Source organism: Bartonella rattaustraliani AUST/NH4, assembly GCF_000312565.1.
Taxonomy (GTDB): Bacteria; Pseudomonadota; Alphaproteobacteria; order Rhizobiales; family Rhizobiaceae; genus Bartonella; species Bartonella rattaustraliani.
Window position 1 is genome coordinate 1 of sequence record NZ_CALW02000008.1, and the last position, 57,671, is coordinate 57,671.

Consider the following 57,671-nt stretch of genomic DNA (forward strand, 5'->3'; position numbering starts at 1 on the left):
ATTTTATTTAGACCCGCCTTATTTTATAAAGAACAAGTATTATAGTGCAGGTGATTTTGTTGAAGAGGATTTTGTCCATATGGCAAAAAAAGCCCCTCGAAAAGAACTCTTGATTCACAATTGCAATATATAGATGATTCTACCTGATAGTGTTATGTATTCTATATATTAGGTGGTTTAAAAGGTGATTTTATTATTCGATACTTTTATTAACTTATTGAAAATATTGTTAAATTATTACAAGGTGGTGCCCAAAAGAGGACTCGAACCTCCACGCCTTGCGGCACAGGTACCTGAAACCTGCGCGTCTACCAATTCCGCCATCTGGGCTCTAAAATTCATCTAAGCATGTGAAGTCGTTCTGTCAAATAAAATGATAGAATTTTATTTTTTAGTTTTAAATGATTAAGCTAAATTCCTTAGTATCCACTGTGATTTTAAAAGTTTAAGGTGTGACGATTGTCTTTGACAAAATTGTTGAATCGGGATTGAATGTATAAATCATAGGAATACCAGTTGCTATTTCTTGAGAGATGATTTCTTCACTGTTAAGACCTTCAAGTGCCATAATGAGAGCACGAAGGGAGTTCCCATGTGCTGCGATCAAAACCGTTTGAGAGCGCAAAACATGGGGTTGAATATGATAAAGATAATAGAGACAAACGCGTGCGCAGGTATCACGAAGGCTTTCTCCATTAGGGGGGGCAACAGTGTAAGAGCGACGCCATATTTGCACTTGTTCTTGTCCCCATTGTTTACGCACTTCATCTTTATTCAGACCAGAAAGATCACCATAGTCACGCTCCTTCAATGCTGGTTTTTTTACCAATTGCAAGTCGGATTGTCCCATTTGTTCTAAAATATGCTGTGCTGTTTTTTGTGCACGCTGTAAGGTAGATGTATAAGCAATATCAAACTTTAAACCAACTTCTTTAAGTTTTTTTCCTGCTACGATTGCTTCCGCATGACCTTTTTCTGTCAAATCAGGATCTTTCCAACCGGTAAAAAGATTTTGGAGATTCCATTCACTTTGTCCATGACGGATGAGTACAAGTGTGCGTGCCATAGTGAGTTTCCTGCGTTACATTGACCATTTAAGGTTCATTTTTTAATCCCAAAACATCGAGCATTGAATAAAGACCATTTTTCTGATTCCTTGCCCATAAAGCTGCTTTTAATGCACCATTGGCAAAAATAGAGCGTTCTTGCGCTGCATGTGAAAGAACAATACGCTCATTTGAGCCGGCAAAGGTGATGCTATGCTCACCAACAACTGTGCCACCTCGTGAACTGGCAAAGCCGATAGTGCCTTTTTTGCGTTTGCCGGTATGACAGCTATAGCTATCGACACGCACATTTTTAAGCAGAGCATTACGGCCTTCAGCTGCGGCATTTCCAAGAAGAAGAGCTGTTCCCGAAGGGGCATCAACTTTGCTGGAGTGATGCATTTCAAAAATCTCAATATCAAAATCATCTGCGTCTAATGCTTTTGCAGCTTTTTTTACAAGATTTGCTAAGAGATTTACTCCAAGACTCATATTTCCTGATTTGACAATCGTTGTATCTTTCGCAAAATTTGCAATCTGTGTTTCTTGCTCTTTGCTAAATCCTGTTGTTCCGATAATATGGGTAAGGCCTTTTTGGGCGGCATAGTGAGCGTAGAGAACGCTGGCTTGTGGCTGTGAAAAATCTAAGATAGCTTCAGTGTGAGAAAAGGCTTTTTCGGGATCATCGGTGATGCGAATGCCAAGAGAGTTTGAATGAATCAATATGCTGGCATCTTTATCGACAAAAGGTGATCCCTCTCGGACAAGCACAGCACAAAGCTCTACATCTTCTCTCAGCTGAATAGCTGTAATAAGTTCGCGTCCCATTCTTCCATTCGCACCAACAACTGTAAGGCGCATATTTTTCTCCTTATGATACTTTACCTATTCTAGTATAGGCAAATTCTCTTCTGCTTTCCAACGGTTCTTTTTTTCTACAGGGGAAAAATTTCGCTTTTGGGGTGTTGTAAAGCAGGAACTTGTTATAGAAATGCGCGATGAAAAACTGTTTTATTTTCATGATAGAATCAACAATATGAATTTTATATAACAGTTCTTTTACATGTCTTTGGCTGGGAAGGGGATGATAAAAAGTTAAAACCATCATATTTTGCAGAAAAATCTCAATATTGTTATTGCCTTTGGATTTCTATGCTTGTTATTCATCGGCTCATCGGCTCATCGGCTCATCGGCTCATCGGCTCATCGGCTCATCGGCTCATCGGCTCATCGGCTCATCGGCTCATCGGCTCATCGGCTCATCGGCTCATCGGCTCATCGGCTCATCGGCTCATCGGCTCATCGGCTCATCGGCTCATCGGCTCATAAACGTGTAAGAAATGGTTTTGTCATTTATTGTAAAGGGCTGATTAGAGCGCAAAAAAATGAAAGAATATTTTTTGCTTTTAATAAGTTTTAAAAGGATAAAATATCTTTACAAAATCATGCTTTATTGCATGGCATATAGAAAGTATAGGGAATAAACTGGCACCATCATTATATTTCTCCATATATTTACCAACTCATGGTGTTGCCGATAACCTTGCATGAAGGTGGTTCATGAGAGGCATTTTTCCTCCCTTCTTCTCTCGTTTTACCCCATATGCTAATCTCGCTTATGGCATATAAACCAAATGAACAAAATTGATTCAATATAAAGAGGTTTGAAATGGGAGAAACTTACAATATTCAGGGTGATGATTTAAGGAGAAGAACGACAAATAATCTTTATAAATCAATATGCTAATCTAAAGATGCAGTGATATGTCTACGGTAACATTGAATATTGTTCTTATTTATTGGGTGCGGTGTTAGAAATCAAGATCGGCATAATGCGGACTTGCTACAATGCCCCGGACACGATCTGTTAAAAGAGCACGAAAAGAAGGTCGCGATTTCATTCGCATATACCATTCTCTTGCAGCAGGGGATTGTTCCCAGTCTATTTCTCCTAGAAAGTCAAGGACAGAAACAGAAGCTGCGGCTGCGAAATCCGCATAGGATAATTCAGCACCGACTAACCAATCGCGAGAAGCGCAAAGCCAATTGAGATAATTCATATGCGGTGGAATATTGGCACGTGCATTGCGCAAAATTTGAGAATTAGGGGCGCCTCCACCAATGGCTAGTGGCATTTCACGTTTATAAATGCGTTCTCGCACAATATGACGTGTCGCTTCGGTTTCAAATTTGTTTAAAAACCAGTCATTGAGACGGCGCACTTCAGCGCGGCCCAAGGGGCTTGCTGGAAAAAACTTCTTTTCTTGTTGTAAACTTCCGTGCGCTTCATCTAAATATTCATAGATAACAAGAGCGCCTGATAATGGAATTTCGTTTTCAATGAGAAGAACTGGGATATTTCCAGCTGGATTGAGTACAAGAAATTCGTGTCGTCTCGCCCATTCATGTTCTTCAATCAGTTGAGTTGTTATACCATACTCCCCAAGAATAAGACGTATGAAGCGGGAGGCAGAAGAGAGAGGAGAATGAAAAAGTGTCAACATGATATGCGCTATCAAATAGAGTTAGTGAGAATTTATTCAAGTAACAGAGATTTTATAAAGATGCATGATGAAAAGCACAAGATTATAAGCAGCAGCTCGCAATTATATTTAACAAACATTTAACCATCTATACTGCGATCGTTTGTAAAATGGCAGTACGCAACTCTTCCAAACCCAATGCTTTTTCCGATGATGTCACGAGAAGTTCAGGATAAGCGGCTGGGCGTTTGAGGAGCTGTGCTTTTGTGGTTTTTATTAATTTTTCAAGGGCATTTGATTTGATTTTATCACTTTTGGTAAAAACAACTTGATAAGAGACAGCTGCTTTATCAAGAAGATCTAAGACATCTGTATCATTTTTTTTGATTCCATGGCGTGAATCAATCAAGACATACACACGTTTTAATGTTGTGCGCCCGCGTAAATAGTTAAAAATTAAATCTGTCCATGTCTCAACCAGATTTTTAGGAGCTTTAGCAAAACCGTAACCTGGCATATCTACCAACGCTACAGGAGGAAGAGCTCCTAGGTTTCCACTATAACCATCGGGGACAAAATAATTAAGCTCTTGTGTGCGTCCTGGTGTATTTGATGTGCGTGCTAGTTTTTTTTGTTGGATGAGCGCATTAATTAAGGATGATTTCCCAACATTAGAACGTCCCGCAAATGCAATTTCTGGTGGTCCTTCTGGGGGAAGAAAGCGTATTGCTGGGACACCACGAATAAAAATCCAATTGCGAAAAAAAATTCCAGAAAGAGAAGAATTTTTTGTCATTCATGTGCTTCTTTTTTTGGGGCTTTTTGCCACATGGCTTTAAGATTATCAAAAAGCTCAATTTTAACTCCTTGACGTTTCATTATGATACCTTGCTGCAAGATTGACAATATATTGTTCCATGCCCAATAAATGACAAGACCAACAGGAAAGGAGGCAAGCATAAAAGTAAAAACGAGTGGCATCCATGTGAAGATCATTGCTTGTGTTTGATCTTGAGGTGCTAAATTCATACGCATTTGCAAAAACATCGTTATTCCCATTATTATGGGCCATGCGCCAATCATCAAAAATGTTGGAGTTGTATATGGCAGAAAACCAAAGAGGTTAAAAATAGAGGTTGGATCAGGTGCTGCTAAATCTTTAATCCAGCCAAAGAAAGGCGCATGCCGCATTTCGATGGTAATATACAAAACTTTATAAAGAGCAAAGAAAATTGGAAATTGGACCAACATTGGCCAACAGCCTGCAAGAGGATTAATTTTCTGAGTTTTATAAAGCTCGATGATTGCTTGTTGTTGTTTGTTTTTGTCATCTGGATATTTGTTTTTTATTTCCAACAACAGTGGCTGTATAATCTTCATGCGTGCCATAGATTTGTAAGATTTATTTGCCAGCGGAAAGAGAAGTATTTTCAAGAGAACTGTGACAAGAAGAATAGCAATACCAAAATTTCCTGTCTGTTTGTAGAGAATGTCAATAAGGGAAAACATTGGTTTTGTGATGAAATCAAACCAACCCCAATCAATTAAAAGAGCAAACTTTTTAATTTTCAGGTTATCTTGATAGTGATTAATGATTTCAACTTGTTTTGCACCGGCAAAAAGGTGGTTTGTAACGGTTTTTGTTTCATTGGGAGCAATTGCTAAAAGCGACCCGGACAAGTCAGATTGATAATGCGTTTGCAAGCGATCAAAATAAATAAAGCGGCTTGTATATTCTTTATCTTGTGGAGGAATAACAGCAACAGCCCAATATTTGTCAGTTATACCAACCCAACCTCCTGTTACTTTGGAAAAGATCATACTTTTTTGCCCATTATCAGGATTTGGGTCAAGTTCTGCTAGAGTGGTATATTTTTCAGTTTTGAGTGCATCACCGGCAATGGCTATCATACCCTCATGAAGCAAATAGGTTGCATTTGTATGTTCTGGTGGAGAAGCACGTGCAACACGTGCATAGGGCGAAAGATAGATCGGTTTATCCCCTTCATTGCTGATAGAATCTTCAATGGTAAACATGTAGTGATCATCAACAGAAAGGGTACGGCGGAAGATTTGTCCTTGTCCATTATTGTAAACTAAAGTGACCGGTGTTGAAGGCGTTAGTGTTGTATTATCTCCCTCTATTTGCCATTGTGTATCAGATTGTGGTAAAGATTTTTTGGGCAAAGACGAACTTGTAAAACCAAATTCAGCAAGGTAGGTTGCTGTGAAACCTTTGGGATTTAACAAAGCAATTTCCGGTGATCCCTTATCGACTGTTAGGCGGTATTTTTTGAGAAGAAGATCATCAAACTGTGCGCCAACAAGGTTAATAGAACCTTCAAGCTCATTGGTTTTGAGAGCAATACGGTTTGTTTGAGCCAACACAGTATTGCGGATTTCAGGAGTCATTTTGTTATCAGTTATGGGGATTGATTTATGCGTTGGTGTAACATCAGAAAAATTCGCAATAGAAGGAACCGGTTGTTGTTGTGATGATTGTTGTGCGATGACCTGTTCTTGTTGTAACGCAGCTTGTTTAGGAGCAACGTGGAAAAATTGCCAGGCTATAAGCACTGCAAAAGATAATCCAATGGCGATAAAGAAACTGCGGTTATATTCCATTCGTACACCCCTGTTGCCGTTTCTGATATTTTGTTTTTGGTTTTATTCGTCGATTTAGCTCACTGATCAAAGATGTAAAAGGAGCATGGAGCACATCCCGATGTGCTATAATAACATAATCTGTTCCTGCTTCCATGTTGTTTGTTACACCAACTCTCACTGCTTCGCGAAGGCGTCTTTTTATACGATTGCGTTTGACAGCATTGCCATTTTTACGTGTCACAGTAAATCCTACACGTGCAACAAGAGGAGATTTCATTTTTGCTGTTTGTTCATGGGATTTAACTTCGAGCAAAAACAATGGACCGCGTCGTCTCTCTCCTGTGCGTGCAGCCAAAAAATCCGCTCTCTTGCGAATGCGGCAGGGATGTTTTTTCTTCATAAAAAGCGCTTCGCAATTTCACTACATGCCCGCAAAGGCAGACATCAGAGGTTCATAACAAAAGCTCCACAACAAAAAACGAATAACGTTCCATTGTTGTGAAAATTTCAATAGTTAAGTTAAACGCTCACTTAAGCGGATAACCGCTTACGTCCACGAGCACGTCTTGCAGCGATAACTTTACGTCCACTCGCTGTTGCCATACGTGCACGAAACCCATGGCGGCGTTTACGAACAAGTTTAGAGGGTTGGTAAGTGCGTTTCATTTATTTAAATACCGCGGAGTGCGGCCCTTCTTAATTCTATAAGCAATGATGTGCTCGATGAACAGTCTTATCTTATCACACGACCTTTAGCTCATAAGGAAAAATATAAAAAAAGTCAATCTTAGATTATTTTTTCTCCCCTTTTAAAGAAGATAAGAAATACTACACTTCATCTATGTATTTTGTACATAACATTTTAAAACTTAAAGAAAAATAATAGTTGGCGGCAATGAGTTTAGTTTACAGTCATTCCTTTTGTAAGAACAAGTAGGTATTCAAGCGATTAAAGATGTAAGGTAAGAATCGTAGCTTGTTCTTGTCTCATGATGATAAATTGTACTTAAATCTTTCATTTTCTCTCTTAATAGGAAGTTTGCTTCGTTTTGCTTTAAAAGTCTCTATAAGTATCTTTAATCCTTCATAAAGGCGCTCAAGAGTTATATGGCAAATGGTATTAAGAGAGTTTTATACTTAGTTTTAGGGTAGCATTTTTATTTGAGGCTTGTTTAGTGTTTTAAAAGAACTATGGTATAAGATATGTGCATGTTACACTTTTCATAAAGTGGGAAGTTTGAGAGGGTTAAGTTGCTGTATTTTTTGCCCTTATTATTATGTTTTCTGGAATTTTTATAGAGAGGAAAGAGAGTGAGTCCTATTACAAGCGAGGCTATCCGCAACGCGTTACATAAAATCAAAGGACCGGGTCTTGAAAGTGATATTGTATCATTGGGGCTTCTTTCAGAAATATTGATTGCTCATGGAAAAGTGTTCTTTTCCATTACTGTTCCGGATGGACGTGTGCAAGAATGGGAAACTTTGCGTCATGTTGCTGAAGAAGTGGTGTGTGCTTTGGATGGCGTTGAGTCTGTTGTTGTGACACTGACGGCAGAAAAAAAAACGATGCTTTCTTCTCAAGTGCGTAGAAATACGATTTTTTCTGCACAAAGAGCTCGAGGCAATAGGTTGCCTGTTAAAATGCCAATAGAAGGTGTGCGGCATGTTCTTGCCGTTGCTTCTGGAAAAGGAGGCGTTGGTAAGTCTACAATGGCAATAAATGTCGCTTTAGCTCTCCAAGATTCCGGGTTCAAAACGGGTTTGATGGATGCAGATATTTATGGTCCATCTTTGCCACGTTTGAGCGGGCTTGTAAACAAAAAGCCACAGCTCATGGGTGGAAAAAAGCTTCAACCTCTCGAAAAATTCGGGCTTAAAATGATGTCGATGGGGTTTTTGGTTGAAGAGGAAAAGCCGGTCGTATGGCGTGGACCTATGGTCATGGCGGCGGTAACACAATTGTTAAGGGATGTTGTATGGGGACCTCTCGATGTTTTGGTGGTTGATATGCCGCCGGGTACAGGTGATGCACAATTGACACTTTCTCAACAAGTGCAGTTGACAGGTGCATTGATTGTTTCTACTCCACAGGATCTTGCTTTGGTTGATGCGTGTAAAGCAATGGAAATGTTCATAAAAGTTCATGTTCCCGTTTTAGGGCTCATTGAGAATATGAGTTATTTTACTGCTCCTGATACGCAAAAACGCTACGATATTTTTGGTTATGGTGGTGCGCGCGCAGAAGCAGAACGCCGGAATCTCCCCTTCTTAGCAGAAGTACCGCTTGATGCAGTTTTACGGTCTTCTTCAGATGAGGGGGTGCCTATTTTTGTTGCCAAGCCTGATGGGGCGCATGCTAAGATTTATCGTACGATTGTTGATCAAATAAAAGAAGCACTTCTTTAAAAAATGTTTCAATAAATTAAAGGATGGTTTTTATGGGAGCTGCGGGATGTGAATTTCCTTTGTTTTATGAGAGCTTCTAAAGATTTCACAAACAATTGGTTGTGCATTGGAGGTTTCAAGAGCTCTTTCCAGAAACTTTAAAGACAGACCAGTAAAGGGGAAAAATCGATATTGGCCTTCATATGATACGAAGAGAAAATATTGCAAAAATGAGAACAGTTTTGGCAACATTAAAGAGAGTTTTACAACAGCCAATAAAAGAAAGTGTCAATATATTCCTATAATGAACATTTCTTAATAAAGGCACAAGATAATGTGTTTCAAAATGGGGTTGCAGGTTATTCACTTTTTTTCACGGACAAGAGTGTGGGAAATACTTTAAAAGACTGCTCATCAATTTTCAACAATTATACTAGCTTTTGTAGATGATGCTAAAGGATATTCTTTAATATTTGCTTTGGGGGAAAATTTTGACGACAGGGTTGGTTGGAAAAAACTTAGAAACAGAGTGTCTGAAAGATTTAAATTTTAAAGGGCTAAAGCATAAGAATGTGTAAGGGGAAAATTGTGATTTTAGCTCTTGAAATGAAGGCTTTACGGAAGAGCTCATATTTCCTTTTTGAGGGGCTTTTCATGATGAAGATGGTGGTGGCATTGATTGAGGCTTAGAGATTTATTTTCTAGAAGCACCAATGATGATCAAAAATGTGGTTTAAGATAAAGATTTTAATACAAAAATAAAGCGTGGGTTTGGGAGAAGCCATCTTTTTGTGGTATGAGCGGTTATTTGAGTGGTTGATTTTGCGGGTGGTGGAAAAATTGGCAGTAAGGTTTATGGATCGAGGCTGTTGGATGCAATTTTATGGAGAGGGGTGGTTTTGTTAATGAGAGAAAGGCATGTATGAAAAAGCATATTTTATAGGAGCTCATGCTTACTCTGCACCTGTTGTAGAACCAGGGCTTTATCTCGTGGCAACGCCTATTGGAAACCTTGCAGATATCACTCTTCGTGCTTTGCAGGTGCTTGCAGGTGTGGATATTTTGGCATGTGAGGATACACGTGTGACGCGTGTTTTGTTGGAACGCTATGGTATTGAGAAAAAACCTTTTCTTTATCATGAATATAATGCACAAAAGGCGGGTCCCAAATTATTAGCAGCTTTGGCAGAAAATAAAAGTGTGGCACTTGTCTCAGATGCTGGGACACCGCTTATTTCTGATCCTGGATTTCGTTTGGTAGAAGAAGCACGCAAAGCAGCTTACAAAATTATTCCGATTCCGGGTGCCTCGGCTCTTTTAGCTGCTCTTGTTGCAACGGGCTTGCCTACCGATAGCTTTTTTTTTGCGGGTTTTTTAAATGCACGCAAAGCGCAACGTCAAAAGAGATTGGAACAATTAAAAACGATCCCTGCGACGTTGGTTTTTTATGAATCGCCCCATCGTCTTGTTGAAACTTTACACGATATGGTCTCACTTTTTTCGGCTGATCGTCCTGCAGCCATTTGTCGTGAATTAACAAAAAAGTTTGAAACAGTGGATGTTTCCAATTTAGGGAGTTTGTTTGAAAATTATAGGAAACAGGCACGTATTCGTGGAGAAATTGTTATCCTTGTTGGGGAGACTGTTTCTTCTTTGTCTGTGGTGAGCGATCAAGAAATTGATAAAATGTTATTAGAATTGGCACGTACGCATTCTGCTTCTAAGGCGGCGATTTTATTGGCAAAGAAAACAGGTTTAAAAAAGCAAGTGCTTTTTCAGCGGTTGAATTGTTTGAAGGATATGTTGTAAAGTTTTAAGAGGAGGATTGATGCAAAAAGCGCGGAGACAAAAGGCTTTTTATTTAGGTATTCGTGCAGAAAAATGGGCTGCTTGGTGGTTGCGGTTCAAGGGATTTCACATTGCTGAAACTCGTTTTAAAACAAAGTGTGGTGAAATTGATCTTATTGCGCGGCGTGGAAATCTTGTTTTAATCGTTGAGGTAAAAGCACGTTCAACATTGGAGGAAGCAATGGCTGCTGTTTCTTGGGCAAATGAGAAGCGCATTGAGGCGGCGGCTGATATTTGGTTGGCACGGCAAAGAGATTATTCTCTTTTATGTGTACGCTTTGATTTGATAGCGATTTTACCCTGGCGTTTACCGCAGCATATTCCCGCTTTTTTTACATCACATAAATGAAAATTTCTATAGGGTTTTTGCTATGCTAAAAAATATCTCGTTATGATGAGCATAGGGGGATGAAAACTGTGTGCTATTTTAAACGCTATGAGATGCAAAATATGGACGATTATGAAAAATTTGCAACGGGCTTATTGATTGTTTTGGGAGCGTTGATTATTGGTGGCATTAATGGCAATGCGTATTGTGCTCGTAAATAAGCCAGATTTTTTTATTTGCATTATTGGTTACTGTTTGCATTATTGGTTACTGTTGTTGAGTGGTTTTCTGCTTTTGCGGTTTTTTTGATAAACGTTTCTTTGGGATTGATGATTCTTGCGAGGTTGTGTGTTTCTGTTTTAAGGAGTGTGTGAGTTAAAAGGCGTGAAATGCGGATTGGATTTTTTAAGTGATGAGAGCAAGGAGTAAAAATGAAAATTGGTTTTTTGGGAACAGGTACAATTAGTGCTTCAATGGTTGAGGGGTTAATAAAGAATGCTTTTGATGTTCCATCAATGATTATTTCACCACGTAATGCGCAAATTGCAGAACGTCTTTCGCAGAAATATGATAAGGTTATCGTTGCTGAGAACAATCAAAAATTGCTTGATCATAGTGATTGTGTTTTTCTTTGCTTACCAAATCAAACGGCAGAAGAGGTTTTGCGTCCTCTTCATTTTCGTTCAGAACAGCTTGTTGTTTCTGTGTTGGCAATGGCAAAAGCAGCAGAAGTTGAAGAGTGGATCAACCATAAGGTTTATCGCGCTGTTCCACTTCCCTTTGTGGCAGAGGGTAAAAATTTGACCCCCATTTATCCAGATCATCCATTTTTACGCAGTGTATTTGATGCTTTGGGGGGAACATTGGTGTTGGAGGCGGAAGATCAGTTTAATCTTTTCATGACAGCTGGTTCGCTTATGGGGGTTTATTTTAATTTTATAGAAACAGCGCATCAATGGTTTGTAACACAGGGGCTAAAAAAACAGCAATCGGCAGATTTTCTTGCCATGATGTTTGGAAATCTTACGGATGAAATGCGCAAAATTGCAGCAGTAAATTGTTCCGAAACGCTTGATTTTGCACGGCTTGAGAAAGAGTTTTCAACAAAGGGGGGGACAAATGAACTTTTATCATATTGTTTTTCTCATCAAGGAGGACAAAAGGCTTTAATCATGGCTCTTGATATGACTTTGCAAAAAGTGAATGCGTCATCTCAAAAATAAGTCACAAAACTGATTTTGTAAGGATAATTTATCATTTTGTATATTGAATGAGGCTTTAAATATATTATACGCTATCCTTGATATCTATCCTACTTCTCGTGCAATTTTAAAGCCATTCTCACAAGTGAGGGGTGATGCGTATAAATTCGTTTGAGGAAGGCACTATGCCTTTTAACCGATGGTTTCATTGCAACAACTGCTGTGATATTTTGGGTTGGTAAAGAAAATGATAACGCTTGCTTGAATCTTACAGAGGGAAATAGAGTGTGTGCGGTGAGGTTTACAGTATGGCTTTTACGGTTGCATTGTAAAATGGACGTTTATGAGTCATAGGAGATATTTCTTTAAAGGTGTGCGTGGATGAGCGATGGAATGTTATTTTGTGTTTTGTAATGTGTACAATATATTGATTTATAATGATTGATTTGTTGTTATCGCGTTTGAAACATAATCCTGAATATTGTAAAATTCTCTCATTTCAAACTTCTCTATATTGAATCAATTTTATTCACTCAGCTTTACACTATTAGCGGGATGGGTATGAGGTAAAAATGACAGAGGAAAGGAGGAAAAATGCCTCTTATGAATCGTCTTAATGCAAGAGCTGTCGCAACATTGGGTGCTAGTAAATATAATGATGGTGCCGGCTTGTACACTTTATAAGTGGGTGCGTTTTCGTTATGAAAAGAGCTCTGCAGATTGATGATGTAAGATAGGATTTTGATCTCAATGAGGTACTTTATCATTGATTATATTGGTTTCAATTTTAATGGAATACAATAAGGCGGTATATCAAGATAAATTGGTCCTTTATTATTTTGCGGGTAGGCACCATTGATATTTGGATTGAGATCTTTAATATCGCAGGTTTTACAATGTATGCAGTTTGAAGCATTGATAACATAAATTTCGTAATTGTTATTTTCTAGCCATTCATAGACAGCTACAGGACAATAGCGTGCAGAAGGTTCTCCATAAATAGCATATTCAGAGCTTTTTTGTTTGTCCAATGAGGTTATTTTTAAATGGCATGGTTGATTTTCTTCATGGTGCGTATTGGAAAGTGCGACACTGGAGAGATGATCAAAGGTTACAATACCATCTGGTTTTGAGTAAGAAATGGGTTCAAAATTTTCTGCTGGCGCAAGATATTCATAATCTGCTTTTCCATGGGGGAGTGTTTTAAATAAGGAAGATCTGAAAAGCTATGGCTACCGTAGATCAAAGCCGGAAAATCTCACTCCATATTTTGCTCAGAGTGGTTTGGTATTGCGTATTTTAAGCTTTATGGCATGGTTGGATTTTTTTCACGGTACATAAGAGAAGGTGGGATACTGTGGTGTTTTTAGTGGAATAATGATTACATGTTAAGATAAAGTGGTCCGTCACTTCCTTGCGGGCAGGTCCAATTGATATTTTGGTTAGGATCTTTAATGTCGCAGGTTTTACAATGTATGCAGTTTGAAGCATTGATAACATAAGTTTCGTGATTATTATTTTCTAGCCACTCATAGACAGCGGCAGGACAATAGCGTGCAGAAGGTCCTCCATAAATAGCATATTCAGAGTCTTTTTGTTTTTCCAATGAGGTTATTTTTAAATGGCATGGTTGATTTTCTTCATGGTGCGTATTGGAAAGTGCGACACTGGAGAGACGATCAAAGGTTATAACACCATCTGGTTTTGGGTAAGAAATGGGTTCAAAATTTTCTGCTGGTGCAAGACATTCATAATCTGCTTTTCCATGGGGGAGTGTTTTAAATAATGAAAATCCGAAAAGCTGTTGCCACCATAGATCAAAGCCGGCAAGCGTTACACCGTATTTTGTTCCATATTTTGCCCAGAGTGGTTTGGCATTGCGTACTTTATAAAGATCTTTGCCAATAGGCCCTTTTCTCCACTGTTTTTCTATTTCGTTGACTTCATCATGGGCACGACCCTCTGCAAGAGCCGCAGCGATTTTATCGGCTGCTAATATACCAGATAAAATGGCATTGTGTGATCCTTTAATCCGTGGAACATTCACAAAACCGGCAGAACAGCCGATGAGTGCACCGCCGGGAAAGGTGAGTTTTGGCACAGATTGCCAACCGCCTTCGTTGAGAGCACGCGCACCATAGGAAAGACGCTTTGCTCCTTGGAAGATTTCATGGAGTTTGGGATGTGTTTTAAAACGTTGAAATTCTTCAAAGGGAGAGAGATAAGGATTTTTATAATCTAAATGCACAACAAAACCGACAGAAATTAAATTGTTTTCCTGATGATAAAGAAAACCTCCACCGCCGGTATCATTGTCTAAGGGCCAACCGGTGAAATGTTGTACTAATCCCTGTTTATGTTTTTGAGGATCAATTTCCCAGAGCTCTTTGAAGCCAAGTCCAAATTTTTGTGGTTCACGATTTTTGCTCAGATCAAACCTTTGTATGAGCTGTTTTGCAATGGATCCACGCGCGCCTTCCGCAATGAGCGTGTATTTTGCCAATAACGCCATACCAGGCATATAATTTTTCCCCAGAGTTCCATCTTTGTTTAGTCCCATATCACCTGTGAGAACGCCAATAATGGCTCCGTTATTGTTCTCGATAGTTTCCGATATAGCAAAGCCAGAATAAATTTCAACGCCGAGTTCTTCGGCTTTTTTGCTCAACCAACGGCAAACACTTCCAAGTGAAACAATGTAGCATCCATCATTTGATAAGGTTTTTGGGTGAAAAATATGCGGGAATAAGGTGGCGCGTTTTGGCTTTAGAAAAAAAAACTGATTTCTAGTGACAGGTGTTGTGAAGGGATGATCTTGTTCATTTTTCCATTCTGGCAAGAGAGCATCAATGCCGATGGGATCAACAATCGCACCAGAGAGAATATGGGCACCAATTTCAGCACTTTTTTCAACGATTGTGATAGAAAGTTTAGGGTTAATCTGTTTAAGACGAATTGCAGCAGAAAGTCCTGCCGGTCCTGCTCCGACAATGACTATGTCAAATTCCATTGTTTCACGTTGGTGATGCAAAGGTGCATTCATGGCTTATAAAGCTTTCTCCAGCTCTGGAATAATTTGATGAAGATCACCGACAAGAGCATAATCAGCAATTTGCATAATGGGGGCGTCTTCATCTTTATTAATGGCGACAATAATTTGTGCATCCATGATACCGGCTAAATGCTGAATTGCACCGGAAATGCCGACAGCAATATAGAGTTCAGGGGCAACGATTTTGCCTGTTTGACCTATTTGCCAATCATTTGGGGCATAGCCGGCGTCAACGGCGGCACGGCTGGCACCTAAAGCTGCTTCTAGTTTGTTTGCAAGAGGAAGAAGCAATGCCATAAACTGTTCTTGTGAACCAAGACCACGTCCACCTGATATGATAACACGTGCAGAGGTCAGGTCAGGACGATCGCTTTTATGGGCGTCTGCTTTTATAAAAGAAGAAAGATTTGGGTTGGGTGCTGGTGTTATTGTTTTAATGGGAGCCGTGGTATTTTGGAAGGGCGTTGATATAAAAGAAGCAGTACGAACTGTTATAACTTTTTGATAATCATTGGTGCGTACAGTTTCAAGGGCATTTCCTGCATAAATTGGTCGCTTAAAGGTATCGGGTGCAAGGACGGCGATAATGTCTGAAACTTGCATCAGATCAAGAAGAGCAGCGACACGTGGCATTATATTTTTACCAGTGTTGGTAGAGGCAGCCATGATCACATCATAATCATTTGCTAATTGGATAATTGTGTTTGCTGTCGGCTCAGCGAGTTGATGTTCTAAGTAGTCAGCCTCAGCAACAAGGATTTGTCGCACACCGGTGAGTTTGGCACATTTTTCGGCAAGTTCTTGAACTTTTGTTCCACAAACTAAAATATCAATATTATCATTGATTTCACGGGCTGCGGTGAGCGCTTTTGCAGTTTCTTCAGTATTGTGTTCGGCTAATAAAAGAATTGCCATCCGTTTTTATCCTTTTATGCATTATTTCTTTATGGTCTATATTTTTTTACGATTCATGGGCTATCAAACTAAATGCGATTTATTTGTTTTAGTGCATTGATAAGTTCTGTGACATTTTCTACTCTCACACCGGATGGACGCGGTTTGGGCTCTTCAACACTAAGAACGGTTAAACGCGGTTTTGTTTCCACACCAAGATCAGCAAGAGCTTTTTGTTCAATGGTTTTCTTTCTTGCTTTCATAATATTGGGCAAAGAAGTATAGCGCGGTTCATTTAACCGCAGATCAGCCGTCATAACGATGGGGAGTGGTAGAGAAAGGGTTTGTGTACCATCATCACTTTCGCGGGTAACAGTTGCGTGTCCATTTTCTATGTGCAGGTGGGAGGTAAAAGTTGCTTGCCCCCAACCAAGAAGGCCTGCGAGCATTTGTCCGGTTTGGTTGCACTCATCATCAATGGCTTGTTTTCCTAAAAAGACCATATCCGGTTTTTCTTCATGAACAATGACTTTGAGAATTTTAGCTACTGTTAAGGGTTCAAGCGTTTGCTCTGTGGTTACAAGGATGGCACGATCTGCACCCATTGCAAGCCCTGTTCGTAGAGTTTCTTGTGCAGATTCTGGCCCAATGGAAACAAGAACGATCTCTAAAATTTTTCCGGATTCTTTCTGGCGGATTGCTTCTTCTATGGCAATTTCGTCAAAAGGATTCATAGACATCTTTACATGGGATAGATCAACGCCTGTGCTATCGGGTTTGACGCGTATCTTGATATTATAATCAACAACACGTTTGACAGCGACAATTATTTTCATAATGATCCTCTTTAGGTTATACGACCGCAAGTTTATAGCAATAAGTATAAGAAACCAAATTGTTTAGAACGGAATCTCACTCATCTCATTGGTTTTTTCATTATACGAACTTTCTTAAATTTGCTGGTATTTTTTTATCATTGTTGTTTATCTCTCTTTTGTTTTGTATTCGCTTTGCATCATTGCTACCTTCATTTGAAGAAAAAGTAAAAAAGAATGACTATTCATTGCAAATGAATGTTTTTGTTATCGTTTGTAAAACAGTTTTAAAAGAACTTAAAAGAAAAGGGGTAGAGAATGGTAAAGTCTCCCAACAAAGCACAATGAATATATTCTTTTTTTGTTCCACATATGCTGTTTATAATAGGTCTATAGCTGTGTCATGATGAAGTTAATGGTTTTTTAATGAAAAATATCTTTGTAATGGTCAAGTTTTTCGCTTTGTTATGACAGATGAGAAAAATGGGAAGATGATTTTTCAATTTAAATTTTGATACTAAACAAATATCACTCTTTAAAACATTTTTTGTACAAAGTTTGGGTAATTCTTAAAGCTCTATTTACTAAAAGAGAGCATAATTTTTGCTTAATTGATGCGATTCTTGACAAAAAATGCAGCATAGTTTTGGTGAATATCATGAGGGGTAACCGTTTGTGAGTATGAAGAGTCATCCTACAAAGCAGATGAGGCATGATAAATCTCCTTTTTTGGTTGTTGAAAAAAAGGAAAGTATAAATACTTCTGCTGAAGTGACAATGTCGGATATTGCTAAAAAATTACGCTCTGTTTACACACACATGCAGATGAAGAAACCGTCTTCTCATTTGACGTCGCAGCGTTTTGTACAAGAGAATTTAAAAGCTTATTTGGATGATATTAGTCGGGCAATTTTGGCGGAGCATTATCAACGTCGCCAAAAAGAAAAAAAACTTTTTGAACATTTAGAGCAGATTAAAGCGCTTATTCAAAAATTGCAAAGCGAAAAAAAAGGTCTGGAGAAAGCAAAAGTAACACAGAATGTTGCGCGTTCAAAATCGCTTGATTCTGTGGTGCAGAGGCTTGCTCACATGACGGGTGAGGAAGAACAGAAACACTTCTCGCTTCAAAAGGAGAAAAATTTTTCGAAACAAAACAGTGTGAATACTCTTCTGCACAATGTTAAAAATATGTCACAAAAAAAGGATGAAAGCTCTTTACCAACAGATGCTATAAAGCTTTCTTCAGAAGAAGTTTTGAAGTCTTTAGAGTCTAGTGTTACGAATGTGGAAAATTCTGTTATAGAAAAAAGGCATTCTGATATTCCAGCATGTGACCGTTCTTCTTCCTTAAATGCCAAGTTCTTAAACGCAAAGCCCCAGAGGAAGGGGACTTTATTACGTTATTTTGTTAAGAAATTCTTTACTTGTTTTTTAATCATTGCATTTATGGCAGCTATAGCGTTATGCTTTTACGGCTTTTTGAGAGGAGTTCGTTTCTTTAACTTCTGAGTGTGGCGGAATGAATGTGAAGTGTGCTGCGCATTCGTCATTTTACAAAGACAAATATGGTATTGAAGATAGATATGACATTTAAAATTGTCTTTTAAAACACACAGCAAGGATTATTGGAGAAGAAATTTCAAATTGTCTAAAAAACTCAAATTATTTTGAAAGTTCTGTTAAGTGAGTATTTATTTACCAATTGCTGAAATGTCACTCAACATGCTGATTTTGATTGGCATGGGGGTTGTTGCTGGTTTTTTTTCAGGCCTTTTTGGGATTGGTGGTGGTTTTCTCATTACACCTTTATTGATTTTTTATAATATTCCTCCTGCTATTGCGGTTGGCACAGGAGCAAACCAGATGATTGCCTCATCTGTGACAGGGGCAATTACACACTTTAGAAGACGTACTCTGGATATCAAACTTGGTATTTTGTTAGCGATTGGAGGAGGAATAGGCTCTTTAATCGGGATTCAGATTTTTTCTGTTTTGAAAAAACTGGGGCAATTGGATTTAATGATTTCGTTTCTTTATGTGGTTCTTCTTGGGAGTGTGGGAAGTTTGATGATTATTGAAAGTTGGCGCGATATGGTGCGTAAACGTAAGGCGCAAAAAGTCAATATTCGTTTTGCTGGTCGGCATAATTGGATTCATCGATTGCCCTTAAAAATGCGTTTTCGAACATCCATGATCTATGTGAGCATCATTCCCGTTTTAGGAATTGGTCTCATTGTTGGATTGTTGTCTTCTATTATGGGAATTGGTGGGGGATTTTTTATGATACCAGCATTGATTTATCTTCTGCGTGTTCCAACGAGTGTGGTGATTGGAACTTCCCTTTTTCAGATTACATTTGTTTCTTCTTTTACGACAGTTTTGCAAAGCGTAACGCATCAATCTGTCGATATTGTTTTGGCTTTTTTGCTGATGATTGGGGGAAGTATTGGTGCGCAATATGGAACACGGGCTGGACGAAAGTTAAAGGCTGAACAGTTGCGTATGGCGCTTGCATTCTTGGTGTTGGCTGTATGTATGCGTCTTGCTTTCCAATTATTTGTACGCCCTGATAATCTTTTCTCTTTGGATATTCTTACGAGATAAAAATGGGCAGATTATTTTCCTTATGTATCATCACAAGCTGCTTTTGTATTGTTTCTTTTTTTTCGTGGGCCCATGTTGGCACGAAGATGTCATTCATTGATCAAGTGAATCATGAAACTATCCAGATTATTGTAACAACGAATACAATTACAGTTGATGCACATTTCGATGGTCGTGATCTTTATATTGCTGGTGTTTTGGAAAATATTGATCCACTCTATTCTCGACAAAACCGTTATGATGTTATTGTGTGCTTGGAAGGACAATCCCGCCCCATGGTAATGCGGGAAAAGAAACGGAATGCTGGGGTTTGGATTAATACAGATTCCCTTGTTTTTAAGAATGTTCCTCTTTTTTATTCTATGGTCACAACGCGTGAGCTGGAGGATATTGCAAGTGTTGAAGATTATAAGCGTTTAGGGTTAGGACTCTCTTATTTGTCGCTGCAGACAGATGAACAAGATCAGGCAAAAATACGAACTTTCCGTGATGAACTGATAAAATCGCAAAAAGCAAAGAAACTTTATAATGAGGAAGTTGGAGGTGTTCGTTTTGGTTCGGGCATACTTTTTACAGCGCATTTCCAACTGCCGGCAAATACACCTGTTGGACATTATAAAGTCCGTGCTTATCTTTTTCGTGATGGACAGTTTATTGATAGTGCAACTACAAATCTTGAAATTGTTAAAGCACATATTGCGTATACAATTTTCCATGCAGCACATCAGCACAGTTTTTTATACGGCCTCATTGCGGTAATTGTCGCTATTAGTACAGGATTTTTATGCCGTCTGATTTTTCGAAAAGACTAGCAAAGTGCTTGAGGCATTTATTTTTTGTGCAAAAGGCGTAAAAAAAGAAAAATAGGGATGACAATGATAGCACCCATCATGGTCATATAAAAGAGGTTTGTAAGCGTTATAAACCCTGTTTCCCACAGAGATTTTAAAAATTCTATGACTGTTCGTATAAAACTTCGAGGGGTCCATCCCAGAAAATTCATCACAATGCCCATAAGAAGTGAGAGAATAAACAATTTTATAGCAACACGTCCTAACGTATCTCCAAGAAATGCGCGAAAAGAATTGGACATGTTTTTCCTTTTGTTCATTTTGATATATTCTTGAATATATTGCGTTTGAATTGCATAATACAATAGTCTTCTTCTTTATAAAGAAGAAACAAGGTTTTTATTATTGTTTTTCTTATTTTTCTTTTGCGTTTACCATTTTTTGATGCTGATATAATATCTGCACTGTAATACTGGTGTAGTATCTGCACTTGTGTCTGCAATGCGTTTGTGCTTTGTTGGCATTTTTCGGGACATCTTCATAGTTTTTCTTTAAACTGCTTGACCTTCTTTTGTTTTTGGGAGTTTGCAAGGAAACAACTAATTTTGATGTTTTGCAGACGGTAAAAAGTTTTTCAGTATGTCAAAGTCTTTTGACAAGTTATGAATATGTTGTGTATAGAGTGAGATTTCAAGATATTTGATTGGGGAGAGGACTGTTCATCCTTTCCATCACCTTTTAATTTAGCTTTACGGCTTTCAAAAGTCTCTAAAGCACTGTCTTTAAGATAATGAAGATTACGCATTGTCTCACGCTTTTGTTTATTGCGTTCTTTAATGGGATCACGACCTTCACGTAAAACAGAACGCCACCGTGTTGCAGTTTCACGGGCTTGTTTTAAAGAAACATCTCTCAAGGCACCCAAGCCCATTTCACGACAGCGCCCGTGAATAGTATAGCGATAAAGCCATTGAGCTCCACCATCTTGACGCTTATGAAGGTACAAGCCGGCACCATCATTCACTTTACCAGCACCCAATGTTGCGACAGCCCTTGGCACTTAAGGCGATTCATAAGAGGCATTTTTCCTCCTTTCCTCTGTAATTTTTACCCATCTGCCAACCCCGCTTATGGCATAAAGCTAAATGAATAAAATTGATTCAATATGAAGTGATTTGAGATGAGAGAATCTTACAATATTCGGGGCTATGATTCAAGGTGAGAAACGATAAAAACCATTATAAATCAATGTATTATTCATCTTTGTAAAAACATAGTTTAAATATTAAGGTTGGATATTTCAGTCTACTTGAATGGACGAAATGGTAAATTGTTCGTTGCAAAAGAGAGGCAACGGATGAGAGAGATTTCGGGACTTCTGAGAGAGCGGGGGCCTTAGGATGCATTAGGAAAATTATGCGCGGGTATGTGGGAAAATATCAGATGACACTCTGCTTGTGCTGTAGGTTTTACGGCTTTTATCTTAAAGAGAAGGCAAGTTATGCATGGGGGATGTTTTTGGTATGGTTTTTCATGAAAATATTTACTTTCCCTTTTAAGGGAAGAGATAGTGGTCATCTTCGGTAAGTTTACAACTTATTTGAGCTTATCAAAATATCAAATTGTTATTGAGGTTTTTTATCAGTTGGAATGGCGTTGTGATGGCACTTGTTAGAAAGCTCCAAGAAGACAATTTGAAAAATATGATTTGTTTGGTGAGGCGAAGAAGAAGTCTTTGCCTTATGTATTCTCCATTATAGATGCTGTGCATGATCAACGAGGTCTGCCCTTTATCAATATATGAGACTGTTGTTTTTGCATATTGTCGTTTTGCTTATACGCCTTTAGGAGGTCATGGGCGGTAGGTGAGAGGTGCTGGTTCTGAGGGGTTTAGTGCTCTCTTATTTGCTTCTAATGAAGTGTGTTTTCTCGATCTGATTTTATGATTTTGCACGTGTTGTTGCATGAGGAATTTATCAAATAATCTTTAAAAGGATAAAGTTTATGAATTTGAAAAGAAAAATATTAAAAGGCAGCAGTCCTTTTATTTCTGCTTTTATTGCTGGGGGAATTTTTTGCAGCAAGCTGCAGCGAAAACACCTGCTGAGACTCTTGTGATGGCTTGGAATCTTGATGCAATCAGTACATTTGATCCTGCACAACTCAATGATCGTTATGGAACCGAAATCGTTGTTAATGTTTGTGATAATTTAGTTGAATCAGCTAAAGATGATGCCACGAAAATGGTTCCGTCTTTGGCAAAAAGTTGGGATATTTTGAGTGACGACCAGTGCACGGTGATTATTTTTCATTTGTGCGATGGTTTGAAGTTCAATGATGGTCGTTTTGCTGATGCCAATGATCTTGTTTGGAGTATGAGGCGAGTTGTTAAACTGAAGATATCTAATGCGGTGACATTTAATGAATATGGGATCACAGAACAAAATGTTGATGAGGTTTTTCAAGCATTAGATGAAAAAACGGTGGTGATGAACTTTGATAAGTCTTATCCTGCAGAACTGTTTCTTAGCCATTTATTTACGATCGTACTGTTGTTTTGCTCGACCGTGAGACGCTCATGAAACACGAATAAGAGGTGATATGGGAAACCAGTATTTGGCAAGCCATTCTGCTTGTGTTGGTCCTTATAAAATCAGGAGTTGGCGTCCTAGAGAGGCTCTTTTGTTGCAGGCAAGCGCTCATTATTGGAGGGAGGCGCCTAAATTAAAGAAGATTTTAATTCGCCATGTTGTAGAACTAGGAATGCAGCGTTTATTGTTGCAAAACATGATATCGATGTTGCACGTAATTTGTTGCCAGAGGATTTAGCAGATCTGCAAGCAACAACGGATATTAAAGTTGAAAAAGTGTTAGCGCCCTCCGTGATTATATGGGGTTTTAATGCGACAAGCCCTATTTTTCTAATGAATAAAGTGCGTTTGGCTATGCGCTATTTTATTGATTATGATGAACTCGGTAAGACTCTTCTTAAAGATGTTGATATTTCCCGTGCAAGTTTTATTCCTCTTGGTAATCTTGGCGCTTTAAATGAAAAAGAAGGACAACCCTTTAAACTTGATTTTAAAAAAGCAAAACAGCTTTTAACGGAGGCAGGTTATCCAGAGGTTTTGAAGCTAAGATTTATGCAGGGACTTCTCCTTATCCTTTTGCTTTGCCTATTGCTCAGTCACTCCAAGATAATGCAGCAAAGGTTGGGGTGGATTTTAAGATTGAACGTTTTGTGGGGACGCAATTGTTTTCAAAGTTTGAGGCACGCGCTTTTGATACGATTTTTTGGGATGGAATAATGGGTCTTCCGATCCCCACACAATGGCTGCACGTCTGATTTACAATCCTGATAATCGGTTTGAAGCAAAAAGTACAGCTTATGCGAGTTGGTGGTATGGTTATTTTGATGAAACTATGAATCAAAAGGTGAGAGAGGCATTGTTTGAAAAAAACTCACAAAAACGGGCGCAAATGTATGCTGATTTGCAGCGTGAAGTTATGCAGAAAGGACCCTATGCCTTTATTTATCAGATATATGTTTCTGTCGCGATGACGCCTAATGTGAAAAAATGGATTTGGAATAGTGCTCCCCATATTTTTTATAGTGCAATTGAAAAATAAGTGGATTTCAATGTTGTAAAATACAACAAAAGTGGAATCATGATATTCTCGGCGTTTTGTATATAACTGTTTAAGGGGTTTGCAAAACATCGGATTTTCTTGGTAATATAGTGATTTATTGTGTATAAAATGTCATTTTAGGATCTTCTTTTTAAGAGAGATATTTTCTCATGAAAGGTATTTTTGTCTAGATATGAAGAGTGAATATTTCAACTGTCATTGATACAATTTTACAATATAGAATCGATAACTCTATGTATTTTTATACGAGAGCTTTGGTATTCATTTACAGTTTTCAGTATCGATTTGAGACTCAGAATAGAGGTATTTGATTTGGTGCTTATGGACTTTTAGATGAAAATATAAATCAAAAGGCTAAAAATACAGTGTTTCAAAAAGGTTTATAGAAACTGGGTGTCAAAAATTGAAAAATGGTCAGTTTGTTTGGTGAAAAAACAGGTGCAACAAATGTTGTAGAATTTAGCGTTTCTGAGATAGCAGGGGCTTTGAAGCGCGTTGTTGAAGAGAAGTTTGGTTATGTGCGGGTGCGCGGGGAGATATCAGGTTATCGTGGCGCTCATGCTTCAGGGCATGCTTACTTTGCCTTAAAAGACGATAAGGCGCGGTTAGAGGCTGTTATTTGGCGCGGCATTATGGAAAAGCTTAAATTCCCTCCTGAAGAAGGAATGGAAGTTATTGCTGTTGGTAAACTAACAACTTATCCTGGATCATCAAAATATCAAATCATTATTGAAGCACTTGAGCCAACGGGGATTGGTGCTTTGATGACTCTTCTAGAAAATCGTAAGAAAAAACTTGCTGGTGAGGGGTTATTCGACGAATCCCATAAAAAATCCTTGCCTTATATGCCCCAAATTATAGGCGTTGTGACATCACCAACAGGGGCTGTTATTCGTGATATTATTCACCGTATATCGGACCGTTTCCCGTTGCATATTTTGGTTTGGCCTGTCCGTGTGCAAGGAGAAACAAGTGGACAAGAAGTAGCAGCGGCTGTGGAGGGTTTTAATGCACTTCCTTTAAAAGGGATCGTTCCAAGACCTGATCTGATTATTGTTGCACGGGGAGGAGGAAGTTTAGAAGATTTATGGGGGTTTAATGATGAAGCTGTTGTTCGTGCTGTTTATGCTTCTTCCCTTCCGGTGATTTCTGCTGTTGGGCATGAAACTGATTGGACTTTGATTGATTATGTTGCTGATTGGCGTGCTCCAACACCCACAGGGGCTGCAGAAAAGGCTGTTCCCGTTAAGCTTGACCTTGAAGTTTATGTGGCGTCTCTTGGTGCTCGTTTGCGTAAGGGGTTGGCGCGTTATTTCGATTTTCATCAACAAAAATTGCGTGCTGTTATCCGAGGACTTCCAACTGTCGATCAACTTTTTGCTCTTCCGCGCCGGGGTTTTGATGAAATTTCAAGTCGGTTACAACGTGCTCTTTCTATTCATTTTGATAAAAAACGTTTTTATTTTCAGGCGGTTGGTGTTCGTCTTTCGCTGCGTTTGCTAAATACGGAAAAAGCACAATGCAATACAAAGGAATATACTGCACGTCTTTACCGTGCCTTTGTGCGCAATGTGGAAAAACAACGCGCTCAAGTAGAAGTTGCGTATAGGCTTTTAAAAAGCACTTCGTATCAGAATATTTTAGAGCGTGGATTTGTTTTGGCTTTGGGAGAAGAGGATAAGCCTATTAAGAGATTGGCGCAGTTTCCTGAGATAGGGCAAGTCAGTTTGCGCTTTTTTGATGGTGAAATTTGTGTTTCAACACATGATCATGCTCTTAATAGGTCTTCAAAATCTAAACGATTAAAGTCGAAGCACGATGACCAAGGAACGCTCTTTTAATACGGGAAAGACGATGATTGATGAAGGACTTCTTATGGGGGCTGATGGAAAAGTTCGTTGCGCATGGGCAGGAACGGATCCACTTTATTGTGCTTATCATGATCATGAATGGGGGAAACCGGTTTTTGAAGATCGCCATTTGTTTGAAAAAATTTGTCTTGAAGGTTTTCAGGCAGGGCTTTCTTGGCTCACAATTTTAAAAAAGCGCTCTGCTTTTCGAGATGCGTTTGAGCATTTTGATTTTGAAAAAATGATCCATTATGATGAAAAAGAGATACAAATATTGATGCAAAATAAAGATATTGTTCGTCATCAAGGGAAAATTCGGTCAGTGCTCAATAATGCATTGAGAGCACAAGAAATTATCACAGAGTGGGGAAGTTTATCTCGTTATTTTTGGTCTTTTCAACCACCACAATCAGAGCGTTCTAGAAAAATAGATTTTCAAACATTTTTGGCAACCCCTATAACACCTGCTTCTCGTCGTCTTTCTGAAGATTTGAAAAAACGTGGTTGGACATTTGTTGGTCCTACAATTTGTTATGCTTTTATGCAATCTGTGGGGATTGTTAATGATCATCTTGAAGGGTGTTTTTGTCGGTAAATTTGTAAAAATCCTTTTCTCAAAGGGTCTCTTTAAAGGATATGGAATGGTTTTTCGGGCTTTTCATTGTTTATTACGTTTAGGGTGCCACACATGTTTTAAGCACTCAATGCTATTGGGATTGTTTGTTCCTATGTGCTTTATTCTTCATGCACGTGTGTTGAAAAAGAGGTTCTCATTGGTTTTAAAGCCTCTTTCACCGTAGGAGAGCGGTATAACAAAAATTCATGATGCATTGATTATCTCTGATTATATCAAGGTATCAGTGGGCACTCTCATTTTTTCAGTCTTTAAGAGTTGTGGCAATCTTTGCAGGAAGATCTTTTTATAAAAGACATTTATACGCCTTTTGGAAAGTGATTTTGTTTCCCTACAGTTTCTATTTATGCCATGTAAGGGGTTGGTGTTGATAGATTTATCATAAAAAAAAGTCTTTAAACGAAAGAACGTTACGATATTTAAATCTCTTTAATATGCGAAGTGAGGTGTTATCGTTGGGAAACAACATGTTGATGATAACAGATCTGTGGTGGGTGCTGTTGTCATCAACATTAGATCATAAAGGCAAAGTGTTTTCAGGTTGGTCAGTGTGAATTTCTTATAGAGTTATTCCATTTTTTTTAATTATCATGAAATAAACTTTTATGGAATTTACGGTAGTTTGTACATTATATATTGGGGCTGATTATCCAAATACTTGTATTATATTTTGTTATCTGATAGCTTTTCCTTTAAGACGTATTTTCTCTGTGTTTGAGCTCCAGTTTTTGGGAGGGGAAGCTTAAGATCAACAGGTTTGTCTTTACTATGGTGCTTTGTTAGATCTCTAGAATTTTCCGTTAGAAACAAGAGTGGGTACAGTGTACTATTGAGTGTTAGGTTCTGGTAGTCGCAAAGCAATGGTGAATGGGAAAGTTTGGAAAAGTTTATAGTCTATCAATTTTTTAGGGGAGGGGATGATAGGTTTCGTTTTCACAATGAAAACAATGTATTTTGTTTTGTAGCTTCTAGCCGATTATAATATTTTTGAAAGGATAGGCTTTAGAAACATTGGTGTTTCTTATCGCACGTTTATCTCTATCGGTTCATTTGGTATCATGAGAAAAGAAAGATTTCCTTTGAGTCTTGATCTTTAAAAGATTGAAGAGTTTTTTAGGATAGCAGGTTTTTTGTGAGGGTGTTTTTTCTGCTGTATTCTTGTTCAAATTATTTAGCTCTGTGGTAAGGGCCGTATATATTTTGAGTGTATATTTAAACTGAGTGTGTGAGAGGGATAATGATTTTTAGAGTTTGCATATTAAAGATAACGTATAAGGAATAGAATAGTGAATCTATAAATCTCTGGATGATGACTTTTCTCATTGATTTAAGAATAAGGTGTTGCTTATTGAGATGAATAAAAACTGCTTTGATGCGGATATAATATTGGCAAGAAATATGCGGAAAATATGTTGTGTTTTTACTATGATTTCATTGAGACTTAGCAATGAAGTTTAAGTGAGTAACTTTATTGTGAGAGTAAAAATGTGTTTATTCAATCTCTGTTGTCTTTGTTATTATAAATTTGTTGTGTCATTTCAGGATAATTAATTTAGTATAATAAACTTTGAAAAGGAAAACTCTATGAAATTGAAAAGAAAAATATGGAAAAGCAGCGGCTCTTTGATTTCTGTTTTTATGACACTGGGGATGTTTGTGCAACAAGCTTCCGCAAAGACACCTGCCGATACTCTCGTGATGGCTTGGAATATTGATGCGATTAATAGTTTTGATCCTGCACAACTTAATGACGTTTATGCAAGTGAAATTCTTGCTAATGTTTGTGATAATATGGTTGAGACTGCTACAGATGATCCCGCTAAAATGGTGCCTTCTATGGCAAAGAGTTGGGACGTTTCAGGTGATGATAAGAGTACAGAGATTACTTTTCATTTGCACGATGGTTTGAAGTTTAATGATGGTCGTTCTGCTAATGCTCATGATCTTCTTTGGAGTATGAAGCGGATTGTTAAATTGAAGTTGGCCAATGCAGCAATCTTTAATGAATATGGAATCACAGAGAAAAATGTTGATACGGCTCTTCAAGCACCAGATGCAAAGACGATAGTCATGAAGTTTGATAAGCCTTATCCAGCAGAGCTTATTCTTAATAATATCGTTGCCAACCGTGCTACAGCTTTGCTCGATCGTAAGACAATTATGAAGCACGAAAAAGATGGTGATATGGGAAACCGGTATTTAGCGAGTCACGCTGCCTGTGTCGGTCCTTATCAGTTGGTCAGTTGGCGTCCTGGAGAAGCTCTTTTGTTGCGTGCGAGCTCTCATTATTGGGGGACGGCGCCTAAGTTGAAGAAGATTTTAATTTGCCATGTCGCGGAACCTGGAACGCAGCGTTTATTGTTACAAAAGCATGATATTGATGTTGCGCGTAATTTGACGCCTGAGGATTTAAAAGATCTCCAAGCAACAACCGATATTAGAGTTGAAAAAGTTTTGGCACCATCCATGATGTATTGGGGCTTCAATACAACCAATCCTATTTTTTCCAGTGAAAAAGTGCGCTTGGCCATGCGTTATTTGATTGATTATCAAGGTCTTGGAAAAACTCTTCTCAAAGGGATTGGTGTTTCTCGTGCGAGCTTTATTCCTCTTGGTAATTTTGGTGCTTTGGGTGAAAAAGAGGGCCAGCCCTTTAAATTTGATCCTCAAAAAGCGAAGAAGCTTTTAACAGAAGCAGGTTATCCAAACGGTTTTGAAGCCAATTTTTTAATAGGAAACACTCCTTATGCCTTGGCAGTTGCTCAATCTATTCAAGATAGTGCTGCAAAAGTGAGTGTGCGGCTTAATATTGAACGTTTGGCAGGTACGCAATTGTTTTCAAAAGTTTATGCGCGTAATTTTGATACGGCTTTTATAGGCTGGAACAATGATTCTGCTGATCCTCATACAATGGCTTCACGTCTTGTTTTTAATCCTGATAATAGCTTTGAGGCTAAAAACACAGCTTATCCGAGTTGGTACCATGGATATTTTGATGCAAAAATGAATCAAAAAGTTGAAGATGCGTTGTTTGAAAAAGATCCACAAAAACGTGCGCAAATATACGCTGCTTTGCAAAGAGAACTCATGCAAAAAGGGCCTTATGCGTTTATCTTCCAGAAATATAGTACTGTCGCTATGACACCTGCTGTGAAAAAGTGGGTTTGGAATAGTGTTCCCCATATTTTTTATAGTGCAATTGAAAAATAATGAGCTCGTTAAGTCTTGTAAAATGCAAAAAAGCATTATCATGACATAATGTGATAAGAAATATCCTCCCACACAGAATACTTTGAAAGAATTTAGAGTATAAATTGTATGGGAGGATTTTTGCAGAACACGATTAAGAATGTCGGTTTATAAGAAATGTGATACTTGGATAAGTGTGGAAAAAGAGTTTTAGAGATATCGTTTTATTGATGGAGAAAATGCTACACGTTTTCGTTGGCGTTTTATGCTTGAGAGATTTGTTTTAGGAAGCCTTTTCTTACTTATGCCGTACTGTTTAAACTGAAACAGAGAAACCAAAAATACTGTAATTTTAAAAGATACAATGAACTGCACTAGGGATAGAATGAAAGAGGAGAAAACTGAATGTTAAGAAAAACTTTTATTTTGTTATACATAATTGTTTTTTTTAATAGCTCTATATTAGAAGCATTGGGTGCCACATCTAAAGATACTTTGGTGATAGCGTGGAATATTGATTCAATTAGCAGTTTTGATCCTGCGCAGTCAGTTGAGGTTGTCACAAGTGAGTTATTGACAAATATTTGCAGTGCATTGGTGCAATATGATAAGCGTGATCCCACAAAAATTCGTCCTGCTATGGCACAATCTTGGGATGTTTTAGATGACGGCAGGAGAATCGTTTTTCATCTTCGTGATGATTTGAAGTTTGATGATGGAAGGAAGGCGACAGCGCAAGATCTTGCATGGTCAATGAAGCGAATTGTTAAATTAGGATTTGCTTATGCTCAGTCTTTGATAAGCTACGGATTTACTAAAGATAATATTGAGACAAATATTCAGGCTCTTGATGATAAGACTTTACAATTGAAATTAGATAAACCTTATCCACTTCATCTTATACTGACTGTTATTGGGCAGTCTTATGCTTCTGCTTTACTTGATCGGAAAACGATTGAAGCAGAAAGTATTGGCGATGATATGGGCAATAAATATTTGGTGACGCATTCAGCTTGTGTTGGGCCTTATAAATTGGTAAGCTGGCTTTCCGGAGAAAAAGTTGTATTACAGGCGACCCAACATTATTGGGGGGATGTGCCTAAGATTAAGCATATTGTTGTACAGCATGTTGCCGATTCAGCAAGTCAGAGACTTCTTTTGGAAAAAGGCGATGTCGATATAGCCCGTGATCTCTCTTCAGGGGATATTTTAGATATTGAGAAACAGGGAGAGAAAAAACAAAGATGGAAAAAACAAGGAGGGACAATCAGGATTGTCCGTGTTTTGCGACCGCAAACGGTTTATTTATCCGTGAATAATAGAAATACAATTTTTGCTAACGAAAAAGTAAGATTGGCGTTTCGTTATTTAATTGATTATGAGGGGCTTGGAAAAACTGTTCTAAAGGGGATAGCAATTCCACGTGCAACCTATATGCCGTTGGGAATTCCTGGAGCTTTGGATGAAAAAGAAGGATTGCCGTTTAAGCTAGATTTAGAAAAGGCAAAGCAGTTGATCCGTGAAGCGGGTTATCCTGATGGTTTTAAAGCAAATATTTTAGTTGGGAGCCTTAATTATATGGCGTCTGTTGCGCAGTCTATTCAAGAGACTGCACGCAAAATAGGGATTGAACTCACAATCGAAAGAATGGCACAGAACCAATTGTTAAGTCGCGTGCGTGGTGGAAATTATGATACTGCCATTATGGGATGGGGGAGTGCTGATCCTGATGGACATCCTGCTTCATTAAATCATGTTTTTAATCCTGATCCAACATTTACTAAAAAGCATGGTATGTATTTGGCTTGGCGTGCTGGTTATTATGATGAAAATATCAATAAAATGGTGACCGATGCTTTATTTGAACGTGATCAAAACAAGCGTATTGCGCTGTATCGCACTTTACAGCATTATGTGCTTGAACATGGCCCTATGGTTTATTTGTTTCAAACATATTATACTCTTGGTATAGGACCTGCAGTAAAAAAATGGGTTTGGAATAGTTTTAGGCTTTACTACAATGATGCAGAAAAATAAAAACAAGCATGTTATAAATAAAAATTGTATAACGTGCTTGATTAGGTTTTCCTTTATTGTATAAGGAGGTTTTAGCTTTATGTTTTGTCGCTATGGAGGGGGATATACGAATGGTTTCACCATCTTTAGTTGCTGAAGGAGCAGTATCACAAAAGCAGAAAAGATTGGTTGTCTGGGACTTTTTTTTCAAGGGATTGAAGCTGCTGATTTCAGTTTTTATCACGTTGCTTGGTTTGGTGACCATTACTTTTTTTATCGGTCATCTTCTTCCTTTGGATCCGGTTCTTGCTATTCTTGGTGATAATATCAGCCAGGAAGCTTATGATGCAATGTTTTATAAGTTGGGGCTTGATAGGCCGTTGATTGTTCAGTATTGGAGTTATCTTCAAAATGTCTTTTTGTTTAATTTTGGAGATGCTTTAACTTCTGGGCGTCCTGTTTTAGAAGATATTATGCGCGTGTTTCCTGCAACATTGGAACTTGCCACGGTTGCTATTGTCATTGGTACGTGTCTTGGTATTCCGTTTGGTGTTTTTGCAGCAATGTATCGCGATTCCTTTATTGACTATTTTGTCCGTACTTTTACACTTTTGAGTTATTCTACTCCAACTTTTTGGCTTGGTTTAATGGCGTTGTTGATATTTTACGCTAAGCTTGGCTGGGTTGGTGGCCCAGGGCGTATTGATTTTCTTTATGAATATTCTTTTGAACCTAGAACAGGTTTTTTTCTGTGGGATACCTTTCGTCAAGGTGCATGGGATGCTTTTGCGAATGTCTTTAGTCATATTATTATGCCTGCTTTAATCCTGGCTTTTGGTGCTATGGCTTATATTAGCCGTATGACGCGTGGATTTATGATTGAACAGCTTAATCAGGAATATATCACGACAGCGCGTGTGAAGGGATTGTCATTGGCACGAACGGTTTGGGGGCATGCTTTCCGTAATGCAGCTGTTCAGGTGATTACTGTTGTTGCGCTTTCTTATGCTTCTCTCTTGGAAGGCGCTGTATTAACAGAGACTGTTTTTTCTTGGCCTGGCTTTGGGCATTATTTAACCAATGCTCTTTTGGCTGGAGATATGAATGCAGTTGTTGGGTGTACTTTGTTCGTAGGGTTTTTCTTTGTCGCTATTAATTTGTTTTCCGACTTGCTTTATCGCATCTTTGATCCAAGGACATGTTGAATATGACAACAGTAAATCATCATAATAAATCGCAATCGTCATTTTCTTTGGGGAGTTGGCTCAGTGAATCCGTTCCACGGTCAATGCTTCAAGCAAATGTACAAAGAATTTATCATGCATCAATGAAATTTTCTCGTAATCTTTCCGCTGTATTTGGTTTGGTGATTATTTTAATTATTATCTTCTGTGCGATTTTTGCTCCTTGGATTGCTACACATAATTTTGTTAGTAATGACCTTGCGCATCGCTTACACCCACCATCTATGTTGCATTATTTTGGGACAGATGAATTAGGGCGTGATATTTTTAGTCGTCTTGTTTTTGGGGCGCGTATTACTCTTTATGTTGTTTTTCTTACAACAATTATTGTGGGGCCAATCGGGCTAATCATTGGGACTGTCTCTGGCTATATAGGGGGATGGGTTGATACTGTTCTCATGCGCATTGTTGATGTTTTTCTTGCTTTTCCAGCTCTGATTTTAGCGCTTGCTTTTTCAGCCGCGTTGGGACCAGGCATTGAAAATGCATCTATTGCAATTTCTATTGCTGCATGGCCTCCAATCGCGCGTTTAGCACGTGCTGAAACTTTGACTTTAAGATCATCTGACTATGTTTCTGCAGTTCGTTTGCAAGGGGCCTTGGCTTGGCGCATTATTTTGTTTCATGTTGCACCAATGTGTATTCCTTCAGTGGTGGTCCGGTTGACGTTAAATATGTCTGGAATTATTTTGACTGCTGCGGGTCTTGGTTTTTTAGGGTTAGGGGCTCAACTCCCGAGTCCTGAATGGGGGGCAATGCTTTCGACAGGTCGTGAATTTATGATGACAAATTGGTGGTTGGCGGTGATACCAGGGTGTGCAATATTGTTTGCAAGCCTTGCCTTCAACCTTGTCGGTGATGGACTTCGTGATATATTGGATCCACGTAATGGGTAAAAAATTATTAGAGATAGAAGATTTACGTGTTTCTTTTCCTACAATGCGCGGCATTTCAGAAGTTGTGCGCGGTGTGAGCTTTTCTGTGGAAAAAGGAAAGATTGGGATTGTTGGTGAATCGGGATCAGGAAAGTCAATGACTGGGCGCGCCATACTCAAATTGAGTCCAAGAGCAGCAATTGTGAAAGCTCAAAAAATGTGTTTTGATGGTGTTGATTTATTGACTGCAAGTGAATCTCAAATGCGGACTATTCGGGGGAAGCGTATTTCCATGATTCTGCAGGACCCAAAATATTCTCTTAATCCGTTAATGCGGATTGGGACGCAGATTATGGAAGCTTACCGGATTCATTATCGTGTTTCAAAAGTTGAAGCGCATGAAAAAACAATTTCTATGTTAGAATCTGTTCATATTCGCGATCCTGAACATGTAATGCGATTATTTCCTCATGAAATATCAGGTGGTATGGGGCAACGCGTGATGATCGCTATGATGCTTATTCCTAAACCTGATCTCATTATTGCTGATGAGCCAACATCTGCGCTTGATATTACAGTAAGGCGTCAGGTTTTATCGGTGTTGGATGAGCTGGTGACAAAGTCTGGAACAGGGCTTATTTTTATTAGTCATGATTTAAATATGATTGCTGATTTTTGTGATCGTGTTTTGGTTATGTATGCAGGCCGTGTGTTAGAAGAATTGCCTGCCTGTGATTTATCTCGCGCATGTCATCCTTATACGAAAGCTTTGATCGCTAGTTTGCCACGGCTTAATAACCCAGTTGATGTTTTGTCCGTTCCTGAGCGCGATCCTGATTGGTTATATAATCCTACGATTGTTAATGGTGTTGAAGGGGGTGCTCCATGAGTAATTGTGAGAATATAATTGATGTTTCTGATTTATCTGTAACCTTTGGGCATCGTCACAAGGCTGTGACGGTTGTTAAAAGTGTCAATTTTCATATTAAGCGTGGTGAAGCTTATGGTCTGATTGGTGAATCAGGATGTGGAAAATCAACTGTTCTGAATACGTTAGTTGGACTTGTTTCAGATTGTAGTGGGTGCTTTGTTTTTGATGGGGAAGAAATTACAAAAAAAAGAGATAAGAATTTTCTCTCTCGGATTCAACTGGTTTTTCAAGATCCTTATGCTTCACTTCATCCAAGAAAAATGGTTCATACTGTTTTGATGGAACCTCTGAAAATCCATAAAATGGATAATCAAAAGGAACGGGTTCATGAGGCTCTCAATTCTGTTGGTTTAGATTCTTCATTTCTTTATCGTTATCCGCATGAGTTATCTGGAGGGCAACGTCAGCGTATTGCTCTTGCACGTGCTTTGATTATAGAGCCAGAAGTTTTGTTGCTTGATGAGCCTACATCTGCATTGGATGTATCAGTACAGGCGGAAATTCTAAATTTATTACAATCGTTACGAGAAGAAAAAAAGCTCACTTATTTGATGGTATCCCACGATCTTGCTGTTGTTGCGCACATTTGTGAACGTGTAGGAATTATGCATAAAGGGGTTATTCTTGAAGAGTTAAGCAATGATGATTTGCGCAGTTTACATGCGGAAAATGATTATACAAAAATGTTTTTTGAAGCAAGTATTGAACCTATTGTGTATAGAGAAGAAAGAGTACGATAAACTTTAATAATAGAAGAAAGAGTCAATTTTCTGAGAGAAGCTTTCGCTGTCATACTTTTATCTTATTCGGTATATTACGTACTGAGATACGTAAAGGCTTTAGGTGTGCGTGCTTTTTTGTTTTAAGAGCGGAAAAGATGTCGGAGAGCGTTCTTTTCATCATTGCATCCTTCGGTTAGTGAATCGAACTGTTAAAGCTTTTTTCTATTACAGTGTAAATATCTGCAGTTATGACGGAATAAGTGTCTAAGTAGTGAGCAACATATTGATTCATAATGATTATTTGTCATTACTCACTTTGAAGCATAACCCCGAATATCCGTAAGCTTCTTTCATTTCAAACCATTTTATGTTGCGTCAATTTTTTTCATTTGTTTATACGCCATAAGCGGGATTGGCATGAGGGGAAAATTATAGAGGAAAAGAGAAAAATATCTCTCATGAACCGCCTTAGTGCAAGGGCTCTCACAATATTATGTGTTCGTCAATATAATGATGGTGCTGGCGTGTGAGTTTGTATTTTCGTTTTTGAGTACAGTTAAATGCTTTCCGATCATTTTTGTTTTTTGCATGAATGACTTTATCTCTTTTTTTAGATACTTCTCTTTTTCTCCAGAAAATACAAGGTTATTATTTGTTATCTAAAATGGATGTTAAGAGTGAGAATTGTTTTGCTTTTGTGAAGAAAAACTATAAATAAATATTTTTTAAATGAGATATTATTATTTATTAAAAATAAATTATTATCCAATAAATACATTTTTATAAATAAATATAGATTTACATATAATGTAATTATAAATTTTTCAAAAAATATACTGCATTTAAGTTAACTATTATTGTAATATATTAAAATATATAATTTAGTATAATTATTATTACGAATAGTTTTGCTTATAAAAGATAAGAATTATTTTTAAATCAGCTTTATTTTTTATGATAGAAGATAAAAAATGAAGGAGATACTGAAAAAATAAAAACCAAGTCATAGAGAGTAATGTTTTTGTATGAGATTATCTATATGCAAGAGAGAAAAGTGTGTTCTGTCGTTTTAGAAACAGCAAGGCATGAAACTTATTTTAAGGATATTTATGAAAAAGTTTCAAAGAGCTTTTAAAAGAGTTGTGAAAATTTTTTGAGAGTTTCTTAAAAACTCTGCGAAAAAATAAATTGGTATAAGTGTCAAATGACATAAAACTCATTGTCAAGATCCTGCGAATCATAAGTTGCGCTATACACATATTATTTGACAGTAAGCTTTGCACTTCGTGGGAAAAAACAGAATTTGCTGGGAATGGGAGTCATTTGTTGCTTTTATGTATGTTTTTGACCATTTAAGGCATTGTTTTGCAAAGAGCGCTTTGACATTTAAAGTCACAAAAAATGAGAAAAGTGCATTTCAGTGAACAAAAGAGAAAAGTTGCTTAAGAATTTTTTATAAACAAAAAACAGTGTCCAATAAGGCACACAAAATCACAAAACTTCTTAAGAAACGCCGTGAAAATAAAACGGTAGCGAAGGAGGGATTTGAACCCCCGACACAAGGATTATGATTCCTCTGCTCTAACCTACTGAGCTACTTCGCCAAAACAAAATCAAAGATCATTTTTGCGATCCATCACATCTCCTGCGGATATAAGAGGTAGAATAGTGAGATGTCAAGTATCGTTTTTAAGCTTTTCTCTTGTCATTCTATTTCATCCTCGATATGAAGTGAATTGAAAGTATATTTTTTTGTATAAATAAGCAGGATAAAGCATAAAAATGGTGCCACGTGTAGCGGTTTTAGGGTGTGGTTATTGGGGTAAGAATCATATTCGAACCCTCCAAGAACTTGGGGCTTTAGCAGCAGTTTCTGATAAAAATGTTGAACGTGCTTCAGATTTTGCTGGTACGTATGGTGTTGAGGCTATCGCACCTGAAGATCTTTTTACACGTAAAGATATTGATGCGCTGGTTTTGGCGTTGCCTCCGCAGTTGCATACGGAAAATGCGCTGTGCGCTCTTGAAAATGGTAAAGATGTTTTGGTTGAAAAGCCCATTGCTTTGAATGTAGCAGATGCTGAGCACCAAGTTCAAGTCGCTGGTAAATATCGGCGAATTTTTATGGTGGGGCATGTTTTACGATTTCATCCTGTTTTTGAAAAAATATGTGAATTGGTGAAAAAGAATACATTGGGGGATATTCGTTATATTTATTCTCATCGATTAGGTTTTGGAAAGTTTCATACGCAAAGCGATGCGTTATGGGATTTTGCGCCGCATGATCTTTCAATGATTTTGGCTTTGACAGAATGTGAACCTTCTGAAGTTCGTGGTGAAGGGGCAGCTGTCATTGATCAGTGTTCTGATTTTGCTCATATTCATATGACTTTTCCGAATGGTATACGGAGTCATCTTTTTGCTTCACGTCTTAGTCCTTATCGTGAAAGGCGTTTAACGATTATTGGTACAAAGGCTATGCTTGTTTTTGATGATATGGAACCATGGGATCGTAAATTGGCATTGCATCCTTTTGCTGTTTGGAAGAAAAATCAAGAGTGGGCTTTTAGTACTGATGCTTTGCATTACATTGATGTTTGTGAAAGTTGGCCGCTTACTTGTGAATTACAACATTTCCTTCATTGTATTGAAACGCGTCAATCACCTCGTACAAATGGTGATGAGGCTATCGCCGTTTTACGAATTTTAACTGCTGCTAGTGTCAATTATCATCGATAAAAGAAATCAGTAGCGCTTTTACATTATTGTGATTCATGGAGTTTATATGCAGTTCATCGATCTTGGGGCACAGCGTGCGCGTATTGAAGATAAAATTAATGCTGCAATTGCACATGTCATCGCCAGTGGTAGTTATATTTTGGGAACAAAAGTAATAGAGTTTGAAGAGCGGTTGGCAGATTATCTTGGTGTTAAACATGTAGTTACATGTGCTAATGGAACGGATGCGTTGAAGATGCCTCTTATGGCTCAAAATATTGGTCCCAGTGATGCTGTTTTTTGTCCGAGCTTCACGTTTTCGGCAACGGCTGAAGTTGTCGCTCTGGTTGGAGCTGAACCTGTTTTTGTTGATGTTCTGCCTGATACATTCAATATGGATGTTGAGAAACTTTGTGAAGCGATTGAGATGGTTAAAAAAGACGGTCGTCTCAAACCAAAAGCAATTATTGCTGTTGATTTGTTTGGTCTTCCTGCTGATTATGAGAAAATTACGCAAGTGGCGGTAAAAGAAAATCTTTTTGTTATTGAAGATGCTGCTCAATCGATAGGAGGAAAAAGCGGTTATACTATGTGCGGCGCTTTTGGTGATGTGGCATCGACAAGTTTTTATCCTGCAAAACCATTGGGGTGTTATGGCGATGGAGGTGCTATGATGACTAATGATGATTATTTAGCAGAAATTTTACGTTCTATTCGGTTCCACGGTAAAGGTGAAACGCAATACGACAATGTGCGTATTGGTATGAATTCGCGTCTAGATACCATTCAGGCTGCTATTTTGCTAGAAAAATTTGTTATCTTTGAAGATGAGATGGAAAAGCGTGTGGCATTTGCGCAATATTATTCCAACGGTTTAAGAGATATTGTTACGGTTCCGGAAGTGGGAGAGAATGTTCGTTGTGCCTATGCACAATATACGATTAAGGTGGAAGAGCGTGATAGATTGAAGAGTTATTTACAGGAAAATTCTATTCCGACTATGGTTTATTACAAGACCCCCTTGCATCAACAGCCAGCTTATAAAGACTTTCCTTATGTCAAAGATTCTCTTTCTGTTTCTGAGGCTCTGGGCAGCTGTGTTTTAAGCTTACCAATGCATCCTTATTTAACGCAAAATGATCAAGATCGAATTATCCAGAAAATAAGAGATTTTTATCGTTCTTGAGAGAGAATTCTTGTCTTTAAAGCTTTTCTCAAGAAAAGGCTTTATGTGAATTGGTTTTTGAAAAGCATTTTTGATTGATCATTAAAAAGTCCTTTGTTCTGTTAAGGGAACAGTTTATTTTGCGAAAGCCTATTTTATTTTTATCAAGACGACGAAAAGTTTGCTCGTTTTATAAAACGATACAGTAGATATTTGCCGATTTAAATATATCCCCTAGGTTTTTTAAAAAGAGTATTTATGTAAGTGATGTTTTTTTGCTGAAGGTTATTTTTTCACGGATGCGTGAGGCGAGATCATTTTTGTTGTTAGAATTTTGGACCAATGTGTTGATGGGTGAGGATTTTCCTTCTTGAAGAGCTATTTGAGCTGCTAATGTCGCTGCTAATTCTTTTGTTTCTTCACGCATTTCAGCTAAAAGTTGCTGATGAGCAGCAACATCAGACGAGTGGGTTTGAATCTCTTGTAAACGTTGTTGATAGTGGGAAATTTTTTCATGCATAGTCTTGATTTCCGTTATGCAAGTGTTTGTGATGAGGGCGTTTTGGTTGCTTTCTATCCTAGAAGCTTCTTTTTTATCAGCAGCATATTGTGCGGAAAGAGATAATTCATAAAGCTGTTTTTTTATTTTGCTAAATTGTATTTTCTGTTGGGCATATTTTTTTTGCAAAGAGTCATATTTTTGTTCGTTGCGTGCCAATTCTACAGCATGTTTGGCACAAATAAAATCATAATTTGCTTGTATTTCAGTGAGTGATAAGGGAACTTGCGCAGAAGCAAATTTGTGCGCAAAGTAAAGGGCTTTACGCCAAATAAGTGGAGAAAAAAGTATGAGTAACCATGAAATGCAAGCAACTCCAAGAATAAAGAACAGAAACGATTGGATCAACATAAGTTCCCCCTTTCTATAAGAATCCGTTTAAAATGGATTCCATGTCGGTTTAGGTGTTAATTTTAAATATCCTATATTAACGCCAAGACGTGCACCAATTCCTGCGCGTATTGGAACCAATAAGATATTGTGTCGTTTCAGAACATGAAAACCAACACCAGCAATTAGATAGGCTGAACCTGAAATGCCGCTATAGCGTCCCCATAAATTATTTATATTGTGAAGGTCATAAATTAAGATCATTAAGCGAGAACCTTGGCCACCAAAATCCCATCCCACAGAGGGACCTTGCCAAAAAACTTTATGTTGTCCATAGTTTTTTGTGAAAATTTTTCCTTCACCATAGGTGAGTCCAGCAAAAAAAGATCCAGAAGCTTCTTCCCCTAAAATATAGCCATTAGGATAACCATATTGTGAAAAGATATTTTGAATTGCTACTGCTATACCGCTTGTTGTTTTTCCAAAAAAAACATGACCGGAGTCAATAATTTCTTGGAGCGAATAACTTGGTTCATCTTGCTCTATGGGTTGGAGATGCGCATTCGCAGCGTTTATGGTCACAAATAAAAGGAAGCTAAAGAATACAATATTTTTGTACCAGCGTGTTAAAAGAAAGACAGCCATAGAATTTTTCCTTTTTGTTTGTTTAAAGAACAAATAATATTAAGATTTTCATTCTATTCAAATAAAAAATAAGACTTAAGGTTCTTTAAATTCTTGAATTTATTTCTGAAAAAAATTTAACGTAGTTATCAAAATTTCCTATATGCATGCATAGGATGTTAAGAATTTTTCTTTAAAATGAAGTTTATTTTTAAATCTGGGAGTTTTCAATCATTATGACATTGTCTGTTTCTTTGAAGTCTACCGATCTTGCTGCTTTGCTTTGTAGTCGTATTTGTCATGATTTGATTTCACCTGTTGGTGCTATCCAAAATGCAATGGAGCTCTATGATGAAGGAGGTGCGGATGATGAGGCTTTGCAATTGGTTCGTTGGTCTGTTGCAAGTGCTTCTGCACGTTTACAGTTTGCGCGATTAGCTTTTGGTTTTTCAGGAGCAGGTGGGGGGAAAATAGATACACGCTCTGCTGAACAAGTTGCGCAGCAATATATGAAGGAAGAAAAGGCAACTTTAAAATGGGAATCTTCTTCTCTGCTTTTACCTAAAAATGAAGTTAAACTTTTGCTTAATTTGTTATTAATTGCAAACGGAGCGGTTTCTCGTGGTGGGGAAATTGTTGTTAGGATTTTGCAGGAAGAAAATAAGCGTTCTTTTCGATTTGAAGTTTGTGGTAAAATTTTACGCCTTCCTTCCCATTTTATGGCATTATATCGTGGGGACTTTCAAGAAGAGCTTATCGATGCTCACACAATCCAATTCTATTATACAATATTACTTGCTGAAATGACAGACATGAAAATCACTATTGATAAAACAGATAATCGTATTATCTTGGAAAGTGTGAAGAGTTTTTGAAAAGCAAATTGATATGAGAGAAAGGCTACAATTATATGCGTATATGCGCGAGCGATAAAATGATATTTATATGAATGAGGGTATGGGTTTTAGACTTTGAGCATCTTGTTCTATGCAAGAGATTTTTTGTGGGGTGAGCGTTTATAGCATGACAGAAAAAAAATCAAAAAAAATCTCGGCCCGCTACACTCCGAGATTTTGCAATATGCCTTATCATTGCTTAAGCGGTTTTACGTACATTCTCTTCAACTGGATCACGTAATACATAACCACGTCCCCAAACAGTATCAATGTAGTTTACATGAGAAGATACAGCTTCCAATTTTTTCCGCAACTTACAGATAAAGACATCTATAATTTTAAGTTCTGGCTCATCCATTCCACCATAGAGGTGATTGAGAAACATTTCTTTGGTGAGTGTTGTGCCCTTACGCAGAGAAAGAAGCTCTAGCATCTGATATTCTTTGCCAGTCAAATGAACAGGGTGTCCAGATACTTCGACTGTTTTTGCATCAAGATTCACAGTGAGATCACCAGTCACAATAACAGATTGTGCGTGCCCTTTAGAGCGACGAACAACCGCATGAATACGTGCAATCAATTCATCTTTATGGAAGGGCTTTGTCATATAATCATCTGCACCAAAGCCAAAACCACGAACTTTGTCTTCAATGGCACTCATGCCGGAAAGAATGAGAACAGGGGTTTTAATTTTTGCCAATCTCAAGGTCCGCAAGACATCGTAGCCCGACATATCAGGGAGGTTCAGATCAAGCAAGATGATATCGTAATCATAAAGTTTTCCTAAATCGATACCTTCTTCACCAAGATCGGTAATATAAACGTTAAAGTTTGCTGATTTTAGCATTAACTCAATACTTTGAGTGGTTGCTTTATCATCTTCAATTAATAACACGCGCATTTCAAATCCCTCATTTTAGCTCCTTGCGAATCAGAAGAAGCGGCTTTGTTTTATAACAGTTTATAAACCGACTGTTTATAAAAATAACCCATTAAATCAAACAGTTACAATAAAAATGTTTCATGAACATTTCAGCAGTACGCGCAACAATCACTACTGAGTTTCCCACTATCCCTGATAGTGGTTAACAAAATATTTTTATTTTTGGAAGAGACAGATAAAATTATTTTAGAAAAATCGCATGTTTTTTACATAATGAAAAAAATGACGTGCTTTTTCTATTAACCGTAAATTTAAAAAAAATGTGTAACAGATTCTTTTTAAACCACTTTTTTACAATTTTGCTATTTGTTTACAGAGCTTTAAACGTTCTTCATTCTTGTGGAAAGTGAAAGAAATATTATTTTTCTAAAAGAGTGGGTTGGATTTTTTGATACTTGGAAAACAGGCAGAAGATAGGGTTTTAAGTTTTATTGTCTGTTTTTATTACAACAGAGTGTTATTTAAATATGTGTAAGAATATGAAGTTGAAGTTGGCGCGATCAAGGAGTAGTGAGATGAAGCCACGAGATAGTATGGTGCGATTGAAAATGTTTCAAGTACGTGGGAGGCGTCGTGAAATCGCACAGCTTGAGATGATGATCGCAGAATTTGAGCGTATGGTGTTAGAGCTGGAAGCACAAATTGTTTATGAAGAAAGTAAATCTGGAAACAATGATGTTCACCATTTTGCCTACTCTGCTTTAGCCCGTGCAGCACGACAAAGGCGTGATAATTTGACAAATTCGATTCGCGAGTTGCAGCTTCAAAAAACAAATGCTGAAATTGCTCTCCATGAAGCCGATACAGAGTTGCAACGTGCACAGCTTCTTGAAGCGCGGGAAAAGAAGGCGGTCGTGGATGATGAGGGCGTTTTAAATCAATCTAAATCAATGACTAGATGATAAAATCTGCCGTTTAAAAATCAACTCTTTGAGATTTTGGTGCATTACATTCGAGATTTTTGTGTATTAAAAATGTGAAAAAACAGCCGAACTTTTATCAAGTTTGGCTGTTTTTTTAATGTTCAGAAGTTGTTATCGAATTGTTCCAAAGAACAATTAATGCCGATAATGTTGGATTCTTGTTGTCCGTAATCCAGCTAAACCGTGCTCATCAATCAAACTTTGCCATGAAAGAAATTCTTCTATGGTCAAAGTATAGCGTTGGCACGCTTCATCAAGACTTAACAATCCACCTCTCACCGCCGCAACAACTTCAGCTTTGCGACGAATGACCCAGCGCCTTGTTGTTTTTGGCGGTAGGTCAGCGATTGTTAGCGGACTTCCATCTGGCCCAATAACATATTTCATTTGTGTTTTTATCAAATTAGTCATTCTATCCTATACCTTTAGTCAAGGACTTAACCGTCTTTGTAAAGCATGAAATTTAAAAAAGAGCTAAACACGTGGAAAGAAAAAATTAATAAAGTCAGTCAATCCATAAAGATATGGTACAACGTGGAATACATAAAATGGCTTATCATTATGTTTTTGTTGGTTTTTTTAAATAGAAAAAAGGATTCGCAAAGTGCTTTATTTTTATTATTCTTTTTTGTTTGCAGCCGATGTAAAGAAAGTCATGCTATTGTTGTGGAAACGGTAAAAAAAACAATGTAAAAGAACAATGGATAGCATTCATAAGAATATTAACAAATGGATTTTCATTAAAGAAAAGGAATGGGGATCCAGAAAATAGAGAATAAATACATGTTTTTAAACAGTCTTGATCTCCCAGGACGACCTGAGGATTCCCGCATTGTTGTCGCAATGTCAGGGGGTGTTGATTCATCGGTTGTTGCAGGTCTTTTGAAAAAGGAAGGATATAATGTCATTGGGATTACGTTGCAGCTTTATGATCATGGTGCTGCAACACACAGGGTGGGGGCATGTTGTGCTGGGCAAGATATTGAAGATGCACGTCGTGTTGCAGAGACATTAGGGATCCCTCATTATGTTCTTGATTATGAAAAGCGATTTCGTGAAGCTGTGATTAATCCTTTTGCAGAAAGTTATGTGCATGGGGAAACACCAGTGCCATGTGTGGCATGCAATCAGACTGTCAAATTTGCTGATCTCTTAGAAACTGCACGTGAATTAGGTGCAGATGCTTTGGCTACGGGACATTATATTCGCTCGCGCCCTCATGGTGCGCATCGGGCACTCTTTCGTCCGCTGGATGCTGATCGTGATCAGAGTTATTTTCTTTTTGCAACGACACAGGAGCAGATTGATTATTTGCGGTTTCCACTTGGTAATCTTCCTAAAGCACGTGTTCGTGAAATGGCAGCAGAAATGGGCTTTGTTGTTGCCAATAAGCATGACAGTCAGGATATTTGTTTTGTTCCGCAGGGAAAATATTCTGATGTTATCACAAAATTACGGCCAGAAGCTGCTAATCCTGGAGATATTGTGCATATCGATGGACAGGTTTTAGGAAAACATTCTGGAATTGTTAATTATACGGTTGGTCAACGTCGTGGTATTGGGGTGGCAACCGGTGAAGCGCTTTATGTGGTTTATCTTGATGTGGAAAATGCGCGTGTTATTGTTGGCTCACGTGAAATGTTGGAAACGCATAAGCTGTTTTTGCGTGATGTGAATTGGCTTGGTGATGAGTCGTTAGAGCGTTTTCCTTTGGAGGGTGTTGAGGTTGCTGTGAAAGTTCGTTCAACACGTCCTCCGCATCTGGCGCGTTTGCATTATCAAGATGGTGCTTTTTTTGTTGATTTGTTGGAATACGAAAATAGTGTAGCACCAGGACAGGCTTGTGTTCTTTATGATGGAAATAGTGATGAAGCACGTGTTTTGGGAGGGGGATTTGTAACCCATTCAGAACGTTCTGCCGATACTGAAGTGATGTTGAAACGTGTTTTATGTAATTTAGAAACAGAATCTTCAGTTCGCTCTGTGCTGAAAACAACTGCTTCTTATAAATAAAAAATACTTTCTTCTTATCAATGAAAGGGAACATGCTTAAGGGATGTTTCTTGCAGATTAAGTTTCTTACAGTTTAAGATGTGCTCATCTTAAGAGGAAATTCGCAAAATCCGTGAGATAGGCAAGTGCAATGCCAGAGGCTGTGGCAACATTGAGGCTATCGAATCCATGAGCCATGGGAATTTTTAAGGTTTCTGATTTTTGCAGGACATGGGGTGGTAAGCCATCGCCTTCTGTTCCAAAAATAAGCGCTGTTCTTTTTGGTGTTTTGGCTTGTTTGAGAGTGCATGACGCGGAGGGAGAAAGTGCATAAGTATATCGTTAAAGCTGCGAGAATGTCATTTATGTGAGCACTTTGCGTATAGGGAACTTTGAGAACTGCACCAGCAGACACTCTGATTGATTTACGGTAAAGTGGGTCGCAAGAGGTCTTGTCAACGATAATGCCATGATTGGCAAAGGCACTGCATTACGAAAAAGAGCGCCCGTATTGTTGTGATTAGAGATGCCACATAAAATCAGAATCAAGGCTTGTTTTGGAAGATTTTGTAACAAGTTTTGTAATGGTGGGAGTGTGATACGTTCACCGGTACCGAGTATACCACGATGAACATGGAATCCTGCAATATTGTCCATAATTTTTTGTGGAACACAATAAACAGGACATGTTGGTTTTGTTTCTTCTAAAAGAGGCATAAGTCCAGGAAGGCGTTCTGTGACTATGAGCAATGAGAGAGCGGAAAATATTTTTGAATGCAGCAGTGCCGACAATATAATTTTCCCCTCAGCAATAAATTGTTGTTTCCGTCCAACAAGATCTTTTTCACGGATATTGTGGTAGTCTTTCAGACATGGATTATCAGCTTCGTGTATTGTTGTGATATTTAAGTGCATAGGGGGCTTTTAATGCTGTTTTTTCTCAATTACCAGATGTTAAATTTTTGCTCTTTTTTAAAATGAAAGAGATAAAAAATATTATTTTAAACCTATGGTAGAATTTATGTTGACAAGATACAGCTATAGGTATAGTATGAGAATACCGAATGCGTCATAATATCATGTGTTCGTATCGGGTACAGAGGCTTAGGTCCCCGCTATTTCCTAAGTTCTGTATATCCTTAATTTTAAGGGAAAAGAATCTGGGTCCCCAATGCCCAGATTCTTTTTTAGGGGAGTTCTTTATCTTTCATTTCTATACATGGTTTTTACGTTGTTTGAGCTGTCGTGCTTTTTGATCTGCTTATGGCGTAAGCTTACAAGTGATGCGCCTAAGCAGTCTTTTTATGTTGATTGCATTTAGCGTCATATTTTAGATGATTGAGTGTAAAGAATTTTAACAAAAAGGATAGGTTATTTTTTCTCATCAGGGATCTGTTCTGTAAGTTAATTGATGTCTTGTAAGTTATTTTCTTGATAATGGGGAGAATAGATTTGATTTTTCTAGCATAGGTTTGACTTTTCTCAAGGTGTGTGTGTTTTGTTTGCGTCATCTGCATACTATATTCGGTTTATTCTGTATCAGGGTATTATTCTGAACATGATCATAGTGGATTATGAGAGTCCCTTTATTATGCTCTAGAGTTTTTATGATATGAGCGACAGATCAAAAGATTGCTCTATGGTTAAAACTGTTATTCCTTGTTGTGTGAAAAAGAAGGGTGTGTGTTATGGGTGTAAAGATTAATCTGAAAAGCTTAACTCTATACTCTATTTTTGTTGCTTGTATCGTTTTTGCTTTGAAATATTGGGCCTATACCCTCACGGGTTCGGTTGCTCTTTATTCGGATGCTTTGGAATCAATTGTCAATATATTGACGACATTGGCAGCATGGTGGGCCATTAAAGTCAGTATGAAGCCCGCAGATCAGGATCATCCTTTCGGACACCATAAGGCTGAATATTTTTCCGCAATTCTTGAAGGGGGGCTGATTATTATTGCGGCAATTATCATTTTAAAAGAGGCATGGATTTCCCTTTCAACGACTCAAGTGTTACAAAAACCGGGGCTATGGCTCGTTATTCATCTGGTTGCAAGTGTTCTCAATTATCTATGGGGTTTTATTCTCATTCGCCAGGGAAAGCTCCACCGCTCACCGGCTCTTAAAGCAGATGGAGTGCATTTCATAACAGATGTTTTTACCTCACTTGCTATTTTAATTGGTTTAATTGCTGGTTTTGTAGGGGGGTGGGGTATTGTCGATCCGATTTTAGCAATCATTGTTGCTGTTAATATTCTTTTACAAGGTTGGAAGGTGATTCACGGTGCTGTTCAAGGATTAATGGATGTGGGCGTTGAATTGAATGAAACGATGCGGATTCGTGAGCTTATTTCCGCTAATGCACAGGGTGCACTCGAAGTCCACGATCTACTTACGCGTGTTGCTGGTAGAATTACGTTTATAGAGTTTCATTTGGTTGTGCCCGCAGCTATGTCAGTAGGCGAGGCTCATAAGATTTGCGATAAAATTGAAGCTGTTCTTCAAAAAGAGTTTAATAATGTGCGTGTTTCTATTCATGTAGAACCTGAAGATGAAGCTAAGATGCCGCTAGGTACAACGATGATTCCTTTTATATAAAAAAGCTTATTTCAATCATATGGTGATCGAGAATTTGCTAAAAAAGATTTTATTTTTTGTATTTTTGCAAAATAAAGTTTTAAAGGTCGATTGTTTCAGTACATGCTATTTCGTTTTTGAGATTGATGAGACTATAACGGTGTAGCTGACAGCGCCATTGATGATGAACACGCTCAATAGCAAATAAATTGAAACCTGCTGGTGGTTTTTTATCACCAAAAGCTTGTGAGGTGGAGGCAACACCAACAATAGGGGTTTTTCCCGTTATACCTTTAATGGTATTCAAAGTTGGTAAATGGGTATGTCCATGAAGAATAAGTTCACAACCGTGATGTTTGATAACATTGAGAAAACGCTCGATTCCCCATAATTTTTTATGCCAAGAAGTTGCATGGTGAAAGGGGGGATGATGTATCATGATGACACGAAAGAGATTGCGTTTTTCTGCTTCTTGTAAAAGCCGTGATAAAGCTTGTGCTTGTGCTTTTCCGAAGTAACCAGAGGCTTGAAAAGGCGGTGTCGCAATGGCTGAAGAAACACCTATAATAGCGACATGATTGCGAATGCGCATAGAGGGAAAGGGAAAAGAGGGGGTTTGAGGGAAATCACCCGTAATCCAAGGCTGAAAAAGAGTACAGGCTTTTTGAAATGCACCACGAACATAGGCGTCATGATTTCCAAAGACTAAAGAAATATTTGAGGGCTGTCCTTGTTGAAGCAACCAATGGCGTGCCTGCTCAAATTCTTTATCAAGAGCAAGATTAACAAGATCACCAGAGATGACAAGATGATCAGGATTGGTTTTTTTTAAGGTCTCCATTACAGTTTCTAGAACATTTGTTGCCATTAGTCCCTTACGTTTTTTTTGCCAATTAAGATAGCCCGTAAGGCGCTTTCCACAAAGTTCAAAAAAGGAAGGTTGTGGAAGAGGTGAAAGATGCACATCCGATATATGGGCAAGGTAAAACATAAACGTTAGCATAGCGTTGAAAATAATTTAGGCAATCAAAAATTGTCGAACCAGATGGCGTATTTGGGGAAGGAGAGACGTATAAAATGAAAAAATGATTTGTTGAAACTATAAGAAAAACCTAAGGTTTATGCTTCATTGGTTTTTGCAACATAAAAAGTTGGCGTAATATTGTAATATCATTGGTGTTTACTTTTTTATCAAATGGGTCGCATTTTAAAATTCTGTTTTGAATTTCTCAAGATTTTTTAGCAGCTTTCCTGAGTCTCCTCATGTTGCTTAACGGTAAAGGAACTATAAGGATTGTGCAAGTTTTCTGTGCTTGCATTTGTCGCAAAATGATAAATGTGAGCACCAGGAAATCGCAAGATAATAAAACTGATATTGTTTGCGGAGGGCATAGTTTTTATATCTTTACAACACATTGATTTATAAAGATAAAATATTGCTGTTCACCTTAAATCATAACCCCGAATATTGTAGGATTCTCTCATTTCATACCACTTTATCTTGAGGCAATTTTGTGCATTTGGCTTTACACTATCAGCGGGATTGGGCTGTGGATAAAAATTAGTGAGGAAAGAAGAAATGTCTCTCATGAACCGCTTTCATGCAAGAGTTGTCGCAACATTATGGGCTCGTAAATATATCATGAACTGGTAAAGAAAATGATGGTTCTAGTGTGCGTCTTTAAAAACATGAAGATGATGGTGCGCGATAGATTTATCGTTATACAATTCACCCACGCCGCTGCGAAATGGGCTTAGGGTTTCTAAGACATGTTTCTTTACAACAAGCCTGTGAACATGCAACACGGTGGTTCTCTGTTTTGCATGAATGTCATGACCCGATTAAAGAACGTGAGAAACAAAAGATTGAGGCAATGCGTAATCTTCATTATCTCTACCGATTTGTATGATAATGCTGCTGTGGTGCTGTTTATTCAACGTATCATCGTGTTGGTGGAGATTCTTCTTTTTATACCATGGTGTTTAAAGTCAATCTATTGATCTATAACGATAGTTTTTGTTATTCACTTATGAATCATAACTCCGAATATTATAAAGTTCTCTCATTTCAAATCTCTCGGATGTTGAATCAATTTTATTCACTTACCTATCAGCCATAAGCAGGGTTGGCCGTAGAGATAAAAACTCGAGAAGAAAGGCGGAAAAATACCTCTCATGCCCCATCTTCATGCGATGAGTTCTTAGAATTTTTAACGGCTTTCACGGTACCACATGCTGTTCAACAGGAAAAGGCACACAAGGAGTGCAAAAAAACCAGAAAATATTGAAAAATAGAAGGTTTTTATTGAGCGGGTTTGCGTTGCTTCTTTAAGAACAATTGCGTGAGCAAGGGAGGAAGTTGAATTTTTCTGTGATCGAACCAGCTCGAGAGGAGGAAGGTGAATGCTTTCTTGTTCCTTATTATGGAGACGCGTGGTGTATCCACCAGTTTGTTTACTGATAGGAGAAAGTTTTTCTTTCGTTGAAATGAGGTCAAACAATTCGAGATTATCAAGCATTCCCACAGAAGAAAGCGTTGTTAAACCACCATTTTTGATGGTAAAAATACCTATTTCATCCGTATTAAGCGTTGCTGTAAAGACACCTTCTTGCTCTTTTGTAAGGGTAACCTTTTCTTTTTTTCCAGAGGGAAAAGTAACCACCGCTTGTTCTGGAGAATCTTTGAGTGTCTGACGGCGAATCGTTAAATGATAATTATCGTTGGTGGCACTTAACTTTTCTTCTTCAAGGTCTGGTTCTTTCATAAGCCAATGGGCAATTCGACGATAAAGAGCGGCATAAGGACCTCCACCTTCGAAACCTCTTGCCCAAAGCCAACTTTCGTCGGAAAGTAACATTCCTACACGTCCTTTACCAACGTGGGCAAGAAGTAAAAGGGGTTGTTCATCAGCGCCTTTCATGAGAGCTATGCCTTTATACGTGTCTTGAATGGCAATTTGCCGTAGCCATCGCCCCCATTGAGAAGTTGGATATGAGGGTGTTGCCAGACCTTTTGTGACAGGGTGACGTTCACCTTCTTTGGTTAGCTGAGGGCGAAAAGGTTTTTGAAGAATAACACCATTGGGCAATGCGGGAAGGATGCTGATGAGAGGTGTTCTCGCAAGTGAGTTTTGCTGGGTAAACTCAGGTCCCGTGACCATCAGTAACGCACCACCCTTTTGGACATACTGAGCGATATAATCGTAATAAATTAATGGGAAAGCAGGAGAATGTTGGTAACCATCAAGAATGATGAGATCAAAATTATCAATCTCTTCAACAAAAAGCTTTCTTGTAGGAAAGACGACAAGTGATAATTGATTTAATGGCGTATTATCTGCTTTGTTGGGAGGACGTAAAATCGTAAAATGAACAAGGTCGATATTAGAGTCACCTTTTAAAAGATCACGCCATGTTCGTTCTCCATTGTAAGGAGCTCCTGAAACAAGAAGGACCCGCAGGTTTTCTCTGATTCCTTCAATCGTCGCTACGGCACGGTTATTGTTAAAGCTTAACTCACCTTTATGCGTATCGGTGGCAACTTCGATGATATTTTTTTCAGCGTGAGGAATCGTAATTTCAGTTTGAAAGACAATGCCCGGAGTTACAGAATAATAGCTCACTTCTTGTCCATTAACGCTTACAGTAATCTTTGCTTTCGTTGGGAGAGCTTTGAGAAGGTGTCCTTTATCTTCTACTAAAATGGAAAGTTTTTGTGGTTTATTGATAAGGGCAAAGCGCGGGGGAGAAAGAATTTTAACTTGGCGATCAAATTCATCTAAATTGCCTGTTATAAGGGCATTGATAGGTGCGTCATGATGGAGATCTGAAATCTGTGGAATGTCATGCACTTGTCCATCGGTGATAAAAATTGTGCCTGCGTAACGGGAAGGTGGGATATCTGATATCGCTTGTTCTAAAGCATGAAACAAATTCGTTGAGGGTGCATATTGATGATTGTCAAGTTTTCCAGCTTCAATAAAGCGCGGTTCAAATTGTGGATAATGTGCTAAAGCAGTGATGAGTTGCGCGCGTGCTTCATCACTATCGTTTGTACGTGTTTCAAATGTTTGGCTTTTGCTGCTATCTATGACAATGCCTACCGTACTTTTAAGTGGTTCGCGCTGCTCTTTTATGATCATTGGATTAAGCAAAGTGAGAATGAGAGAGAGTAATGCTACCAGGCGTAGCCAAGATCCTTGGTAGCGTGTAACCAGGCCAACAATAACAAAAAGGGTTGCTATTCCCCCTAATAAGAGGATCCAAAAAAGAGGTAAAAAAGGCTGAAAAGTGAGGAGTGGTATCATTGCCTTCTTTCTCTTTTAAAGCGTTCTAAAAGTTCTGGAACATGAATTTGATCGGCTTTATAGTTTCCGGTGAGAACATACATAACAATATTTAATCCTGCACGAAATGCCCATAGGCGTTGCATTGGATCATTGGGAATAAGTGGATATTTCCACATTCCTCTTTCATCAAGTGCCCAAGCACCAGCAAAATTATTTGCAGTGATAAGAAGAGAACTTACATTATCACCGCTGGCAAAAGAACTGTTGTTTTTTTTATTTATTGATGATGATTCAATCCACAAAGGGGAACCACGATAAAGACCGGGAAAATCAGGCATAATATAAAAAGAACGTGCAATAACATGATCCGTTGAAGCTGGTTCAATGGTTGGAATATTTAATCCTTTGATGATATCTCGTAATTTTTGTGTTGCTGGAGTGGCCGTTCCTTCAAGGTCGAGGTTGGTATTTATCTGATCACGCGTGTCGAATAAAATTGTGCCTCCGTGTTTGATAAAGTGATTTATTTTCTCAAGACTTTTTTGTGTTGGCATAGGGCTATTGGCATCAACTGGCCAGTAAATCAGAGGATAGAAGGACAATTCATCTTTATCGAGATCAAGTGCTATCACAGGTCCGGGTGAAAGCATTGTACGTTGTGCAATAAATTGACTAAGAGCTTCTAGACCATTTTTACTTGTTTTATCAATTTCATGATTATGGGTTATGACATAAGCAAGATGTGTCGCACCAGCTGCTTGTACCATGGCTTCATCGTGATTTTCTGTGTTTTGTGCATAAGCTTTTGTGTCATGCGAAAATGAGACAATGAAATTTATGGTAAGGGGGAGAAAAAGAAGCAGATGACTGCGCCGATTGAAGAAAAAAGCACCTCCCATCCATAAAGTTAAAAAACTGTCAAAGGCAAATAATAAGAGAGCTAATCCTAAAAGTGGACCAGTGAGATGTTTTTCTTTTGTATCGTAAGATAAAGGACTTTGATTCAGAAAGAGTGGCGACGCCTGTTTCAACAAGCGCGAGGAATCGTTTAAGAGATTGAGTGCATAAAAATGATTTTTTACGCCATAAAGTCCAGGTGGGGTACGATAAGAGGGAAGAGGTGGGTTTTGAGAATCAAGAACCAGTGGCACAACGGAGGAGGGAGGTGTTTGTAATTGTCCGTCGGTGGTTATTGTTCGCCAGGGCTTTTGTATTGTCGTTTCTTTTTTTATGTGTGTTGGACCTACGTTTTGATAGGCACTTAATGTGACCAGTTTTTGCAACATTTGTGCAAAAAATCCAGAAAGAGGGAGATTTGACCATGTGGGGTCGGGCGCAATGTGAATGAGAATGAGTGTTCCTTTGCCACGTCTGGCTGCTGTCATAAGGGGCGTTCCATCAGAAAGACTGAGCCATGTTTTTTCAAAAAGGTCTGGGTTTGGTTCGGCTAGGATTTGGCGTGAGACAGTGACATCTTCTGGAAAGGGGAGACCAAAAAATAAGCTATTTTTTGTAAAAGGTGCAAGTTTTTGTGGTTTCGTCCAAGACATAAGACTTCCAAGCAAACGTTTTCCAGGACGCAGCCGTACTGGAAGCAGGCTATCATATTGTTCTGCGGTGCTGAGTTTTTCTCCTGCAAAGCGGATCAGTGTTCCCCCTTGATTGACGAAGGCTGAGAGTTTTTTTTCTGCTTCTTCTGACATGTTGACAATGTCACCCATAATGAAAACAGAAGGATTTTGTTGGAGTAAATGATCAATATCCGTTGAGAGTTCTTTTCCGTCAGCTGTGATAAGTTGTGTATGGTTTTGTAAAGCTTTGATAATATAGTAAAATGGAGAGAGCAAAGGCTGCGCCATTTCATTGATATTTGATGAAAGAAGAGCAACACGGTTTATTCTGTTATGGCTGTCTATTAAGAAGGTCGCCGCCGCATGTTCTTGGTTATTGATTTTTATCCAGGCGATGTCATTGCGCAGTTCAAGCAGTACGTTAAAGGGAACAAGCGTTGTTGCTTTTCCTTCGGGGAAGTTTGTTGTAAACTGCCCAAGGAGCTGATTGTTTAGATCATAAAGGCTCACTGTCGTCGGAGTTGTGCCTTGTGTTGTTGAACGAATGATGCGTGCCGCCATGTTCCCATTGTCATTTTCTATGGCTGTTATTCCTGTTAAATTGGAAATATCGCTTGAGTACCATATGAATGTTTTGGGTTTTAATTGTTTTATAAGAGCGAAAGTTTGATCATCCTCACTTGTTTGTAAACCATCACTCAGATAGGCAATGTCAAGGGAGGTATTTGGGGCTATGTCGATGAGCTTTTTTAGTGCCTCTATACGGTTAACGGGTAAAGGGCGGGGCTGCAGATGCATTAGCTGTTGTTTTATAACCTTGGCAGGGGAAGGACCTATATGAGAAAGATCATTTTCCGCTGTCGCAAGAAAATAAACATCTTTTTGATGTTTTTCTGCTTGTGCAAGGAGGGTTTCGGCAATTAAAATACGTTTTTTCCACTCTTTTGTAGAGGCCCATCCATTATCAATGATGAGTGCAAGGGGCCCTGTTCCAGAAAGAATAATTGGTTTTTGGTTCCAAGTAGGGCGCGCCAAAGCGATAATAATCAGTGCTGCTATAGCTAATCGTAAAAATAGTAACCACCAAGGTGTATGTTTTGCCGTTTCTTGTTGATTTGTTTGTTTTGGCAAAAAGCGCAAAGGAGGAAAGAGTTCTTTACGCGCAGATGGAGGTGTTATACGCAACAGCCACCAAATAATTGGCAGGGATAAAAGTCCTAATAATAGCAGAGGAGAGGCAAAGCTCACAGCAACCTCCTAACATGAGATGGAGAGTTTCCCATTTTGTTTACAAGGTGCAAAATGGTTTCTGTGAGAGGGGTATTTGTTCTGCTCACATGATAGGTCCATCCTTGGTGTGCGCAAAAGTTGGCTAATTCTTGTCGCCTTGCTTGATACAGCTTGCAATAGTGCTTACGAAGATTTTCTGCTTTTCCAAAAGTATGTTTTTCTTTTGTCTCAGGATCAAAAAATTCTGTGCGTCCTGTGTAGGGAAAGCTTTCTTCTGCCGGGTCAGCAATTTCAATTAAGTGCGCTGTAACTTTTTTTGTCGATAAAACGGTTAAATGTTGCATGACCTTTTCAGGATTATCAAGAAAGTCGCTTATGAGAATGGCTTGTGAAAAACGCGTAATTGTTGAAAAATCTGGTAATGGATTTTTATTTTTATGCTGAGTTAAAGCAAGTGCCATGCGCTCTATGGCATTGGAGGCCATGGTAGGGGGCATGATATGAGGGATAGCAATATGTTCGTTGTTTCGTGCAAGCAGTAATGCTAATGCAAGGGTAAGAATGATAGTATAATCACCCTTAGAGATTTTAGAAAAGCGTGAGCAGTAATGCATGGAGGAACTTTGATCGGGCCAAAGCCAAACGGTTTGTGTCATTTGCCATTCATGTTCGCGCAGATAGGTATTTTCATCACGTGCAGAACGACGCCAGTCAACGCGTGTGATGGATTCCCCTTCCATATAAGGACGAAATTGCCAAAAATGTTCTCCACTTCCCTGTTTACGTTGTCCATGTCGTCCAGTGATCACTGTATTGGCAATCCGATGTGCTTGTAGAAGAAAATGCGGCATTTTCGCGGTATTTTCATGCAATTTTGCCGCAAGTGATATTGGGGGATTTGTTGAAACTTTTTTGCCAATGGCCATTTCTAAAGGGCATCTTTCACAAGGTTATTAATAATATCTTTTACGGTTATATCCTCAGCACGTGCAGAAAAGTTGAGTGCCATGCGGTGTTGTAATACAGGGTAAGCTAATGCTGCAACATCATCAAGAGAGGGGGCTAAACGTCCATCATAAAGTGCACGGGCGCGGACACAAAGTGAAAGTGCTTGTGAGGCTCGTGGACCAGGTCCCCAAGAAACATAATTGTTTGCAAGAGTATTGTCTTTATGAGGGCGGGCTGAACGGACAATCTTTAAAATAGCTTCGATGATATTTTCCGAGATTGGCATTTTTCGAACGATTTTTTGAATTTTTTGCAGTTTTTGGGTTGATAAAATCGGTTTTACATTTTGTTTTTTTTCTTTTGTTGTTTCTAAAATAATACGCCGTTCTGTTGAGAGATCAGGATAGTCAATATCAATTTGCATCAAAAAGCGATCCAGTTGTGCTTCAGGAAGTGGGTAGGTTCCTTCTTGTTCAAGAGGATTTTGGGTTGCAAGCACATGAAAAGGCTGTGGTAAATCATAGCGGGTGCCAGCAACGGTGACATGGTATTCTTGCATAGCTTGTAAAAGAGCTGATTGTGTGCGAGGGGAGGCACGATTGATCTCATCAGCCATGAGGAGTTGGGTGAAAATAGGTCCTTGAACATAGCGAAAAGAACGTTTGCCGCTCTTATCTGAATCCATAACTTCAGAACCGATAATGTCTGATGGCATTAAGTCAGGCGTAAATTGGATGCGTTTTTCATCAAGTCCTAAGACTGTTCCTAAAGTTTCAACAAGACGTGTCTTAGCAAGCCCAGGCGTCCCAACAAGAAGAGCATGTCCACCAGCAAAAATCGTTATTAAAGCATATTCAATCACATGATTTTGCCCAAAAATAACTTTGTCAATTTCTTGTTGTAGAATATCCAATTCTTTACGGGTTGTATCAATATCATCAATGATCACTTGAGCTTCATGATTGGTATTGGCCTTTTTAAGAGATTGTGATGATGTATCGCGTTGACTCATATTTTTTCCTTAAGGCATTTGTAGCAAAATCGATAATTTTCTCTGCGTGATAATAATATTTTATGATTTGTAGCAGAAAATGAAAAGAAAAGAAGGATAATATGTTGTTTTTTTTAATATTCGCGCACATACAAAAGCTTATTTGACCAAAACTTCTTTGGCAAAATCTATTTTGCAAAGCGATTTCTTTGGAGAAAACAGGGACTTTGTGTAAGGGAGGTCTGAGAAAAATGATTCGCATGAAGGTGTTTTTTTAAAAGGCAAAGAGAACAATTTTTTGAAAGGTGAAAGGGTGAGCATAAGACAAAATTTCAAACAGGTTGAGTGGTTACAACAGAGTGATATCCAAACACTTCTTCACGTTTTGTCCTTGGATGGTGAAGAGGCGCGTATTGTGGGGGGGGCTGTGCGCAACCAGCTGTTGGGAAAGCCTATCCATGATATTGATATTGCTACAACCTGTTTGCCGCAGCAGATTATAGAACGCGCAGAAAAAGCAGGATTGAAAGCCATTCCTACAGGTGTGGCATTTGGTACTGTCACGGTGGTTTCACCCTTATGTTCTTACGAGGTTACAACACTTCGCTCTGATGTTGAAACAGATGGTCGTCATGCAAAAGTGGCGTTTGGTCGTGATTGGAAAAAAGATGCCGAACGGCGCGATTTTACGATTAATGCACTTTATTGCGATGCTGCTGGTTGCCTTTATGATGATGTCGGTGGCTTGG

The 57,671-nt window shown here is 38.4% G+C and carries 44 protein-coding genes, 2 tRNA genes and 6 pseudogenes (1 of these 52 running past the window's edge); 27 read left to right on the forward strand and 25 right to left on the reverse strand.

Annotation, left to right across the window (positions count from 1 at the left end; genetic code table 11):
- Nucleotides 1–245: 245 nt before the first annotated feature.
- From BN67_RS00945 to dapB, 3 genes are all read right to left on the reverse strand, one after another.
- Nucleotides 246–330, reverse strand: a tRNA-Leu gene (locus tag BN67_RS00945).
- A 115-nt stretch (nucleotides 331–445) separates the two neighbouring features.
- Nucleotides 446–1,066: a 2,3-bisphosphoglycerate-dependent phosphoglycerate mutase gene (locus tag BN67_RS00950; protein ID WP_019222293.1), complete on the reverse strand. Its 621-nt coding sequence runs from the start codon at nucleotides 1,064–1,066 to the stop codon at nucleotides 446–448.
- 28 nt (nucleotides 1,067–1,094) lie between these two features.
- Nucleotides 1,095–1,907, reverse strand: a complete 813-nt coding sequence (dapB, locus tag BN67_RS00955; RefSeq protein ID WP_019222294.1) for a 4-hydroxy-tetrahydrodipicolinate reductase — start codon at nucleotides 1,905–1,907, stop codon at nucleotides 1,095–1,097.
- Between the two features lie 250 nt (nucleotides 1,908–2,157).
- Here dapB and BN67_RS13375 point away from each other — a divergent pair, with 250 nt between their 5' ends.
- Entirely contained in the window at nucleotides 2,158–2,466 is a 309-nt protein-coding gene (locus tag BN67_RS13375) for a hypothetical protein (protein ID WP_083871955.1), read from the forward strand.
- 391 nt (nucleotides 2,467–2,857) lie between these two features.
- On the opposite strand, the gene BN67_RS00965 is transcribed toward BN67_RS13375, so the two are convergent.
- The 5 genes from BN67_RS00965 to rpmH all read right to left on the reverse strand — a co-directional run bounded on the left by BN67_RS00965 (nucleotide 2,858) and on the right by rpmH (nucleotide 6,802).
- The gene (locus BN67_RS00965; RefSeq protein ID WP_019222296.1) at nucleotides 2,858–3,550 is read right to left on the reverse strand and encodes a glutathione S-transferase family protein; all 693 of its coding nucleotides are present in this window, start codon (nucleotides 3,548–3,550) and stop codon (nucleotides 2,858–2,860) included.
- 127 nt (nucleotides 3,551–3,677) lie between these two features.
- A complete protein-coding gene (gene yihA / locus BN67_RS00970; RefSeq protein ID WP_019222297.1) occupies nucleotides 3,678–4,325 on the reverse strand; it encodes a ribosome biogenesis GTP-binding protein YihA/YsxC in 648 nt (215 codons plus the stop codon).
- Nucleotides 4,322–6,154 carry a membrane protein insertase YidC gene (gene yidC, locus BN67_RS00975; RefSeq protein WP_019222298.1) on the reverse strand — a complete coding sequence of 611 codons (1,833 nt, stop codon included), beginning with the start codon at nucleotides 6,152–6,154 and terminating at the stop codon, nucleotides 4,322–4,324. Before yidC ends, yihA begins: the two co-directional genes overlap by 4 nt.
- Nucleotides 6,144–6,536: a ribonuclease P protein component gene (gene rnpA, locus BN67_RS00980; RefSeq protein ID WP_019222299.1), complete on the reverse strand. Its 393-nt coding sequence runs from the start codon at nucleotides 6,534–6,536 to the stop codon at nucleotides 6,144–6,146. The genes yidC and rnpA overlap by 11 nt, the downstream gene beginning before the upstream one ends.
- 131 nt (nucleotides 6,537–6,667) lie before the next feature.
- Nucleotides 6,668–6,802: a 50S ribosomal protein L34 gene (rpmH, locus tag BN67_RS00985; protein WP_011181069.1), complete on the reverse strand. Its 135-nt coding sequence runs from the start codon at nucleotides 6,800–6,802 to the stop codon at nucleotides 6,668–6,670.
- 645 nt (nucleotides 6,803–7,447) lie between these two features.
- Between rpmH and BN67_RS00990 the strand changes: the two genes are divergently transcribed.
- The 6 genes and pseudogenes from BN67_RS00990 to BN67_RS15300 all read left to right on the forward strand — a co-directional run.
- Complete coding sequence (locus BN67_RS00990) at nucleotides 7,448–8,542, forward strand: Mrp/NBP35 family ATP-binding protein (RefSeq protein WP_019222300.1); 1,095 nt, start codon at nucleotides 7,448–7,450, stop codon at nucleotides 8,540–8,542.
- Nucleotides 8,543–9,439: 897 nt separating this feature from the next.
- Nucleotides 9,440–10,330 carry a 16S rRNA (cytidine(1402)-2'-O)-methyltransferase gene (rsmI, locus tag BN67_RS01005; RefSeq protein ID WP_019222302.1) on the forward strand — a complete coding sequence of 297 codons (891 nt, stop codon included), beginning with the start codon at nucleotides 9,440–9,442 and terminating at the stop codon, nucleotides 10,328–10,330.
- 19 nt (nucleotides 10,331–10,349) lie between these two features.
- Nucleotides 10,350–10,718 carry a YraN family protein gene (locus BN67_RS01010; protein ID WP_019222303.1) on the forward strand — a complete coding sequence of 123 codons (369 nt, stop codon included), beginning with the start codon at nucleotides 10,350–10,352 and terminating at the stop codon, nucleotides 10,716–10,718.
- A gap of 101 nt (nucleotides 10,719–10,819) precedes the next feature.
- A pseudogene (locus BN67_RS12450) lies at nucleotides 10,820–11,071 on the forward strand (hypothetical protein).
- A 57-nt stretch (nucleotides 11,072–11,128) separates the two neighbouring features.
- Entirely contained in the window at nucleotides 11,129–11,920 is a 792-nt protein-coding gene (locus tag BN67_RS01020) for a pyrroline-5-carboxylate reductase (RefSeq protein WP_019222304.1), read from the forward strand.
- Between the two features lie 573 nt (nucleotides 11,921–12,493).
- Nucleotides 12,494–12,571: pseudogene (locus tag BN67_RS15300) on the forward strand (DUF4102 domain-containing protein); the annotation flags it as partial.
- Between the two features lie 98 nt (nucleotides 12,572–12,669).
- On the opposite strand, the pseudogene BN67_RS13380 reads toward BN67_RS15300, so the two are convergent.
- The 4 genes and pseudogenes from BN67_RS13380 to BN67_RS01050 form a co-directional block, all read right to left on the reverse strand.
- Nucleotides 12,670–13,125: pseudogene (locus BN67_RS13380) on the reverse strand (4Fe-4S dicluster domain-containing protein); the annotation flags it as partial.
- Nucleotides 13,126–13,280: 155 nt separating this feature from the next.
- Complete coding sequence (locus tag BN67_RS01040) at nucleotides 13,281–14,942, reverse strand: electron transfer flavoprotein-ubiquinone oxidoreductase (protein WP_019222308.1); 1,662 nt, start codon at nucleotides 14,940–14,942, stop codon at nucleotides 13,281–13,283.
- Between the two features lie 3 nt (nucleotides 14,943–14,945).
- Nucleotides 14,946–15,866, reverse strand: coding sequence for an electron transfer flavoprotein subunit alpha/FixB family protein (locus tag BN67_RS01045; protein WP_019222309.1), 921 nt, complete (start codon nucleotides 15,864–15,866; stop codon nucleotides 14,946–14,948).
- A 68-nt stretch (nucleotides 15,867–15,934) separates the two neighbouring features.
- The gene (locus BN67_RS01050; protein ID WP_019222310.1) at nucleotides 15,935–16,681 is read right to left on the reverse strand and encodes an electron transfer flavoprotein subunit beta/FixA family protein; all 747 of its coding nucleotides are present in this window, start codon (nucleotides 16,679–16,681) and stop codon (nucleotides 15,935–15,937) included.
- Nucleotides 16,682–17,335: 654 nt separating this feature from the next.
- On the opposite strand from BN67_RS01050, the gene BN67_RS01060 reads away from it, so the two are divergent.
- The 3 genes from BN67_RS01060 (at nucleotide 17,336) to BN67_RS01070 (ending at nucleotide 20,076) form a co-directional block, all read left to right on the forward strand.
- Nucleotides 17,336–18,169 carry a hypothetical protein gene (locus BN67_RS01060; protein WP_026088093.1) on the forward strand — a complete coding sequence of 278 codons (834 nt, stop codon included), beginning with the start codon at nucleotides 17,336–17,338 and terminating at the stop codon, nucleotides 18,167–18,169.
- Between the two features lie 174 nt (nucleotides 18,170–18,343).
- Nucleotides 18,344–19,264 carry a sulfite exporter TauE/SafE family protein gene (locus tag BN67_RS01065; protein WP_019222313.1) on the forward strand — a complete coding sequence of 307 codons (921 nt, stop codon included), beginning with the start codon at nucleotides 18,344–18,346 and terminating at the stop codon, nucleotides 19,262–19,264.
- A 2-nt stretch (nucleotides 19,265–19,266) separates the two neighbouring features.
- On the forward strand, nucleotides 19,267–20,076 hold the full coding sequence (locus BN67_RS01070; RefSeq protein ID WP_019222314.1) for a TIGR02186 family protein: 810 nt from the start codon (nucleotides 19,267–19,269) through the stop codon (nucleotides 20,074–20,076).
- Between the two features lie 17 nt (nucleotides 20,077–20,093).
- On the opposite strand, the gene BN67_RS01075 is transcribed toward BN67_RS01070, so the two are convergent.
- A complete protein-coding gene (locus BN67_RS01075; RefSeq protein ID WP_026088094.1) occupies nucleotides 20,094–20,357 on the reverse strand; it encodes a DUF6460 domain-containing protein in 264 nt (87 codons plus the stop codon).
- A gap of 419 nt (nucleotides 20,358–20,776) precedes the next feature.
- A pseudogene (locus BN67_RS11280) lies at nucleotides 20,777–21,138 on the reverse strand (Arm DNA-binding domain-containing protein); the annotation flags it as partial.
- 921 nt (nucleotides 21,139–22,059) lie between these two features.
- Between BN67_RS11280 and BN67_RS12455 the strand changes: the two are divergent.
- The 9 genes and pseudogenes from BN67_RS12455 to BN67_RS01135 all read left to right on the forward strand — a co-directional run bounded on the left by BN67_RS12455 (nucleotide 22,060) and on the right by BN67_RS01135 (nucleotide 35,185).
- Nucleotides 22,060–23,685: pseudogene (locus BN67_RS12455) on the forward strand (ABC transporter substrate-binding protein).
- A gap of 431 nt (nucleotides 23,686–24,116) precedes the next feature.
- On the forward strand, nucleotides 24,117–25,547 hold the full coding sequence (gene xseA, locus BN67_RS01100; RefSeq protein ID WP_019222317.1) for an exodeoxyribonuclease VII large subunit: 1,431 nt from the start codon (nucleotides 24,117–24,119) through the stop codon (nucleotides 25,545–25,547).
- On the forward strand, nucleotides 25,525–26,151 hold the full coding sequence (locus BN67_RS01105) for a DNA-3-methyladenine glycosylase I (protein ID WP_026088098.1): 627 nt from the start codon (nucleotides 25,525–25,527) through the stop codon (nucleotides 26,149–26,151). Before xseA ends, BN67_RS01105 begins: the two co-directional genes overlap by 23 nt.
- 1,623 nt (nucleotides 26,152–27,774) lie before the next feature.
- Nucleotides 27,775–29,400 (forward strand): ABC transporter substrate-binding protein, encoded by a 1,626-nt coding sequence (locus tag BN67_RS01110; RefSeq protein WP_019222319.1) that lies wholly within the window; start codon nucleotides 27,775–27,777, stop codon nucleotides 29,398–29,400.
- A 384-nt stretch (nucleotides 29,401–29,784) separates the two neighbouring features.
- On the forward strand, nucleotides 29,785–31,416 hold the full coding sequence (locus BN67_RS01115; RefSeq protein WP_019222320.1) for an ABC transporter substrate-binding protein: 1,632 nt from the start codon (nucleotides 29,785–29,787) through the stop codon (nucleotides 31,414–31,416).
- Nucleotides 31,417–31,526: 110 nt separating this feature from the next.
- A complete protein-coding gene (locus BN67_RS01120; protein ID WP_026088099.1) occupies nucleotides 31,527–32,600 on the forward strand; it encodes an ABC transporter permease in 1,074 nt (357 codons plus the stop codon).
- Nucleotides 32,601–32,602: 2 nt separating this feature from the next.
- A complete protein-coding gene (locus tag BN67_RS01125) occupies nucleotides 32,603–33,535 on the forward strand; it encodes an ABC transporter permease (protein ID WP_026088100.1) in 933 nt (310 codons plus the stop codon).
- The gene (locus BN67_RS01130) at nucleotides 33,528–34,403 is read left to right on the forward strand and encodes an ABC transporter ATP-binding protein (RefSeq protein ID WP_019222323.1); all 876 of its coding nucleotides are present in this window, start codon (nucleotides 33,528–33,530) and stop codon (nucleotides 34,401–34,403) included. The genes BN67_RS01125 and BN67_RS01130 overlap by 8 nt, the downstream gene beginning before the upstream one ends.
- Entirely contained in the window at nucleotides 34,400–35,185 is a 786-nt protein-coding gene (locus tag BN67_RS01135) for an ABC transporter ATP-binding protein (RefSeq protein ID WP_019222324.1), read from the forward strand. Before BN67_RS01130 ends, BN67_RS01135 begins: the two co-directional genes overlap by 4 nt.
- A 1,512-nt stretch (nucleotides 35,186–36,697) precedes the next feature.
- On the opposite strand, the gene BN67_RS01145 is transcribed toward BN67_RS01135, so the two are convergent.
- Nucleotides 36,698–36,771: transfer RNA gene (locus BN67_RS01145), tRNA-Met, on the reverse strand.
- Between the two features lie 178 nt (nucleotides 36,772–36,949).
- Here BN67_RS01145 and BN67_RS01150 point away from each other — a divergent pair.
- Nucleotides 36,950–37,906, forward strand: coding sequence for a Gfo/Idh/MocA family protein (locus BN67_RS01150; RefSeq protein ID WP_019222326.1), 957 nt, complete (start codon nucleotides 36,950–36,952; stop codon nucleotides 37,904–37,906).
- A 46-nt stretch (nucleotides 37,907–37,952) separates the two neighbouring features.
- Nucleotides 37,953–39,071, forward strand: a complete 1,119-nt coding sequence (locus BN67_RS01155) for a DegT/DnrJ/EryC1/StrS family aminotransferase (protein ID WP_019222327.1) — start codon at nucleotides 37,953–37,955, stop codon at nucleotides 39,069–39,071.
- Nucleotides 39,072–39,306: 235 nt separating this feature from the next.
- Here the strand turns inward: BN67_RS01155 and BN67_RS01160 are convergent, their stop codons facing one another.
- Together BN67_RS01160 and BN67_RS01165 are read right to left on the reverse strand one after the other, a co-directional pair.
- Nucleotides 39,307–39,960, reverse strand: a complete 654-nt coding sequence (locus BN67_RS01160) for a hypothetical protein (RefSeq protein WP_019222328.1) — start codon at nucleotides 39,958–39,960, stop codon at nucleotides 39,307–39,309.
- Nucleotides 39,961–39,987: 27 nt separating this feature from the next.
- Nucleotides 39,988–40,584 (reverse strand): DUF1134 domain-containing protein, encoded by a 597-nt coding sequence (locus BN67_RS01165; RefSeq protein WP_019222329.1) that lies wholly within the window; start codon nucleotides 40,582–40,584, stop codon nucleotides 39,988–39,990.
- 215 nt (nucleotides 40,585–40,799) lie between these two features.
- Between BN67_RS01165 and chpT the strand changes: the two genes are divergently transcribed.
- Nucleotides 40,800–41,438 carry a histidine phosphotransferase ChpT gene (chpT, locus tag BN67_RS01170; RefSeq protein WP_019222330.1) on the forward strand — a complete coding sequence of 213 codons (639 nt, stop codon included), beginning with the start codon at nucleotides 40,800–40,802 and terminating at the stop codon, nucleotides 41,436–41,438.
- A gap of 220 nt (nucleotides 41,439–41,658) precedes the next feature.
- Here chpT and ctrA read toward each other — a convergent pair whose 3' ends face one another.
- The gene (gene ctrA, locus BN67_RS01175; RefSeq protein WP_019222331.1) at nucleotides 41,659–42,360 is read right to left on the reverse strand and encodes a response regulator transcription factor CtrA; all 702 of its coding nucleotides are present in this window, start codon (nucleotides 42,358–42,360) and stop codon (nucleotides 41,659–41,661) included.
- A 557-nt stretch (nucleotides 42,361–42,917) separates the two neighbouring features.
- Between ctrA and BN67_RS01180 the strand changes: the two genes are divergently transcribed.
- Nucleotides 42,918–43,304: a hypothetical protein gene (locus BN67_RS01180; RefSeq protein ID WP_019222332.1), complete on the forward strand. Its 387-nt coding sequence runs from the start codon at nucleotides 42,918–42,920 to the stop codon at nucleotides 43,302–43,304.
- Nucleotides 43,305–43,460: 156 nt separating this feature from the next.
- Here BN67_RS01180 and sciP read toward each other — a convergent pair whose 3' ends face one another.
- Nucleotides 43,461–43,736, reverse strand: coding sequence for a CtrA inhibitor SciP (sciP, locus tag BN67_RS01185; protein ID WP_019222333.1), 276 nt, complete (start codon nucleotides 43,734–43,736; stop codon nucleotides 43,461–43,463).
- Nucleotides 43,737–44,108: 372 nt separating this feature from the next.
- Between sciP and mnmA the strand changes: the two genes are divergently transcribed.
- Nucleotides 44,109–45,338, forward strand: a complete 1,230-nt coding sequence (mnmA, locus tag BN67_RS01195; protein ID WP_019222335.1) for a tRNA 2-thiouridine(34) synthase MnmA — start codon at nucleotides 44,109–44,111, stop codon at nucleotides 45,336–45,338.
- Between the two features lie 84 nt (nucleotides 45,339–45,422).
- Here the strand turns inward: mnmA and BN67_RS12460 are convergent.
- Nucleotides 45,423–46,232, reverse strand: a pseudogene (locus BN67_RS12460) (TrmH family RNA methyltransferase).
- Between the two features lie 773 nt (nucleotides 46,233–47,005).
- On the opposite strand from BN67_RS12460, the gene BN67_RS01205 reads away from it, so the two are divergent.
- Nucleotides 47,006–47,914 carry a cation diffusion facilitator family transporter gene (locus BN67_RS01205; RefSeq protein WP_019222337.1) on the forward strand — a complete coding sequence of 303 codons (909 nt, stop codon included), beginning with the start codon at nucleotides 47,006–47,008 and terminating at the stop codon, nucleotides 47,912–47,914.
- A 79-nt stretch (nucleotides 47,915–47,993) separates the two neighbouring features.
- Here BN67_RS01205 and BN67_RS01210 read toward each other — a convergent pair whose 3' ends face one another.
- Nucleotides 47,994–48,896 (reverse strand): metallophosphoesterase family protein, encoded by a 903-nt coding sequence (locus tag BN67_RS01210; protein WP_026088101.1) that lies wholly within the window; start codon nucleotides 48,894–48,896, stop codon nucleotides 47,994–47,996.
- Nucleotides 48,897–49,641: 745 nt separating this feature from the next.
- Between BN67_RS01210 and BN67_RS15305 the strand changes: the two genes are divergently transcribed.
- A complete protein-coding gene (locus tag BN67_RS15305) occupies nucleotides 49,642–49,803 on the forward strand; it encodes a hypothetical protein (RefSeq protein ID WP_019222339.1) in 162 nt (53 codons plus the stop codon).
- A gap of 300 nt (nucleotides 49,804–50,103) precedes the next feature.
- Here BN67_RS15305 and BN67_RS01220 read toward each other — a convergent pair whose 3' ends face one another.
- From BN67_RS01220 to BN67_RS01235, 4 genes are read right to left on the reverse strand one after another with little or no spacing between them, the layout of a single operon-like run.
- The gene (locus BN67_RS01220) at nucleotides 50,104–52,200 is read right to left on the reverse strand and encodes a glutamine amidotransferase (RefSeq protein WP_019222340.1); all 2,097 of its coding nucleotides are present in this window, start codon (nucleotides 52,198–52,200) and stop codon (nucleotides 50,104–50,106) included.
- Entirely contained in the window at nucleotides 52,197–55,001 is a 2,805-nt protein-coding gene (locus BN67_RS01225) for a DUF4159 domain-containing protein (protein WP_019222341.1), read from the reverse strand. The genes BN67_RS01220 and BN67_RS01225 overlap by 4 nt, the downstream gene beginning before the upstream one ends.
- Entirely contained in the window at nucleotides 54,998–55,909 is a 912-nt protein-coding gene (locus BN67_RS01230) for a DUF58 domain-containing protein (RefSeq protein WP_019222342.1), read from the reverse strand. Before BN67_RS01230 ends, BN67_RS01225 begins: the two co-directional genes overlap by 4 nt.
- A gap of 2 nt (nucleotides 55,910–55,911) precedes the next feature.
- Nucleotides 55,912–56,943 carry an AAA family ATPase gene (locus BN67_RS01235; RefSeq protein ID WP_019222343.1) on the reverse strand — a complete coding sequence of 344 codons (1,032 nt, stop codon included), beginning with the start codon at nucleotides 56,941–56,943 and terminating at the stop codon, nucleotides 55,912–55,914.
- Between the two features lie 292 nt (nucleotides 56,944–57,235).
- Between BN67_RS01235 and BN67_RS01240 the strand changes: the two genes are divergently transcribed.
- The coding region annotated (locus BN67_RS01240; protein ID WP_033313051.1) for a CCA tRNA nucleotidyltransferase crosses the window boundary (this coding region is incomplete at its 3' end): on the forward strand, nucleotides 57,236–57,671 show 436 of its 1,024 nt. Its footprint extends 588 nt past the window's final position.

Excerpts from the sequence above, each read along its gene's own strand:
- BN67_RS00950 (WP_019222293.1), bottom strand. The coding sequence starts at position 1,066 with ATGGCACGCACACTTGTACTCATCCGTCATGGACAAAGTGAATGGAAT.
- dapB (WP_019222294.1), bottom strand. The coding sequence starts at position 1,907 with ATGCGCCTTACAGTTGTTGGTGCGAATGGAAGAATGGGACGCGAACTT.
- BN67_RS00965 (WP_019222296.1), bottom strand. The coding sequence starts at position 3,550 with ATGTTGACACTTTTTCATTCTCCTCTCTCTTCTGCCTCCCGCTTCATA.
- yihA (WP_019222297.1), bottom strand. The coding sequence starts at position 4,325 with ATGACAAAAAATTCTTCTCTTTCTGGAATTTTTTTTCGCAATTGGATT.
- yidC (WP_019222298.1), bottom strand. The coding sequence starts at position 6,154 with ATGGAATATAACCGCAGTTTCTTTATCGCCATTGGATTATCTTTTGCA.
- rnpA (WP_019222299.1), bottom strand. The coding sequence starts at position 6,536 with ATGAAGAAAAAACATCCCTGCCGCATTCGCAAGAGAGCGGATTTTTTG.
- rpmH (WP_011181069.1), bottom strand. The coding sequence starts at position 6,802 with ATGAAACGCACTTACCAACCCTCTAAACTTGTTCGTAAACGCCGCCAT.
- rsmI (WP_019222302.1), top strand. The coding sequence starts at position 9,440 with ATGTATGAAAAAGCATATTTTATAGGAGCTCATGCTTACTCTGCACCT.
- BN67_RS01010 (WP_019222303.1), top strand. The coding sequence starts at position 10,350 with ATGCAAAAAGCGCGGAGACAAAAGGCTTTTTATTTAGGTATTCGTGCA.
- BN67_RS01020 (WP_019222304.1), top strand. The coding sequence starts at position 11,129 with ATGAAAATTGGTTTTTTGGGAACAGGTACAATTAGTGCTTCAATGGTT.
- BN67_RS01040 (WP_019222308.1), bottom strand. The coding sequence starts at position 14,942 with ATGAATGCACCTTTGCATCACCAACGTGAAACAATGGAATTTGACATA.
- BN67_RS01045 (WP_019222309.1), bottom strand. The coding sequence starts at position 15,866 with ATGGCAATTCTTTTATTAGCCGAACACAATACTGAAGAAACTGCAAAA.
- BN67_RS01050 (WP_019222310.1), bottom strand. The coding sequence starts at position 16,681 with ATGAAAATAATTGTCGCTGTCAAACGTGTTGTTGATTATAATATCAAG.
- BN67_RS01070 (WP_019222314.1), top strand. The coding sequence starts at position 19,267 with ATGGGCAGATTATTTTCCTTATGTATCATCACAAGCTGCTTTTGTATT.
- BN67_RS01075 (WP_026088094.1), bottom strand. The coding sequence starts at position 20,357 with ATGTCCAATTCTTTTCGCGCATTTCTTGGAGATACGTTAGGACGTGTT.
- xseA (WP_019222317.1), top strand. The coding sequence starts at position 24,117 with ATGGTCAGTTTGTTTGGTGAAAAAACAGGTGCAACAAATGTTGTAGAA.
- BN67_RS01105 (WP_026088098.1), top strand. The coding sequence starts at position 25,525 with ATGACCAAGGAACGCTCTTTTAATACGGGAAAGACGATGATTGATGAA.
- BN67_RS01110 (WP_019222319.1), top strand. The coding sequence starts at position 27,775 with ATGAAATTGAAAAGAAAAATATGGAAAAGCAGCGGCTCTTTGATTTCT.
- BN67_RS01115 (WP_019222320.1), top strand. The coding sequence starts at position 29,785 with ATGTTAAGAAAAACTTTTATTTTGTTATACATAATTGTTTTTTTTAAT.
- BN67_RS01120 (WP_026088099.1), top strand. The coding sequence starts at position 31,527 with ATGGTTTCACCATCTTTAGTTGCTGAAGGAGCAGTATCACAAAAGCAG.
- BN67_RS01125 (WP_026088100.1), top strand. The coding sequence starts at position 32,603 with ATGACAACAGTAAATCATCATAATAAATCGCAATCGTCATTTTCTTTG.
- BN67_RS01130 (WP_019222323.1), top strand. The coding sequence starts at position 33,528 with ATGGGTAAAAAATTATTAGAGATAGAAGATTTACGTGTTTCTTTTCCT.
- BN67_RS01135 (WP_019222324.1), top strand. The coding sequence starts at position 34,400 with ATGAGTAATTGTGAGAATATAATTGATGTTTCTGATTTATCTGTAACC.
- BN67_RS01150 (WP_019222326.1), top strand. The coding sequence starts at position 36,950 with ATGGTGCCACGTGTAGCGGTTTTAGGGTGTGGTTATTGGGGTAAGAAT.
- BN67_RS01155 (WP_019222327.1), top strand. The coding sequence starts at position 37,953 with ATGCAGTTCATCGATCTTGGGGCACAGCGTGCGCGTATTGAAGATAAA.
- BN67_RS01160 (WP_019222328.1), bottom strand. The coding sequence starts at position 39,960 with ATGTTGATCCAATCGTTTCTGTTCTTTATTCTTGGAGTTGCTTGCATT.
- BN67_RS01165 (WP_019222329.1), bottom strand. The coding sequence starts at position 40,584 with ATGGCTGTCTTTCTTTTAACACGCTGGTACAAAAATATTGTATTCTTT.
- chpT (WP_019222330.1), top strand. The coding sequence starts at position 40,800 with ATGACATTGTCTGTTTCTTTGAAGTCTACCGATCTTGCTGCTTTGCTT.
- ctrA (WP_019222331.1), bottom strand. The coding sequence starts at position 42,360 with ATGCGCGTGTTATTAATTGAAGATGATAAAGCAACCACTCAAAGTATT.
- BN67_RS01180 (WP_019222332.1), top strand. The coding sequence starts at position 42,918 with ATGAAGCCACGAGATAGTATGGTGCGATTGAAAATGTTTCAAGTACGT.
- sciP (WP_019222333.1), bottom strand. The coding sequence starts at position 43,736 with ATGACTAATTTGATAAAAACACAAATGAAATATGTTATTGGGCCAGAT.
- mnmA (WP_019222335.1), top strand. The coding sequence starts at position 44,109 with ATGTTTTTAAACAGTCTTGATCTCCCAGGACGACCTGAGGATTCCCGC.
- BN67_RS01205 (WP_019222337.1), top strand. The coding sequence starts at position 47,006 with ATGGGTGTAAAGATTAATCTGAAAAGCTTAACTCTATACTCTATTTTT.
- BN67_RS01210 (WP_026088101.1), bottom strand. The coding sequence starts at position 48,896 with ATGCTAACGTTTATGTTTTACCTTGCCCATATATCGGATGTGCATCTT.
- BN67_RS15305 (WP_019222339.1), top strand. The coding sequence starts at position 49,642 with ATGGGCTTAGGGTTTCTAAGACATGTTTCTTTACAACAAGCCTGTGAA.
- BN67_RS01220 (WP_019222340.1), bottom strand. The coding sequence starts at position 52,200 with ATGATACCACTCCTCACTTTTCAGCCTTTTTTACCTCTTTTTTGGATC.
- BN67_RS01230 (WP_019222342.1), bottom strand. The coding sequence starts at position 55,909 with ATGGCCATTGGCAAAAAAGTTTCAACAAATCCCCCAATATCACTTGCG.
- BN67_RS01235 (WP_019222343.1), bottom strand. The coding sequence starts at position 56,943 with ATGAGTCAACGCGATACATCATCACAATCTCTTAAAAAGGCCAATACC.